The organism is Streptomyces sp. NPDC037288 (assembly GCF_055603265.1).
In genome coordinates this window covers 1-55,787 of record NZ_JBVJVY010000035.1, presented here as the reverse complement: position 1 = coordinate 55,787, position 55,787 = coordinate 1, and the positions used below count along the sequence as shown (strand labels likewise).

At 71.7% G+C, this 55,787-nt stretch carries 51 protein-coding genes and 2 pseudogenes; 32 read left to right on the top strand and 21 right to left on the bottom strand.

Annotated features, from left to right (window positions below; genetic code table 11):
* Positions 1 to 122: 122 nt before the first annotated feature.
* The 3 genes from ACZ7GZ_RS31235 to ACZ7GZ_RS31225 form a co-directional block, all read right to left on the bottom strand.
* Positions 123 to 656, bottom strand: a complete 534-nt coding sequence (locus ACZ7GZ_RS31235) for a nuclear transport factor 2 family protein (RefSeq protein WP_471029262.1) — start codon at positions 654 to 656, stop codon at positions 123 to 125.
* The gene (folP, locus tag ACZ7GZ_RS31230; RefSeq protein WP_471029260.1) at positions 653 to 1,678 is read right to left on the bottom strand and encodes a dihydropteroate synthase; all 1,026 of its coding nucleotides are present in this window, start codon (positions 1,676 to 1,678) and stop codon (positions 653 to 655) included. Before folP ends, ACZ7GZ_RS31235 begins: the two co-directional genes overlap by 4 nt.
* A 144-nt stretch (positions 1,679 to 1,822) precedes the next feature.
* A complete protein-coding gene (locus ACZ7GZ_RS31225; RefSeq protein ID WP_471029258.1) occupies positions 1,823 to 3,637 on the bottom strand; it encodes a phosphatidylglycerol lysyltransferase domain-containing protein in 1,815 nt (604 codons plus the stop codon).
* 226 nt (positions 3,638 to 3,863) lie between these two features.
* On the opposite strand from ACZ7GZ_RS31225, the gene ACZ7GZ_RS31220 reads away from it, so the two are divergent.
* Together ACZ7GZ_RS31220 and ACZ7GZ_RS31215 are read left to right on the top strand one after the other, a co-directional pair.
* On the top strand, positions 3,864 to 4,991 hold the full coding sequence (locus ACZ7GZ_RS31220; RefSeq protein WP_471029256.1) for an alpha/beta hydrolase: 1,128 nt from the start codon (positions 3,864 to 3,866) through the stop codon (positions 4,989 to 4,991).
* Between the two features lie 97 nt (positions 4,992 to 5,088).
* A complete protein-coding gene (locus ACZ7GZ_RS31215) occupies positions 5,089 to 6,522 on the top strand; it encodes a hypothetical protein (protein WP_471029254.1) in 1,434 nt (477 codons plus the stop codon).
* A gap of 58 nt (positions 6,523 to 6,580) precedes the next feature.
* Here ACZ7GZ_RS31215 and ACZ7GZ_RS31210 read toward each other — a convergent pair whose 3' ends face one another.
* Complete coding sequence (locus ACZ7GZ_RS31210; RefSeq protein ID WP_471029308.1) at positions 6,581 to 7,963, bottom strand: PH domain-containing protein; 1,383 nt, start codon at positions 7,961 to 7,963, stop codon at positions 6,581 to 6,583.
* Between the two features lie 32 nt (positions 7,964 to 7,995).
* A complete protein-coding gene (locus ACZ7GZ_RS31205) occupies positions 7,996 to 8,499 on the bottom strand; it encodes a PH domain-containing protein (protein ID WP_471029253.1) in 504 nt (167 codons plus the stop codon).
* Positions 8,500 to 8,530: 31 nt separating this feature from the next.
* Between ACZ7GZ_RS31205 and ACZ7GZ_RS31200 the strand changes: the two genes are divergently transcribed.
* Positions 8,531 to 9,682 (top strand): NADH-quinone oxidoreductase subunit D, encoded by a 1,152-nt coding sequence (locus tag ACZ7GZ_RS31200; protein WP_471029252.1) that lies wholly within the window; start codon positions 8,531 to 8,533, stop codon positions 9,680 to 9,682.
* Between the two features lie 23 nt (positions 9,683 to 9,705).
* Here ACZ7GZ_RS31200 and ACZ7GZ_RS31195 read toward each other — a convergent pair whose 3' ends face one another.
* Complete coding sequence (locus ACZ7GZ_RS31195) at positions 9,706 to 11,058, bottom strand: SAM-dependent methyltransferase (RefSeq protein ID WP_471029250.1); 1,353 nt, start codon at positions 11,056 to 11,058, stop codon at positions 9,706 to 9,708.
* Positions 11,059 to 11,176: 118 nt separating this feature from the next.
* Here ACZ7GZ_RS31195 and ACZ7GZ_RS31190 point away from each other — a divergent pair, with 118 nt between their 5' ends.
* Positions 11,177 to 12,382 (top strand): sensor histidine kinase, encoded by a 1,206-nt coding sequence (locus tag ACZ7GZ_RS31190; protein ID WP_471029247.1) that lies wholly within the window; start codon positions 11,177 to 11,179, stop codon positions 12,380 to 12,382.
* 80 nt (positions 12,383 to 12,462) lie between these two features.
* Entirely contained in the window at positions 12,463 to 13,134 is a 672-nt protein-coding gene (locus ACZ7GZ_RS31185) for a response regulator (protein ID WP_471029246.1), read from the top strand.
* A gap of 24 nt (positions 13,135 to 13,158) precedes the next feature.
* Here ACZ7GZ_RS31185 and ACZ7GZ_RS31180 read toward each other — a convergent pair.
* Together ACZ7GZ_RS31180 and ACZ7GZ_RS31175 are read right to left on the bottom strand one after the other, a co-directional pair.
* Positions 13,159 to 13,407: pseudogene (locus ACZ7GZ_RS31180) on the bottom strand (ArsR/SmtB family transcription factor); the annotation flags it as partial.
* Between the two features lie 96 nt (positions 13,408 to 13,503).
* Positions 13,504 to 14,685, bottom strand: a complete 1,182-nt coding sequence (locus ACZ7GZ_RS31175; RefSeq protein WP_471029245.1) for a threonine aldolase family protein — start codon at positions 14,683 to 14,685, stop codon at positions 13,504 to 13,506.
* A 239-nt stretch (positions 14,686 to 14,924) separates the two neighbouring features.
* Between ACZ7GZ_RS31175 and ACZ7GZ_RS31170 the strand changes: the two genes are divergently transcribed.
* From ACZ7GZ_RS31170 to ACZ7GZ_RS31125, 10 genes are all read left to right on the top strand, one after another.
* On the top strand, positions 14,925 to 15,881 hold the full coding sequence (locus ACZ7GZ_RS31170) for a Rossmann-like and DUF2520 domain-containing protein (RefSeq protein ID WP_471029244.1): 957 nt from the start codon (positions 14,925 to 14,927) through the stop codon (positions 15,879 to 15,881).
* The gene (gene panC / locus ACZ7GZ_RS31165) at positions 15,878 to 16,870 is read left to right on the top strand and encodes a pantoate--beta-alanine ligase (protein WP_471029243.1); all 993 of its coding nucleotides are present in this window, start codon (positions 15,878 to 15,880) and stop codon (positions 16,868 to 16,870) included. Before ACZ7GZ_RS31170 ends, panC begins: the two co-directional genes overlap by 4 nt.
* Positions 16,867 to 18,576 (top strand): L-aspartate oxidase, encoded by a 1,710-nt coding sequence (locus tag ACZ7GZ_RS31160; protein ID WP_471029241.1) that lies wholly within the window; start codon positions 16,867 to 16,869, stop codon positions 18,574 to 18,576. The genes panC and ACZ7GZ_RS31160 overlap by 4 nt, the downstream gene beginning before the upstream one ends.
* Before the next feature lie 28 nt (positions 18,577 to 18,604).
* Complete coding sequence (gene nadC, locus ACZ7GZ_RS31155; protein ID WP_471029238.1) at positions 18,605 to 19,582, top strand: carboxylating nicotinate-nucleotide diphosphorylase; 978 nt, start codon at positions 18,605 to 18,607, stop codon at positions 19,580 to 19,582.
* A gap of 5 nt (positions 19,583 to 19,587) precedes the next feature.
* A complete protein-coding gene (locus tag ACZ7GZ_RS31150) occupies positions 19,588 to 20,385 on the top strand; it encodes a type III pantothenate kinase (protein WP_030651508.1) in 798 nt (265 codons plus the stop codon).
* 176 nt (positions 20,386 to 20,561) lie between these two features.
* A complete protein-coding gene (locus tag ACZ7GZ_RS31145; RefSeq protein ID WP_471029306.1) occupies positions 20,562 to 21,233 on the top strand; it encodes a hypothetical protein in 672 nt (223 codons plus the stop codon).
* Positions 21,234 to 21,413: 180 nt separating this feature from the next.
* The gene (locus ACZ7GZ_RS31140) at positions 21,414 to 21,593 is read left to right on the top strand and encodes a hypothetical protein (RefSeq protein ID WP_471029237.1); all 180 of its coding nucleotides are present in this window, start codon (positions 21,414 to 21,416) and stop codon (positions 21,591 to 21,593) included.
* Positions 21,594 to 21,754: 161 nt separating this feature from the next.
* Entirely contained in the window at positions 21,755 to 22,204 is a 450-nt protein-coding gene (locus ACZ7GZ_RS31135; protein ID WP_471029236.1) for a BlaI/MecI/CopY family transcriptional regulator, read from the top strand.
* A gap of 9 nt (positions 22,205 to 22,213) precedes the next feature.
* Positions 22,214 to 22,747, top strand: coding sequence for an amino-acid N-acetyltransferase (locus ACZ7GZ_RS31130; protein WP_471029234.1), 534 nt, complete (start codon positions 22,214 to 22,216; stop codon positions 22,745 to 22,747).
* 214 nt (positions 22,748 to 22,961) lie between these two features.
* The gene (locus ACZ7GZ_RS31125) at positions 22,962 to 23,297 is read left to right on the top strand and encodes a histone-like nucleoid-structuring protein Lsr2 (RefSeq protein WP_030751806.1); all 336 of its coding nucleotides are present in this window, start codon (positions 22,962 to 22,964) and stop codon (positions 23,295 to 23,297) included.
* On the opposite strand, the gene ACZ7GZ_RS31120 is transcribed toward ACZ7GZ_RS31125, so the two are convergent.
* Positions 23,276 to 24,061 (bottom strand): SCO3374 family protein, encoded by a 786-nt coding sequence (locus ACZ7GZ_RS31120; RefSeq protein ID WP_471029304.1) that lies wholly within the window; start codon positions 24,059 to 24,061, stop codon positions 23,276 to 23,278. The genes ACZ7GZ_RS31125 and ACZ7GZ_RS31120 overlap by 22 nt on opposite strands.
* 430 nt (positions 24,062 to 24,491) lie before the next feature.
* On the opposite strand from ACZ7GZ_RS31120, the gene ACZ7GZ_RS31115 reads away from it, so the two are divergent.
* On the top strand, positions 24,492 to 27,017 hold the full coding sequence (locus ACZ7GZ_RS31115; RefSeq protein WP_471029232.1) for an ATP-dependent Clp protease ATP-binding subunit: 2,526 nt from the start codon (positions 24,492 to 24,494) through the stop codon (positions 27,015 to 27,017).
* Positions 27,018 to 27,087: 70 nt separating this feature from the next.
* Here ACZ7GZ_RS31115 and ACZ7GZ_RS31110 read toward each other — a convergent pair whose 3' ends face one another.
* Positions 27,088 to 27,702 (bottom strand): HAD family acid phosphatase, encoded by a 615-nt coding sequence (locus ACZ7GZ_RS31110; protein WP_471029231.1) that lies wholly within the window; start codon positions 27,700 to 27,702, stop codon positions 27,088 to 27,090.
* A 403-nt stretch (positions 27,703 to 28,105) separates the two neighbouring features.
* Here ACZ7GZ_RS31110 and ACZ7GZ_RS31105 point away from each other — a divergent pair, with 403 nt between their 5' ends.
* Entirely contained in the window at positions 28,106 to 28,657 is a 552-nt protein-coding gene (locus ACZ7GZ_RS31105) for a M23 family metallopeptidase (protein ID WP_471029230.1), read from the top strand.
* 1 nt (position 28,658) lies between these two features.
* Here ACZ7GZ_RS31105 and ACZ7GZ_RS31100 read toward each other — a convergent pair whose 3' ends face one another.
* A complete protein-coding gene (locus ACZ7GZ_RS31100; RefSeq protein ID WP_471029228.1) occupies positions 28,659 to 29,258 on the bottom strand; it encodes a TetR/AcrR family transcriptional regulator in 600 nt (199 codons plus the stop codon).
* Between the two features lie 124 nt (positions 29,259 to 29,382).
* On the opposite strand from ACZ7GZ_RS31100, the gene ACZ7GZ_RS31095 reads away from it, so the two are divergent.
* The 3 genes from ACZ7GZ_RS31095 (at position 29,383) to ACZ7GZ_RS31085 (ending at position 31,986) form a co-directional block, all read left to right on the top strand.
* Complete coding sequence (locus tag ACZ7GZ_RS31095) at positions 29,383 to 30,951, top strand: MDR family MFS transporter (RefSeq protein ID WP_471029226.1); 1,569 nt, start codon at positions 29,383 to 29,385, stop codon at positions 30,949 to 30,951.
* Between the two features lie 103 nt (positions 30,952 to 31,054).
* A complete protein-coding gene (locus ACZ7GZ_RS31090) occupies positions 31,055 to 31,543 on the top strand; it encodes a helix-turn-helix transcriptional regulator (RefSeq protein ID WP_471029224.1) in 489 nt (162 codons plus the stop codon).
* Positions 31,540 to 31,986 carry a VOC family protein gene (locus ACZ7GZ_RS31085; protein ID WP_471029223.1) on the top strand — a complete coding sequence of 149 codons (447 nt, stop codon included), beginning with the start codon at positions 31,540 to 31,542 and terminating at the stop codon, positions 31,984 to 31,986. The genes ACZ7GZ_RS31090 and ACZ7GZ_RS31085 overlap by 4 nt, the downstream gene beginning before the upstream one ends.
* A 64-nt stretch (positions 31,987 to 32,050) precedes the next feature.
* On the opposite strand, the gene cseC is transcribed toward ACZ7GZ_RS31085, so the two are convergent.
* The 5 genes from cseC to ACZ7GZ_RS31060 all read right to left on the bottom strand — a co-directional run bounded on the left by cseC (position 32,051) and on the right by ACZ7GZ_RS31060 (position 36,498).
* Positions 32,051 to 33,406, bottom strand: coding sequence for a two-component system sensor histidine kinase CseC (gene cseC / locus ACZ7GZ_RS31080; RefSeq protein ID WP_471029222.1), 1,356 nt, complete (start codon positions 33,404 to 33,406; stop codon positions 32,051 to 32,053).
* An 11-nt stretch (positions 33,407 to 33,417) separates the two neighbouring features.
* Positions 33,418 to 34,122, bottom strand: coding sequence for a two-component system response regulator CseB (cseB, locus tag ACZ7GZ_RS31075; protein WP_471029221.1), 705 nt, complete (start codon positions 34,120 to 34,122; stop codon positions 33,418 to 33,420).
* Positions 34,123 to 34,164: 42 nt separating this feature from the next.
* Positions 34,165 to 34,764: a hypothetical protein gene (locus ACZ7GZ_RS31070; protein ID WP_471029220.1), complete on the bottom strand. Its 600-nt coding sequence runs from the start codon at positions 34,762 to 34,764 to the stop codon at positions 34,165 to 34,167.
* Positions 34,765 to 34,805: 41 nt separating this feature from the next.
* Positions 34,806 to 35,345 (bottom strand): SigE family RNA polymerase sigma factor, encoded by a 540-nt coding sequence (locus ACZ7GZ_RS31065; protein ID WP_471029219.1) that lies wholly within the window; start codon positions 35,343 to 35,345, stop codon positions 34,806 to 34,808.
* Positions 35,346 to 35,622: 277 nt separating this feature from the next.
* Complete coding sequence (locus ACZ7GZ_RS31060; protein WP_471029218.1) at positions 35,623 to 36,498, bottom strand: HhH-GPD family protein; 876 nt, start codon at positions 36,496 to 36,498, stop codon at positions 35,623 to 35,625.
* A 180-nt stretch (positions 36,499 to 36,678) separates the two neighbouring features.
* Here ACZ7GZ_RS31060 and ACZ7GZ_RS31055 point away from each other — a divergent pair, with 180 nt between their 5' ends.
* Positions 36,679 to 37,491 (top strand): hypothetical protein, encoded by an 813-nt coding sequence (locus tag ACZ7GZ_RS31055; RefSeq protein ID WP_471029217.1) that lies wholly within the window; start codon positions 36,679 to 36,681, stop codon positions 37,489 to 37,491.
* A gap of 144 nt (positions 37,492 to 37,635) precedes the next feature.
* On the opposite strand, the gene disA is transcribed toward ACZ7GZ_RS31055, so the two are convergent.
* Positions 37,636 to 38,760 carry a DNA integrity scanning diadenylate cyclase DisA gene (gene disA / locus ACZ7GZ_RS31050; protein WP_471029216.1) on the bottom strand — a complete coding sequence of 375 codons (1,125 nt, stop codon included), beginning with the start codon at positions 38,758 to 38,760 and terminating at the stop codon, positions 37,636 to 37,638.
* An 80-nt stretch (positions 38,761 to 38,840) separates the two neighbouring features.
* On the bottom strand, positions 38,841 to 40,250 hold the full coding sequence (radA, locus tag ACZ7GZ_RS31045) for a DNA repair protein RadA (protein ID WP_471029214.1): 1,410 nt from the start codon (positions 40,248 to 40,250) through the stop codon (positions 38,841 to 38,843).
* Between the two features lie 218 nt (positions 40,251 to 40,468).
* Here radA and ACZ7GZ_RS31040 point away from each other — a divergent pair, with 218 nt between their 5' ends.
* The gene (locus tag ACZ7GZ_RS31040) at positions 40,469 to 42,163 is read left to right on the top strand and encodes a BACON domain-containing protein (protein WP_471029213.1); all 1,695 of its coding nucleotides are present in this window, start codon (positions 40,469 to 40,471) and stop codon (positions 42,161 to 42,163) included.
* Between the two features lie 320 nt (positions 42,164 to 42,483).
* Here the strand turns inward: ACZ7GZ_RS31040 and ACZ7GZ_RS31035 are convergent, their stop codons facing one another.
* The gene (locus tag ACZ7GZ_RS31035) at positions 42,484 to 43,293 is read right to left on the bottom strand and encodes a DUF3109 family protein (protein ID WP_471029301.1); all 810 of its coding nucleotides are present in this window, start codon (positions 43,291 to 43,293) and stop codon (positions 42,484 to 42,486) included.
* A gap of 146 nt (positions 43,294 to 43,439) precedes the next feature.
* Here ACZ7GZ_RS31035 and ACZ7GZ_RS31030 point away from each other — a divergent pair, with 146 nt between their 5' ends.
* The 4 genes from ACZ7GZ_RS31030 (at position 43,440) to ilvD (ending at position 47,989) form a co-directional block, all read left to right on the top strand.
* Complete coding sequence (locus ACZ7GZ_RS31030; RefSeq protein WP_471029211.1) at positions 43,440 to 44,372, top strand: Ppx/GppA family phosphatase; 933 nt, start codon at positions 43,440 to 43,442, stop codon at positions 44,370 to 44,372.
* A gap of 151 nt (positions 44,373 to 44,523) precedes the next feature.
* Positions 44,524 to 45,336: a sugar phosphate isomerase/epimerase family protein gene (locus ACZ7GZ_RS31025; protein WP_471029210.1), complete on the top strand. Its 813-nt coding sequence runs from the start codon at positions 44,524 to 44,526 to the stop codon at positions 45,334 to 45,336.
* Positions 45,333 to 45,974 carry a TetR/AcrR family transcriptional regulator gene (locus ACZ7GZ_RS31020; RefSeq protein ID WP_471029208.1) on the top strand — a complete coding sequence of 214 codons (642 nt, stop codon included), beginning with the start codon at positions 45,333 to 45,335 and terminating at the stop codon, positions 45,972 to 45,974. The genes ACZ7GZ_RS31025 and ACZ7GZ_RS31020 overlap by 4 nt, the downstream gene beginning before the upstream one ends.
* A gap of 161 nt (positions 45,975 to 46,135) precedes the next feature.
* On the top strand, positions 46,136 to 47,989 hold the full coding sequence (gene ilvD / locus ACZ7GZ_RS31015) for a dihydroxy-acid dehydratase (RefSeq protein WP_471029206.1): 1,854 nt from the start codon (positions 46,136 to 46,138) through the stop codon (positions 47,987 to 47,989).
* A 52-nt stretch (positions 47,990 to 48,041) separates the two neighbouring features.
* On the opposite strand, the gene ACZ7GZ_RS31010 is transcribed toward ilvD, so the two are convergent.
* Positions 48,042 to 50,135 (bottom strand): serine/threonine-protein kinase, encoded by a 2,094-nt coding sequence (locus ACZ7GZ_RS31010; protein WP_471029204.1) that lies wholly within the window; start codon positions 50,133 to 50,135, stop codon positions 48,042 to 48,044.
* Between the two features lie 177 nt (positions 50,136 to 50,312).
* Here ACZ7GZ_RS31010 and ACZ7GZ_RS31005 point away from each other — a divergent pair, with 177 nt between their 5' ends.
* The 6 genes and pseudogenes from ACZ7GZ_RS31005 to proC all read left to right on the top strand — a co-directional run bounded on the left by ACZ7GZ_RS31005 (position 50,313) and on the right by proC (position 54,084).
* Positions 50,313 to 50,600 (top strand): SH3 domain-containing protein, encoded by a 288-nt coding sequence (locus ACZ7GZ_RS31005; RefSeq protein WP_471029203.1) that lies wholly within the window; start codon positions 50,313 to 50,315, stop codon positions 50,598 to 50,600.
* Between the two features lie 42 nt (positions 50,601 to 50,642).
* On the top strand, positions 50,643 to 51,167 hold the full coding sequence (locus ACZ7GZ_RS31000; protein ID WP_471029202.1) for an EamA/RhaT family transporter: 525 nt from the start codon (positions 50,643 to 50,645) through the stop codon (positions 51,165 to 51,167).
* A gap of 141 nt (positions 51,168 to 51,308) precedes the next feature.
* A pseudogene (locus tag ACZ7GZ_RS30995) lies at positions 51,309 to 51,470 on the top strand (SAM-dependent methyltransferase); the annotation flags it as partial.
* A gap of 149 nt (positions 51,471 to 51,619) precedes the next feature.
* The gene (locus tag ACZ7GZ_RS30990) at positions 51,620 to 52,402 is read left to right on the top strand and encodes an ABC transporter ATP-binding protein (protein ID WP_471029201.1); all 783 of its coding nucleotides are present in this window, start codon (positions 51,620 to 51,622) and stop codon (positions 52,400 to 52,402) included.
* The gene (locus tag ACZ7GZ_RS30985) at positions 52,399 to 53,172 is read left to right on the top strand and encodes an ABC transporter permease (protein ID WP_471029200.1); all 774 of its coding nucleotides are present in this window, start codon (positions 52,399 to 52,401) and stop codon (positions 53,170 to 53,172) included. Before ACZ7GZ_RS30990 ends, ACZ7GZ_RS30985 begins: the two co-directional genes overlap by 4 nt.
* Before the next feature lie 99 nt (positions 53,173 to 53,271).
* Complete coding sequence (proC, locus tag ACZ7GZ_RS30980) at positions 53,272 to 54,084, top strand: pyrroline-5-carboxylate reductase (RefSeq protein ID WP_471029199.1); 813 nt, start codon at positions 53,272 to 53,274, stop codon at positions 54,082 to 54,084.
* A 79-nt stretch (positions 54,085 to 54,163) separates the two neighbouring features.
* Here the strand turns inward: proC and trpS are convergent, their stop codons facing one another.
* Positions 54,164 to 55,192, bottom strand: coding sequence for a tryptophan--tRNA ligase (gene trpS / locus ACZ7GZ_RS30975; RefSeq protein ID WP_471029197.1), 1,029 nt, complete (start codon positions 55,190 to 55,192; stop codon positions 54,164 to 54,166).
* Positions 55,193 to 55,787: the final 595 nt, after the last annotated feature.

Here is a 55,787-nt window from a genome sequence, read left to right as displayed (position 1 = left end):
ACCACGAGGGTTCATCTCGTGTTTCCCTGGGGAAACCCGGCCTTGTCATGGGTTGGTAGCGGCTTCTACCCCGGGGTAGGTGATTCCAACCACTTCTTGGTCCTCCGGGGGCGTCCACCCGCTCAGGAGAGGGGCCCGTCGTCCGGATTCACGCCGTTGACGCCGGTCTCACCGTCCTCGTCGTCGCTCTCCGCCAGGACGGGGGAGGCGTGGTGCGACCAGAGCTTCCAGCCTGACGGTGTGCGCCGGAACACGTTCGTGGCGACGACGAGCTGGCCGACCAGCGGTCCCAGTTCCGCGCCGTCCTCAGGTGCGGGGCCGCCGCTGAGGATGTTCTCGCTGCAGGTGACGAGGGCGGTGTCGCCGGTGACGGAGACGTGCACGTCGGTGAGGAAGAACTGGATGTAGTCGGTGTGGGCCATGATCAGGGCGTACGACCTGAGGACCTCGCCGCGCCCGGTGAGCACCGGCCAGCCGGGGTGGACGCAGGAGATCACGCCGGCGTCCGCCGGGTCGTGGTACTCCTCGTCCACGCCCAGGTCGGCGGGGGTGAGCCAGAGCGAGGACAGCTCCTCGAAGTCGCCGCGTTCCATCGCCTCGTAGAAGGCGGTGTTGGCGGCCTCCACCTGCTCGACGTCGGTATGGGGGGCGCTCACCGGGCTCCTGCCGCCCCGCGCTCGTCACCGGCGCCAGGCGCACGTCCACTTCCGCGCCCGGTGCCCTCACCACCGTGCGCCCCGCGCTCACCCCCCGCGTCCGGCGCGTGCCCTGCCTCAGGCGCCCTGCCTGCATCTCGAGCGCTCGGCGCAGACCCGGCCATCCGCGCCTTCTCCACGGCGCGCGCGACGCGTACCGCGTCCGCGGTGGCGTGTACCTCGTGTACGCGCACTGCCCACGCGCCGGAGTGCGCCGCGAGTGCGGAGACGGCGGCCGTGGCGGCGTCGCGTTCCCGGGCCGGCGGGGGTGCGCCCTGCGGGCCGGCGAGGACGCGGCCGAGGAACCGCTTGCGGGAGGCGGCCACGAGCAGGGGGTGGCCGAGGGCGCGCAGGCGGTCGAGGTGAGCGAGGAGGGTGAGGTCGTGCTCGGCCTCCTTGGAGAAGCCGAGGCCCGGGTCGACGATGATGCGGTCGGGGGCGATGCCGCCGGCGAGGACGGCCTCCACGCGCGCGTGCAGCTCCCCCACGACTTCGCCGACGACGTCGTCGTAGACACCCCTGGCGTTGCCGCCCTGGAGGAAGCCGCGCCAGTGCATGACGACGAACGGGGCGCCCGCGTCGGCGACGACCGGGATCATCGCGGGGTCGGCGAGGCCGCCGCTGACGTCGTTGACGAGGGCGGCGCCGGCCGCGAGGGACTGTTCGGCGACGGAGGCGCGCATGGTGTCGACGGAGACGACGACGCCTTCGGAGGCGAGGCCGCGGACGACCGGGATGACGCGCCTGAGCTCCTCGGCCTCGTCCACCCGGGTGGCGCCGGGACGGGTGGACTCGCCGCCGACGTCGACCAGGTCCGCGCCTTCGGAGACGAGGTCCAGGCCGTGTTTGACGGCGACGGTCGTGTCGAACCAGCGGCCGCCGTCGGAGAAGGAATCGGGGGTCACGTTGACGACACCCATGACCGCGCACCGGTCCCATGCCGGAAGGCCAGCCACCTGGCCGCGCCCGCTGAGGTTGTTCATACGTTCAGCGTAGGCCCAGGAGGATGCCGCAAACGCGCGGCGGCCCGGGCGGGAGCCCCTGTGCTGGAGGGGGTGGGGTGCCCGCCCGGGCCCGTCCTGGCCGCGCCGTACGGTCATGCGGCGCTCAGTGCGTCCCGCGGTGCGTCAGGCCGCGCGGACGTCGCGTTCCGCCACGGCGTGCGCGCAGGGGCGCTCGGCCGCCGCCCTGCGCCGGCGCAGGAAGCGCGGGAGCGGCAGCGCGAGGTTCACGAAGCCCTCCGCCTGCATGGCGGCGAAGCCGATGCGGGGCAGGTCGGCGGAGTGCCGGTAGACCACGAAGCGGGGCTCCCAGCGCGGCTGGAACTTGGCGTTGAACTTGTACAGCGACTCGATCTGGAACCAGCGCGAGAGGAACACGAGCAGCCCGCGCCAGGCGCGCAGCACCGGACCGGCGCCGATCTTCTCGCCGCGCGCGAGGGCGGAGCGGAACATCGCGAAGTTCAGTGAGACGCGGGTGATGCCGAACTTCGGGGCGGCCTGCAGGGCGGCGACGATCAGCAGCTCGTTCATGCCCGGGTCCGCGCTGCGGTCACGGCGCATCAGGTCGAGCGAGGCGCCGTCCTTGCCCCAGGGCACGAAGTGCAGGACCGCCTTCAGGTCGCCGTACTCGCCGGGCTCGTCGTCCTGCTTGTGGGCGGTGGCGATCAGGCAGTCGCCGTCGGTGGGGTCGCCGATCCGGCCGAGCGCCATGGAGAAGCCGCGCTCGGTGTCGGTGCCCCGCCAGTCCTCCGCCGCCCGGCGGATGCGCTCCAGCTCGGTGTCACCGAGGTCACGGATGCGCCGTACCCGGGTTTCGTAGCCGGCTCGCTCGATGCGCTTGACCATTTGTCGGACGTTGCGCATCGCGCGTCCGGCGAGGGAGAAATCCGCGACGTCCACCACCGCCTCGTCGCCCAGTTCCAGGGCGTCCAGGCCGGTCTCGCGGGTCCACACCTCACCGCCTGTCTCCGAACAGCCCATGACGGCGGGGGTCCAGGAGTGCGCCTTGGCCTCGTCCATGAAGCGCTCGATGGCGCCGGGCCAGGCCTCGACGTCGCCGATGGGGTCGCCGCTGGCGAGCATCACGCCGGAGACGACGCGGTAGGTCACCGCGGCCTTGCCGCTGGGGGAGAAGACGACCGCCTTGTCGCGGCGCAGCGCGAAGTGGCCGAGGGAGTCGCGCCTGCCGTGCTTCTCCAGCAGGGCCCGCAGCTGGGCCTCATCCTCCTCGGTGAGGCGGGCGGCCGGGTGCTCGGGGCGGAACGCCAGGTAGATGGTGGTGACGGCGGTGATCCAGCCGAGGGCGCCGAGGGAGAAGGCGACGGTCCAGGACGCGTTGCCCTGGTAGTCGACGGGTCCCTCGAAGCCGAACAGGCCGTAGACGACGTGCGTGAGCCGGTCGGCGAGGCTCGGGTCGCCGATCGTCCGGTGCGGGTGGACGCTGACGATGACGAGTCCGAGGAAGAGCGAACCGGCGCTCATGAGGACGAAGTTGGCGAGCGCGCGCCACCTGCTGCGCGGGTCGGGCAGCGCCGCGAACTGGTCACGATGGAGCAGCAGCGGCACGAGCAGCGCGACGGCGATCAGCGCGCCGACGACCGAGTGCCGGTACGCGAACTGAGCCACCGCGCCCACCGGCAGCAGCGCGACCGCGGCGCGCCACGCCCGGCGTTTGCGCCGTTTGAGCCCGTGCGCGAGCAGCAGCAACAGCACGCCGGTGCTCAGCGAGAGCGCCGCTGCGAAGGGGCCGAACGAGCCCGGCAGCACCTCGGCGATGGCGTGCATACGGCTGTGCCGGAAGCGCGGGAACACGCCCGCGGCAATGTCCAGGACGCCCACAAGGGCGGCCGCCCTGCCGACCAGAGCGGGGACGGCCTCGGGCTGCGGGCCGCGCAGTATGCGCCGCGCCCGGCTTGATCGACTCGGAACCTCGCCCGACATTTCCCCATCTATCCTGACAGACATCGCATCCCGTAGTTCTGCGAGAGACCTTGAACCCGGGCCCGAGCGGGCATCCGGCGACATTGCGCCCTCTAGGACGGTGTCTCGGGGAGAGAGGTTCACTCCCCACCGGAAAGTCGGGTCAAAGGCCAGGAAAGCCCCGGGCAAGCCCTCGCGACGAAGCATGGGCGGGTGCCGGGCGGAAAGCGCAGGCAGGTAACAGCCCATGGGTCTCACGAGCAACAAAGTGCTGCTGCTGGCGGTCGTTCTCGCCGCCGTACTGTTCGTCGGCACGGTGTGGCTGTGGCCGCGGCTGGCCCGGCAGAGCTGGCGGGCCGTCAGCGGACGGGTCGGGCTGCTCCTCGGTACCCAGCTGGCGCTCTTCGCCTCCGTGGGTCTGGCCGCCAACCAGGCCTTCGGGTTCTACGCCAGCTGGGCCGACCTGTTCGGCCAGGAGACGGATCAGGGTGTCGTCGTCGACCACGCGTCGGGCGGCGGCACCGGCGGCCCGGTCCAGGTGCTCTCGTCGTCCGGCGTCCCGGGCGTGCGCGCTAACGGTCCGCAGGCGACCGGGCAGGTCCAGAAGGTCGACATCACCGGCCGGCGGAGCCACATCGCCGCGCCGGCGTTCGTCTACCTGCCGCCGGAGTACTTCCAGCCGCAGTACCGCACGCGTACGTTCCCGGCGGCGGTCGTCCTGACCGGCTACCCGGGTACGGCGCAGGCACTGGTGGACAAGCTCCACTACCCGCGCACGGCGCAGCAGCTGGCCAAGGACGGGAAGATGCAGCCGATGATCCTGGTGATGCTGCGGCCGACCGTGGCGCCGCCGCGGGACACCGAGTGCGTGGACGTCCCGGGCGGACCGCAGACAGAAACGTTTTTTGCGAAGGACCTGCCGGAGGCCGTCCTCGCGCACTACCGGGTCGGCAAGCGGCCCGGCAGCTGGGGCGTCATCGGTGACTCCACGGGCGGCTACTGCGCGCTCAAGCTCGCCATGCACCACCCCGACGCGTACGCCGCCGCCGCGGGCCTGTCGCCCTACTACAAGGCGCCGGTCGACCCCACCACCGGCGACCTCTTCCACGGCGACAAGCAGCTGCAGAACCGCGCCGACCTGTCCTGGCTGCTCAAGCACGAGCAGGCGCCGGACACCTCGCTGCTCGTCACCAGCAGCAAGGTCGGCGAGCACAACTACAAGGCCACGCTCAAGTTCATCGCGGGCGTGCAGGCCACGAACCTGACCCGGATATCGTCGATCATCCTCGACAGCGGCGGGCACAACTTCAACACCTGGCGGCGCGAGATCCCGCCGACGCTGCAGTGGATGAGCGGGCGGCTCACCGACCGCTGAGCCGCCGCACCCCTGACGCCCCGTGAAGCCGGTGTCGTATCCGTGTTTTTACGGGGCGGGGGTCCGCGATTCGCCTACGCGCGGTAAGTTTCTGGCCATGCCACGTGGACGCCACCGCCATTCACCACCTCTGCACCGGCTGTTGCCCCCGTCGGCGATCGCCGGTGTCTCCATCGTCTGCGCACTGGGTCCCTGGGCGTTCTCCGGGGCCATGGTGTTGCGCGCCCTGGCCGCAGCCGCCGCCGCGACCGCGGTCGCCGGCGCGGTCGTGATGCGCCGCTGGGACGCGCAGGCGGGCAAGCAGGTCGCCGAGCTGACACGCGCGCGTGCCGGCGACGAATGGCGGTACGAGGAGCGGGTCGCCGAACTGGAGACCGACCTGGAGGAGTCGCGCGAGCTGCGCGCCAAGCTGGAACAGCGGCTGCGCGCCAAGCGTGCGGAGCTGGCCGGCCTGCGCAACGAGCACGCGGCCCTGCTGCGCCGGTACGCCACGGCGGAGACCGAGCGTGCGACCGCCCTGGAAGGACGCCGGCTGCTGGAGATCGAGGCCGCCGAACCGTCCTCCGCGCCCGCGCTGCCGCCCGCGCGCAGCGCCGAGCCGGAGCCGGCCGCCGTGGAGGAGACAGACGAGTCCGCCGAGGCGAGTGCGCTCGCCGGTGACGCCGGGGAGGACTCCGGGGACGAGCCGGCGGCTTCCGCGGTGTTCTCGCCCGAGGGCGCCGGGCTGTACCGAAAGGCCCTGACGGCCCTGGCCCGGTTCGACGGCGACGCATCGGCCGACTCAGCGAAGGAAGCAGGGGAAGCGTCGGTGCCCGTGGTCCCCGAGGCTGCGGCTGCCGGGGACACGGTGGGGAAGCCGGCCGGTCCCGAGGTCCGCGCAGCGGACGCCGACGAGGCCGATGCCGATGCCGTCCCGGCGGGCAAGGCCGACGGGCGCAGGTCCGATGCGGACGGTGCCGATTCCGTCGCCACCGCAGAAGCCGTCGCGGAGGGCGCCCGAGAAGGCGCGCTGGAAGCTGCGGTGGACGGTGCGGTGGACGGTGCGACGGACCGCGGAGTGACGGACGGCGCCGGTGCCTCTCGGAGCGAGGCCGGTGCGCCGGACGCCCAGGAGGACGAGGCGGAGGGGCAGTCCGGGGCGGTCGTCGGGCACGCGCGCGCGGCCGCCGCCCCCATGGCACCGGCCGACCTCGCGGGGCCCGGGGCGCAGGCGCCCGCCGGGCACTTCACGGTGCCGACCGCGGTGGCCGTCGTACCGGCCGCGCCCGCACGGCGCCCGGCGGTCGAGGGCGGTTTCGACTTCTTCGGCACCCAGAAGGACGCACCGAAGGGCGCGCTGGACTCCGTGCAGAACGAGGATCTCGCCGACGTCGTCGGCGAGGAGGCCCTCGCCGTGCACAAGGCCGAGTCCGAGGCCGCGTTCAAGCAGGCCGACGCACAGTCGCAGGGCGTCGGCCAGGTCATCGACCTGACCGCGCACGACGAGACCGAGCAGATCGACGTGCAGAGGCTGCGCGGCGCGGCTTCCTGAGCTCTCATCCGGCCATAAGGACGACAAGGCCCGGTTTCCCGCGCAGGGGAGCCGGGCCTCAGGTCATCCAGCGGTCCGGACGGGCGTCCCGGCGGCCCGTACGGGACCTCTCCGCCTGGGCGTGCAGGAACCGCGCGGCCTCCTCAGCGTCCCGCAGACGGGCCGTCACGGTCTTGTCGGCTCCGGTGTCCACGTGGACGTCGGCGAGCCGCCACAACCGCCCCCAGGGTCCCTGACTCAGCCGTACGCTCTGCACCTTGGCGTGCGGGACCAGCGAGAGCCGGCGGCCCAGCAGGCCGTGCCGGGTGGCGAACACGGTGTCGGTGACCGCGAGCCGGTGGCCGCGCCACCACACCGGCACGCACCAGCGGGCCCGGGCCGGGGGACGCGTCAGCGCCCGAGGCACCGTCACGCCCGGCAGCACGCGCGCGATGACCGACTCGGCGATCGGGCGCGGGGCGACCGGCACCAGCACCGAGTTGTCGGACCCGGCCACATCCAGTTCCACCCGCACCCAGCCGCGCCGCCGCCACAGCAGCGGCTCCACGATCCGCACGGTCTGCACCCGGCCGGGCGGGATCGTCTCATGCGCACGGTCGAGCAGTCCGTGGTCGATGCGCAGCCCGTCCGGTGACTCGCTCACCTTCCAGTCGAACTCGCCGGCGAACCGCCCCGCGCTGCTCGCGCCGGCCGCACCGAGCAGCGGCAGGGCGGTCGCGACGACCGTCCACAGGTTGTCGGTGGTGAACCACAGCACGGTCGGTACCACGACCGCGGCGCACAACGAGCCCCAGGTGGCGCCCGTCAGCGCCAGGGAGAGCGCCAGCGCGCGCGGGGGCACGCGCAGCAGCTCGTGCGCCGGTGCCTCGCCGACTCCGCGCGCCGTCTCCGGTGCGAAGCCCGCCGCGCGCGCAAGCAGCTCCGCGCGCAGGGCGCGCGCCTCCTGCTCACCCAGGAAGGCCAGTTCGTCCTTGTCGTCGGCACCCACGACGTCGATCCGCAGCTTGGCGACGCCCGCCACGCGCGCGAGGAGGGGACGGGAGACGTCCACGGCCTGGACGCGCTCCAGCCGGATGTGCGCGGTGCGCCGGAACAACAGACCCGTCCGGATGCGCAGTTCGGTGTCGGTGACCGCGAAGTGCGTGAACCACCAGGACAGGAAGCCGTAGAGGCCGGCCACCGGTACCAGCACGGCGAGGCCCAGCAGCAGCACGGTGGTGGTCAGCCGTTCCAGCTGCTGCTGCATCGTGTCCGGGTCGTGCACCGCCCATCCGGCGAGTACGGCGACCGGCGCCCACGCCCGCCGGAAGGGCGTGACGGGATGCAGCCGGCGCTCGATCACGGCCGCGCGCCCCTCAGCGCCCTGGGCGCCCCCGGTACTCCCGGCGCTCCCGGCGTCGGCAGGGCCTTCCGCGCCGCCTCCGCGGTCCGTGTTGGCTATACCGTCCGCGGTGTCGTCGTGGCCGGGGGGCGTCACAGGCCCGCCGATCGTGCTTCGCCCAGCTCGGTGAGCCGGTCGCGCAGCCGTTCCGCCTCGGCCGGGGTCAGGCCGGGGATGGTGGCGTCCGTCGCGGCGGCCGCCGTGTGCAGTTGCACGGTGGCCAGCCCGAAGCGCCGCTCGACGGGCCCGGAGGTGACCTCCACCAGCTGCATCCGCCCGTACGGGACCACCGTCTCCTCGCGCCACAGGACACCACGGCTGATCAGCAGGTCGTCCCCGCGCTCGGCGTAGCGCCACGAGCGCCAGTTGCGCTCCACCAGCCGCCAGCACCACGCGGCGAGAGCCGGCGGCAGCAGCGCGAAGGCGGCCCACGCGGGCCCCACGAGCAGGCCCAGCAGCAACCCGACGGCGACCGTGAGCACCGCCGTCCACACCACCACCAGCAGCCGCCGCACCCGCACCAGAGCGGGATGCAGCCCCCGCCACGCCGACTCGGCCCCCGCTATCCCGGTCTCCTCCGGGCTCCCCGTTTCCATGGGCCCAGCGTACGTAGGGGAAACTGGGGCCATGACTCCTACGACGGAGACCACGGTCGGAATCGGCGGCGCCGCGGAGAGCACCGACATGGTGCTCAACATCGGGCCACAGCACCCGTCCACGCACGGCGTGCTGCGGCTCAGGCTCGTGCTGGACGGGGAGCGCATCGTGCGCGCGGAGCCGGTGATCGGCTATATGCACCGCGGTGCCGAGAAGCTCTTCGAGGCCCGCGACTACCGCCAGATCATCATGCTCGCCAACCGCCACGACTGGCTGTCGGCGTTCTCGAACGAGCTGGGCGTGGTCCTCGCCGTGGAGCGGATGCTCGGCATGGAGGTGCCCGGGCGGGCGGTGTGGACACGCACGCTGCTCGCCGAGCTGAACCGGGTTCTGAACCACCTGATGTTCCTCGGGTCCTACCCGCTGGAGCTGGGCGGCATCACCCCGGTGTTCTACGCGTTCCGGGAGCGCGAGGTGCTGCAGAACGTCATGGAGGAGGTCTCCGGCGGGCGCATGCACTACATGTTCAACCGCGTCGGCGGCCTCAAGGAGGACCTGCCGGCCGGGTGGACGGCACGCGCGCGTGCCGCCGTCGCCGCCGTGCGCTCGCGCATGGACGTCTTCGACGACCTGGTGCTCGGCAACGAGATCTTCCGGGGGCGCACGCGCGGGGTCGGCGCGATGACGCCGGAAACCGTGCACGCCTACGGCGTGAGCGGGCCCATCGCGCGCGCCTCGGGCGTCGACTTCGACCTGCGCCGCGACGAGCCGTACCTGGCGTACGGCGACCTCCAGGACACGCTGAAGGTCGTCACCCGGAGCGAGGGCGACTGTCTCGCCCGTTTCGAGGTCCTGCTGGAGCAGACGCACAACGCGCTGGACCTGGCCGACGCCTGCCTGGACCGGCTCGCCGAGCTGCCGCCCGGGCCGATCAACCAGCGGCTGCCGAAGGTGCTGAAGGCGCCCGAGGGGCACACGTACGCGTGGACCGAGAACCCGCTCGGCATCAACGGCTACTACCTGGTCAGCAGGGGCGAGAAGACGCCGTACCGGCTCAAGCTGCGCTCGGCCTCGTACAACAACATCCAGGCGCTGACCGAGCTGCTGCCGGGGACGCTGGTGGCGGACATGGTGGCGATCCTGGGCTCGATGTTCTTCGTGGTCGGCGACATCGACAAGTAGGCCGGCCTCGGGCGGGGGCCCGGTCAGACGAGCGGGTCCGGAATTCCAACCGGCTGGACCAGCCAGCCGAAGTCGCCGAGGCCGCCCGGGGCGGTGAGCTCGGCGGCCTCCCCGGCGCTCGCGAGGGCACGCACGTAGGCGGTGGGATCCGTGGAGGCCAGCGCGAGCGGGGGGCGCGCGCCGGTGATGTGCAGGGCGTGCAGAGCGGCGCGCTGCGTGAGCAGGCGCGCGGCCGGCAGTGTGCGCGCCGCACCGGCAGGCCTCTGCGCCGCGTCCAAGGGCGTGCATGTCGGGCTCTGCGCGCTGTCCAGGGGGTTGCGCGCCGGGTTCCGGGGCGTATCCGCGGGTGGGCGCGCCGTGGTCCTGGCTGGGCGAGCCGTGTCCAGGGGCGCGTCCGGCGTGTCCGAGCGAGCGCGGGGTGTGTCTTCGGGCGGGCGCACTGTCTCCGTGATCGCGCGCGCCGTGTCGCAAGCCGTGCGCGCCGTCTCCTCTGGCGTGCCGGGGGGCGTGTGCGCCGTGGGCGCCGCCGCGCACGCGTCCAGGGCGACGTGTGCTGTGATGTCGCACGACCCGTCCGGCACGGGCGCCGTCTCGCGCCCTTCCCGGAAGCCGGTGAGGGTCCCGAACGGGGGACGCGTGTCGACGGTGTGCGCGTAGTCCACCGCCACCGCGAGCCCGCGCACCACCCGGCCCACCACCGACGCCCACGCCAGGTCCCGGGGCAGCCCGATCTCGGCGCGCAGTCCTTCCTCCGCGGGCAGCGGCCACCAGCGCGCGAGCCACTCCGCGTCCACGCCGGTCACGGGCTCCCCGAGCCGCTCGCTGCCGTCGTCGCCGACGAGCACCAGCCGGGGGACTCCCGCGGGGTCGACCTCGGCGACGTCCACAGGCACGTTGTCCAGCCACTCGTTGGCGAACAGCAGCCCCGTGACGGCGGCGGGGGGTGTGTCCAGCCAGGTGATCCGGTCGTCCAGGCCGGCCGGGCGGTCGGAGAGCTCGACGGCGTACCCGCGCGTGCGTGCGGCCACGTCGGCGGGCAGAGCGGCGAGCACGCCGGTGACCAGCTCGCCGCGCCCCGCCCCCATGTCGACGAAGTCCAGCACCGGGGGCCGTCCCAGCACCTCGTCGACCCGGCGCAGCAGCCGGGCCACGGCCTGCGCGAACAGCGCGGACGCGTGCACGGACGTACGGAAGTGACCGGCCGGGCCCTCCGGGCGGCGGTAGAAGCCGCCGGGGCCGTACAGAGCCGCTTCGGTGGCCGTACGCCAGCCGCGCACGTGTGATCCGTGCCGCAGGCCAGGCCGGCCGTGCCGGCCGCGGGCGTCGTGTCCGTCGCCCGGGGACCGTTCCGCTTCCGGTGCCGTCTCATCCGTCACCGCAACAGACTAGGCGCACAGATGATCACTTCCTCCACCTTGCGGAGTACACGCGCCGTGCGCGGATCGGCCCTCCGGTTGACCCATGCACGCATCCGGTTTCCCTACGCTGGGTTACGTGCAGCGCCTCTACGACTTCCTCCGCCGCCACCCGACCGGGGTCGACGCCTTCTGGGCCGTCGTCCTGCTCGGGCTGTCCGGCGTGAGCGTGGCCAATCTGAACGGGGCGCCGGGGCACCACGGGTCGGTCGCCGCGGCGATGACCGTGTCCGTCGTCATGGGTGTCGTCGTCGCGCTGCGCCGCCGCTACCCGGAGGCGATGCTGCTGGTCGCGTGCGCGACCGGGCTGGCCCAGCTGGTCCTGGACGTGGGGACGACCCTCGCCGACTTCGCCATGCTGGTGATCACCTACACCGTCGCGGCGGTCGGCGCTCGCTGGGCATCCCGGCTGGCGCTCGCCGTCAGCTTCGTCGCGGCGGCCCTCGCCCAGATCCGCTGGCCGGTCGAGCACTCCAGCTTCGCCGGGGAGGTGGCCCTGGTCGTCTTCCAGACGGTGCCCTTCGCGCTCGCCTGGGTGCTCGGTGACTCCATGCGCACCCGGCGTGCCTACTTCGCCCAGCTGGAGGAGCGCGCGGCCCGCCTGGAGAAGGAGCGCGAGGCGCAGTCGAAGGTCGCGGTGGCCGCCGAGCGCGCCCGTATCGCCCGGGAGCTGCACGATGTCGTCGCGCACAACGTGTCGGTGATGGTGGTGCAGGCGGACGGCGCCGCCTATGTCCTCGACGCCGCGCCCGACCAGGCCAAGAAGGCGCTGGAGACGATCTCCTCCACCGGCCGTCAGGCCCTCGCCGAGATGCGCCGTCTGCTGGGCGTGCTGCGTACCGGCGAGCACCAGGAGGGCGGGGAGTACGTCCCCCAGCCGGACGTCGGGCAGATCGACGACCTCATCGAGCAGTGCCGCAGCTCGGGCCTCCCGGTCGACTTCAAGGTCGAGGGCACCCCGCGTCCGCTGCCCAGCGGCGTGGAGCTGACCGCGTACCGGATCGTCCAGGAGGCGCTCACCAACACGCGCAAGCACGGCGGGCCCAACGCGGGCGCGAGCGTGCGGCTGGTCTACTTCGACGACGGGCTCGGCCTGCTCGTCGAGGACGACGGCAAGGGCGCCCCGCACGAGCTGTACGAGGAGGGCGGTGCCGACGGCCAGGGACACGGTCTGATCGGCATGCGGGAGCGGGTCGGTATGGTCGGCGGCACCCTGGACGCAGGCCCGCGTCCGGGCGGAGGATTCCGCATCAGCGCCCTGCTGCCGCTCAAACCGGCGCACTGACGCAGCCGCGCGCCCCCCGTTGACACCAGTAACACCCTCACCCCGAAGCAACTCCCACCGCCCCGAACGAAAGAGGCCCGATGACGATCCGCGTGATGCTCGTCGACGACCAGGTGCTGCTGCGCACCGGGTTCCGGATGGTGCTCGCCGCCCAGCCGGACATGGAGGTCGTCGCGGAGGCGGGCGACGGCGTCGAGGCCCTGCAGGTGCTGCGGTCCACGGCCGTCGACGTCGTCCTGATGGACGTCCGCATGCCGAAGCTGGACGGCGTGGAGGCCACCCGGCGGATCTGCGCCGATCCCAACCCGCCCAAGGTGCTGATCCTGACCACGTTCGACCTCGACGAGTACGCCTTCTCCGGGCTGAAGGCGGGCGCCTCCGGCTTCATGCTCAAGGACGTACCGCCCGGTGATCTGCTGGCCGCGATCCGTGCCGTGCACAGCGGCGACGCGGTCGTGGCGCCCTCCACCACCCGGCGTCTGCTGGACCGCTTCGCGCCGATGCTGCCCTCCGCCGGCAAGGAACCGCAGCACAAGGAGCTGGAGCGGCTCACCGAGCGCGAGCGCGAGGTGATGGTGCTGGTCGCACAGGGCCTGTCCAACGGTGAGATCGCGGCCCGGCTGGTGCTGAGCGAGGCGACGGTGAAGACCCATGTGGGCCGCATCCTGACCAAGCTCGGCCTGCGCGACCGGGTCCAGGTCGTGGTGCTGGCCTACGAGACGGGGCTGGTGCGCGCGGGCGGGCACGGCTGACGCGGGAGCCGCCCGGGCGCGGCCTCAGCGCAGGACGCCCTCGATGAAGTCGCTGCCCAGCCGGGCCACCGCCGCCAGGTCCAGGTGGTGCTGGACGTACCGGCCGCGGCGGCAGTCGGTGATCAGGCCCGCCTTCTTCAGCACCGCGAGGTGCCGGGATATCTCGGGGGCCGACATGCCGTGGGCGTCGGCCAGTTCGCCGGTGGTGTGCGGGGACCGGGCGAGATGCCGGCACAGCCGCAACCGCACCGGGTGGGCCAGCGCCCTGCGCCTGCGTGTCACGCGCCCGCGCGCCCCGCGCCGGCGTGCCCTGTGTCCGTGCGCCCGCGCGCGCTGTGCTCACAAGCGCGGGCGTGCGCCACCGCGCGATCACCCTGCGGGCAGCCGGCGCGTGAAGTCGGCGACGGCCGCCCGTACGTCGTCCGCCGTCCACTCCAGGCCCGGCGAGCGTACGGCGACCTCGCTGAAGGAGACCCCGGGCCCGCCGCGGTCCCAGGGATTGGCGAAGAGGAACGTCCCCGTCTCCTCGGCCTGGCGCACCGCCGCCTCCATCACGACGTCCGGGTCGTACGGCAGCCAGACCTGGAAGTCGTGGGTGTGCGGTTCCCCGGGGTGCACGCGCGCCCACGGGACCCCGGCCGCGGCGAGACCCTCGCGCAGCGCGGCGGCGACCACGCGCGCGTGCCGCACGTAGTCCGGCAGCCGGGGCAGCTCGCGCTCCAGGCCGGCGAGGGCCGACAGCACGGTGGGGAACTGCTGGAAGACCATGCCGCCGTACCGGTGCCGCCATGTCTTCGCCTCCTCCACCAGCGTCCTCGGTCCGGCCAGCGCGGCGCCGCCGAAACCGTCGAGGGACTTGTAGAACGACACGTAGACGCTGTCGGCCAGGCCCGCGATCTCCGCCAGGGGCCGGCCGAAGCGGACCGTGCACTCCCACAGGCGCGCTCCGTCGATGTGCACCACCGCGTCGCGCTCCCGCGCGGCCTCGACGACCTCGGTCAGCTCCTCCCAGGTGGGCAGCACGAAACCGGCGTCCCGGAGGGGCAGTTCCAGCATCAGCGCGCCGAAGGGCTCGTCGAAGTCGCGTATCTCGGCGGCGGTGGGCAGCCGGGGCTCACTGGTCACGCGCACCGGCCGCAACCCGCTGACCTCGCTGAACGCATGCCGTTCGTGCACCTCCGGGTGGGCCAGGGCGTGCAGGGCGACCGTGTGGTTGCCGGTGCGGCCCGCCCAGCAGCGCAGGGCCACCTGCTGGGCCATCGTGCCGGTCGGGAAGAACGCGGCGGCCTCCGCGCCGAGCAGGGCAGCGACCCGTTCCTCCAGGTCCGCCACGATCCCGTTGCCGTACATGTCCGCGGGCTGGTCCAGGTCGTACACCTCGGGTGCCGCTTCCTGGAGGTCTGCCAGCCGCTCCCGGATCGTGCGTCTGAGGCCCGGGCGCGACAGCACGCGTTCCGCCTTCGCGAAGGCGACCCGGCGCCGTTCCCGCAGCCGCTCCTGCGGGGACTGTTCCGTCTGCCGCTCTTCGTCCCGCTCCGTCGTATCGGTCATGGGCGGATCATGCCGTGCCGGAGGCCGGGCGGGCAGCCGGATTTCGGAGCGCCGGCGCCTTGGGCCCGCGCGGGCCCAGGCCACGGCCAAGGGCACGGGCGGACACGCGGCTGCGGCGCGTACACGTGGCGTAACCCACAGCCTGTGGACAACCGGTCGGCGCCGGATCGAGATAGCGTTAACATGACGAGAAATCGTCCGGTACCCAGAGCGGACTGGAACGGGAAGGCCGCCGTCGCGTGAGTACAGTCCACCAGCCAGACCTCAAGGACCGCCCCGCGCGGCTCACCGTCGGCGTCGTCGGCGCCGGCCGCGTGGGCCCCGCGCTCGCCGCGTCCCTCCAGCTCGCCGGGCATCGCCCGGTGGCCGTCTCGGGCGTCTCCGACGCCTCCCGGCGGCGCGCCGAGACCATGCTCCCGGACGTGCCGCTGGTGCCGCCCGCCGAAGTCCTGCAGCGCGCCGACCTGGTGCTGCTCACCGTCCCCGACGACGTCCTGCCCAGCCTGGTCACCGGCCTCGCCGAGACCGGTGCGGTACGGCCCGGGCAGCTGCTCGTGCACACTTCCGGCCGGTACGGCGCGGGCGTCCTCGACCCCGCCCTGCGCGCGGGCGCGCTGCCGCTGGCCCTGCACCCGGCGATGACCTTCACCGGCACCCCCGTGGACGTCCAGCGCCTCGCCGGCTGCTCCTTCGGCGTCACCGCGCCCGAGGAGCTGCGGCTCGCCGCCGAGGCCCTCGTCATCGAGATGGGCGGCGAGCCCGAGTGGATCAGCGAGCAGAACCGCCCGCTCTACCACGCGGCCCTCGCGCTCGGCGCCAACCACCTGGTGACCCTGGTCGCCCAGTCGATGGAGCTGCTGCGCACGGCCGGCGTCGGGGCGCCCGACCGGATGCTCGGCCCGCTGCTCGGCGCCGCCCTGGACAACGCGCTGCGCTCCGGTGACCTGGCGCTCACCGGGCCCGTCGCGCGCGGGGACGCCGGCACGGTCGCCGCGCACATCACCGAGCTGCGCACGCACGCCCCGCAGACCGTCGCGGGCTACGTCGCGATGGCCCGCGCGACCGCCGACCGGGCACTCGCGCACGGCCTGCTGAAGCCCGAACTCGCCGAGGACCTGCTCGGCGTCCTGGCCGACGGCGCCGACGGCACGAACGGCACGAACGGCACTCACGGCACCGAGGGGAACGACCGATGACCACCGCCCTGCTGAGCACCGCCGGCGAGCTGCACGCGCGCGTGCGCCGCGGTCGCCGCGCCGTCGTGATGACCATGGGCGCCCTGCACGAGGGCCACGCCACCCTGATCCGCACGGCGCGCGAGATCGCGGGGCCGGACGGCGAGGTCGTCGTCACCGTCTTCGTCAACCCGCTGCAGTTCGGCGCGGGCGAGGACCTGGACCGCTACCCGCGCACCCTCGACGCCGACCTGAAGCTCGCCGAGCAGGCCGGCGCGGACGCGGTGTTCGCGCCGTCCGTGGACGAGGTCTACCCCGGCGGTGCCCCCCAGGTCCGGATCACCGCCGGCCCCATGGGCGAACGCCTGGAGGGCGCCTCGCGGCCCGGCCACTTCGACGGCATGCTCACCGTCGTCGCCAAGCTGCTGCACCTCACCCGGCCCGACGTGGCGCTGTACGGGCAGAAGGACGCCCAGCAGCTGGCCCTGATCCGGCGCATGGTGCGGGATCTGAACTTCGGCGTCGAGATCGTCGGCGTACCGACCGTGCGCGAGGAGGACGGGCTGGCCCTGTCCAGCCGCAACCGCTACCTCTCGCCCGACGAGCGCCGTACCGCGCTCGCGCTGTCCGGCGCGCTGTTCGCGGGCCGCGACCGGCACGCCGCGCAGGAGGCGCTGCGCGCGCGTGCCCGGGAAGTGCCCTCCACGCACGCGCGTGCCGAGGCGCTGAGCGCCCTCGGGGAGTCCCGCGCGGCCGCCGACGCACACGCGGTCGCCACGGCGTCCCCCGGCGGCCCGGCGGCCGTCCGCGCGGCCGCACGGCAGGTGCTGGACGAGGCCGCGCGCCTCGTCCCGCCGCTCGCACTGGACTACCTGGCCCTCGTCGACCCGTCCGACTTCACCGAGATCGGTGACGACTTCACCGGCGAGGCCGTCCTCGCCGTCGCCGCCCGGGTCGGCACGACCCGGCTGATCGACAACCTCCCTCTCACCTTCGGAGCCGCCTCGTGACCAGCACAGGCACCAGCACAGGCATACGACTGCACGCGCCCGCCCCCGGGTGGTCCATCCCGGCGGACGTGGTCGTCGTCGGCTCCGGAGTGGCCGGTCTGACCGCGGCCCTGCGCTGCGACGCCGCGGGCCTGACGACCGTCGTCGTCACCAAGGCCCGCCTGGACGACGGCTCCACGCGCTGGGCGCAGGGCGGCATCGCCGCGGCGCTCGGCGAGGGCGACACGCCCGAACAGCACCTCGGGGACACCCTGGTCGCGGGCGCGGGCCTGTGCGACGAGGAGGCCGTACGGATCCTCGTCACCGAGGGCCCCGACGCGGTGCGGCGGCTGATCTCCACCGGCGCCCACTTCGACACCGACGACGAGGGCGACATCCACCTCACCCGCGAGGGCGGCCACCACCGGCGCCGGATCGCCCACGCGGGCGGCGACGCGACCGGCGCGGAGGTCTCCCGGGCGCTCGTGGAGGCCGTACGCGCGCGTGGGCTGCGCACCGTCGAGAACGCGCTCGTGCTGGACCTGCTCACCGACGCCGAGGGCCGTACGGCCGGGGTCACGCTGCACGTGATGGGCGAGGGCCAGCACGACGGCGTGGGCGCCGTGCACGCCCCCGCGGTGGTCCTCGCGACCGGCGGCATGGGCCAGGTGTTCTCCGCGACCACCAACCCGTCCGTGTCGACCGGTGACGGCGTGGCGCTGGCGCTGCGCGCGGGCGCCGAGGTCAGCGACCTGGAGTTCGTGCAGTTCCACCCCACCGTGCTGTTCCTCGGCCCGGAGGCCGAGGGTCAGCAGCCGCTGGTCTCCGAGGCGGTGCGCGGCGAGGGCGCCCACCTGGTGGACGCCGACGGTGTGCGCTTCATGGTCGGGCAGCACGAGCTGGCCGAGCTGGCGCCCCGGGACATCGTCGCCAAGGGCATCCTGCGGCGGATGCTGGAGCAGGACGCCGAGCACATGTTCCTCGACGCCCGGCACTTCGGCGCCGAGATGTGGGAGCACCGCTTCCCGACCATTCTCGCCGCCTGCCGCGCCAACGGCATCGACCCGGTCACCGAGCCCATCCCGATCGCCCCGGCCGCCCACTACGCCTCCGGAGGCGTCCGCGCCGACGCGCAGGGACGCACGACCGTGCCCGGCCTGTACGCGTGCGGCGAGGTCGCCTGCACCGGCGTGCACGGCGCGAACCGGCTCGCCTCCAACTCCCTCCTCGAAGGCCTCGTCTACGCCGAGCGGATCGCCGCCGACATCGCCGCCGTGCGAGCGGAGGACGGTCTCCACGCGCGCGTGCCCCAGCCCGTCCCGGACCCCGAGAGGCCGGCGCAGCCGCTGCTCGCCCCCGAGACCCGGTTCGCCATCCAGCGGATCATGACCGAGGGCGCGGGCGTGCTGCGCTCGGAGGAGTCCCTCGCGAAGGCTGCCGGGCAGCTCCAGCAGCTGCACAGCGAGGCCCGTGACGCCCTCGACGAGAACGGCAAGACCGCCGAGCCCGGCGTCGACACCTGGGAGGCCACCAACCTCCTGTGCGTCGCCCGCGTCCTGGTCGCCGCCGCGCGGCTGCGCGAGGAGACCCGCGGCTGCCACTGGCGCGAGGACGGCCCCGAGCGCGACGACACCCACTGGCGGCGCCACATCGTCGTACGGCTGAACCCCGACCGGTCGCTGGCCGTGCACACCACTGACACCGCAGACTTCCCCCCTACCCGGTAACACCCAGCGCCCAGGAGCAGTGACGAACGTGAGCACCGACGACCTTCCCCTCGCCCCCGCCGGCGGCTGCGGCGACGGCTGCGCCTGCGGCGCCGAGGGCGACGAGGAGTACCTGGAGAGCGGGCTCGACCCCGCGCTCGCCGAGCTGCTGGCCGCCGCCGGGCTCGATCCCGTAGAGGTCGAGGACATCGCCAACGTGGCCATCCAGGAGGACCTGGACGGCGGCGTGGACGTGACGACCGTCGCGACCATCCCCGAGGAGACCGTCGCCACCGGCGACTTCACCGCGCGTGAGGCGGGCGTCGTGGCGGGCCTCAGGGTCGCCGAGGCCGTGCTCTCCGTGGTCTGCACGGACGAGTTCGAGGTCGAGCGGCACGTCGAGGACGGCGACCGGATCGAGGCCGGGCAGAAGCTGCTGTCGGTCACGACACGCACGCGTGACCTGCTGACCGCCGAGCGCAGCGCGCTGAACATCCTGTGCCGCCTGTCCGGCATCGCGACCGCCACGCGCGCGTGGGCGGACGCGCTGGAGGGCACCAGGACGCGGGTGCGGGACACCCGTAAGACGACCCCCGGGCTGCGCTCGCTGGAGAAGTTCGCCGTCCGTTGCGGCGGCGGCGTCAACCACCGCATGTCGCTGTCCGACGCGGCCCTGGTGAAGGACAACCACGTGGTCGCCGCCGGCGGTGTCGCGCAGGCCTTCAAGGCCGTCCGGGAGCAGTTCCCGGAGGTGCCGATCGAGGTGGAGGTCGACACCCTGCACCAGCTGCGCGAGGTGGTCGACGCGGGCGCGGACCTGATCCTGCTGGACAACTTCACGCCCGACGAGTGCGCGGAGGCCGTCGGGATCGTCCGCGGCCGGGCGCTGCTGGAGGCCTCCGGGCGGCTGACGCTCGACGTCGCGCGCGTGTACGCCGACACGGGCGTGGACTTCCTGGCCGTCGGCGCGCTGACCCACTCCTCGCCGATCCTGGACATCGGCCTGGACCTGCGCGAGGCGGAGTAACGGCCATGCTGCTCACGATCGACGTCGGCAACACGCACACCGTCCTCGGGCTGTTCGACGGCGAGGACATCGTCGAGCACTGGCGCATCTCCACGGACGCGCGCCGCACGGCGGACGAGCTGGCGGTGCTGCTGCAGGGCCTGATGGGCATGCACCCGCTGCTCGGCGAGGAGCTGGGCGACGGCATCGACGGCATCGCGATCTGCGCGACGGTTCCGTCGGTGCTGCACGAACTGCGCGAGGTCACCCGGCGCTACTACGGCGACGTCCCCGCCGTCCTCGTCGAGCCGGGCGTGAAGACGGGCGTGCCGATCCTCACCGACAACCCCAAGGAGGTCGGCGCGGACCGGATCATCAACGCGGTGGCGGCCGTCGAGCTGTACGGCGGCCCGGCGATCGTCGTCGACTTCGGTACGGCGACCACGTTCGACGCGGTCTCCGCGCGCGGGGAGTACGTGGGCGGCGTCATCGCGCCCGGCATCGAGATCTCCGTGGAGGCGCTCGGCGTCAAGGGCGCGCAGCTGCGGAAGATCGAGGTGGCCCGGCCGCGCAGTGTGATCGGCAAGAACACCGTCGAGGCCATGCAGGCCGGCATCGTGTACGGCTTCGCGGGGCAGGTCGACGGGGTCGTCAGCCGGATGGCGCGGGAGCTGGCCGACGACCCGGACGACGTCACGGTGATCGCCACGGGCGGGCTCGCGCCGATGGTGCTGGGGGAGTCGTCGGTGATCGACGAGCACCAGCCGTGGCTGACGCTGATCGGGCTGCGCCTGGTGTACGAGCGGAACGTGTCGCGGCTGTGAGGCGACCGGCGCCCTGGGGCGCCGGTTCTCACGCGCGCGTGGGTGGCGCCGTGTCCGTGGCCCCGGTCGGGGGAAACCGGGAGCGACACGCGTCGAAAAAACATCCCGATCCGTCACTTTTGTCCGATTAGCGGTAGCGTCGCCGCATGCCCACGCCATACGGATCCCGCGGCGGCATGGCGTTCGGCGTGGAGGAGCTGCGTGTGCTCCGCCGCGCCCTCGCCCTCGCCCTTCACCCCGGCCAAGCGTCCGCCGAGGACGTCAAGGACTGTTTCCGGCTCGCAGAGTCGCTCGACGAGGCGATGCGCGAGGGGGCGAGACTGCGCGCTTTCCTGGTGGCCGACCTCGGCCGGTACCGGGCCGCGCTCCCGGGTACCGCCGCCGGCTACCTCACCCTTCTGGAGGAGGCGCTGGGGGCTGGGCACCGGCCGACGCCGGACGATCTCGCCGCACTGCGGGCGCTGCGCGGCAACCCGGTGGCGGCCGTGCTGCTGGACCGCTGCCAGGGGCTGGCCGAGCAGGACGTTCGGGCCCGGTTCGCGCAGGGCGCGCGCAGGGTGCCCGCACCCGCCGTGCCGCCCTCACGCACCCGTCTGCTGGCCCTTCCGGGCGGCGGGGCGGACTCCGGGGCGCGGCAGGCCGAGGAGTCGCAGAAACCGGCGCAGAAGCCCGCACAGAGCCCCGCGACGAAGCCGGCGCCCAAGCCCGGGCCGGCGCCCGCGGAGCGGCCCGCCGCGGAGCCGGCCGCGCCGAAGCGGCCCATCCCGACGCCGGGGGAGGTCTTCCCGCGCCGCAAGCCGACGCCCCCGGCGGACCCGGCCGAGAGCCGCCAGCTGGCCGCCGGCTGAGCACCGCGCCGGTCCCCACCACCGGCACCAACGGCACCAACGGCACCATCAGCACCACTGGCACCACGCGCAACCCCGTGCGGGCGTCGGCGTCGGCGGTGCGGGTGGCTTTCGGCGACGGCCGGGGCGGTTCGCGTACCCCGTACCTTTCGCCCGGTGTCCCGTGGCTACTCTGGAGGCATGGACTACGTCTCCGCGCTCGTGCCCCCGGTCGTGATGGCCGTGTTCTTCGTCGGTGTGGTCAGGGTGATCGTGAAGACCCAGGGCGGGGCCGCCAAGGCCAAGGAGGACGCCGCCGTCGACGCGGCCCTCGCACGCGCCGAGGGTGCACGTCAGGCCTCCGCCGGCGGCGACGCCTGAGTCGGCCCGCCGGGCGGGCGCTGTCCCGGTGCGGCTTCGAGTCGTACGCCCTTTTTGTTCCCATTCACGGGTTTAGTGCACGTCCGGCACGCCATTGCGTGGATCTCCCACTATTGTTCTGAGTTGTGCCTCGCCCATTGGGAGAACTCGAAGACGCGGTCATGACGCGGGTGTGGAAGTGGAACCGCCCGGTGACCGTTCGAGAAGTCCTGGAAGACCTCCAGCAGGAACGCTCCATCGCGTACACCACCGTGATGACCGTTTTGGACAATCTCCATCAGAAGGGCTGGGTCCGCCGCGAGGCGGAAGGGCGGGCCTATCGATATGAGGCCGTCTCGACACGGGCCGCGTACGCCGCCGCCCTCATGAACGACGCCTGGTCGCAGAGCGACAACCCGGCCGCCGCACTCGTCGCCTTCTTCGGGATGATGAGCGAGGAACAGCGCCAGGCCCTCAGCGACGCCGTACGCATCGTCCAGGGCCCGGAAACCGTTCAGGCCCCCGAGCCGCGGCAACGGGAAGCCGCGCAAGAGGAAGCCGCGCAACAGCAGGCGCCCGAAGCCCGGCAAGAGGAGAACCCCGGCTCGGCCGGGGCCGCGGACGGGCGATAGCGTCCGCTCATGTCAGCCGAGCGTCCTGAAGTCTCCGCAAAAGCCATCACCGTCCGGCGCGCCCGCACCAGCGATGTCCCGGCCGTGCGCCGCCTCCTCGACGCCTACTCCCGTGACCGCATCCTGCTCGACAAAGCCACGGTCACGCTTTACGAGGACATCCAGGAGTTCTGGGTCGCGGAACGCGACGACAACGCCGAGGTGGTCGGCTGCGGCGCGCTGCACGTCATGTGGGAGGACCTCGCGGAAGTCCGCACTCTCGCGGTGAAGCCCGGCCTCAAGGGCGCCGGCGTCGGCCATCAGTTGCTGGAGAAGTTGCTGCAGACCGCGCGCTGGCTCGGCGTTCGCCGGGTTTTCTGCCTGACCTTCGAAGTGGACTTCTTCGCGAAGCACGGCTTCGTGGAGATCGGGGAGACACCGGTCGACACCGATGTGTACGCGGAGCTCTTGCGTTCCTATGACGAGGGCGTCGCGGAGTTCCTGGGTCTCGAACGAGTGAAACCGAACACCTTGGGCAACAGCCGGATGCTTCTGCATCTGTGATCGTCATTGCCCCGGTTCCCTATGTCCGAAACGCGCATGTTTCCGGACAGAGGCGGTCCGCCGGTCCTCTACCGATCCTCTCCCAGGGGTTTGTGTTTTTCCGGCAAAAGCGGTTTGCTTTCCGACGTACTGCAGTACTGCATATAACAGGGGCGGTGAAACGGCGGACGCCGCACACCCCTGGCCCTCAACGTTATCGATGAAAGGAAATCCGGTGGCACAGAAGGTTCAGGTCCTTCTTGTCGACGACCTCGACGGCGGCGAGGCGGACGAGACGGTGACGTTCGCGCTGGACGGCAAGACCTACGAGATCGATCTCACGACCGCCAATGCGGACAAGCTGCGCGGCCTTCTCGACCCCTATGTGAAGGGCGGTCGGCGTACCGGAGGCCGTGCGTCGGGCGGACGTGGAAAGGCGCGCGCCGCTTCCGGTGGCAACCAGGACACCGCGGCGATCCGCGCCTGGGCGAAGGAGAACGGTTACGAGGTCAACGACCGCGGCCGTGTTCCCGCGTCCATTCGCGAGGCCTACGAGAAGGCCAACGGCTGATCCCGCCGGCAGGCGGTCGGCAGCCCGGCGCGCAGGCGCCGCAGCCGGACCCGGTGACAGTGCGCTGCCACCGTGTCCACCAGCCGTACGAGATCGGGGGCGCTCCCCTCGCGCCCCAGAGCCGGCATGGCCGGCAGCGAGGCCTCGACCTCGCCTCCGGGCCCGGGGGGCCGCAGCCATACGGCGGCCCCCTGCAGGGATCCGGCCCCCCTCTGAGCGGCTCCGCCGAGGACCGTCACGGGCGGTACTACTCCAGCGGCGCCGCCCACCGGTGCTTCGCACCCCGTGGCGTCGCCCACCGGTGGCCTGAGCCCCGCGTGGACGCCCGCCGGTGCACTGAGCCCCGCGGCGACGACCGCCGGCGGCGCCGGTGCCTCCATCGCGCCGCCCGCGCCCAGGACCCGCAGATCGAGGGTCACGGCGCCCCACTCCAGCCAGTCCAATAGCCCCGGCAGCTCCTCCGCGCCGCCCGTGGCCAGCAACAGCTCCATCCGGTCGCCCCGTAGGGCCACCGGAGAGCCCGGCGCGAGATGCCGGAGCGCGCCCGCGCCCGCCTCGGCCGGCACGTCCAGGACGTCGAACCGCACCCCTGTGAGCAGTCGCAGCGGCCGTCCGGGCACCGTCGGCCACCCCAGATCGTTCTCGTACCAGTGACGGGCCCGGGCATCCGGGCAGGCCGGAAGGCCACCGGTGTCCGGGACGCCCGGATCCGAGGGACGACGGGGAAAGGGGACCGTTGAGAGCGTGGGGACCGAGCCGACCATGCCCACCGCAACCGCCGAAGCGACCGGCAAGTTACGCTGGGTGCTCTGTCGATCGCGCAAAGTGCCGAAAAGGGGGGCGCGCGGAGGTGCGGGGAGGCGCAAGGTTGTTCGCCCATAGCGGAGCGAACCGGTGCGCGCGGCATGGAGTGTGAGTCCCGGCGGGTAAGACATGCCTAGTGGGAGGGGGCGACACGCAGGGCGGGCCGTCTCACGTTCGCCATCGGCGTACTGGCGAGTGGGATAAGTGCCTGGCCTGCGGGAACATCGTCTCGCACCATCGGGTTGGAGCAGATGTCGGCGTTCGGGGTCAGGAGGCCATCGACGGTGTCGGCAGTTGGAATGAGCGGTCCCCGCTTGCGGGACTAAGCTGCGGAAGGACAGGGAGGGGAAGTTCCCCCCACTGCCTGACCGCTCTGAGGAGCGATTAACGATGTTCGAGAGGTTCACCGACCGCGCGCGGCGGGTTGTCGTCCTGGCTCAGGAAGAAGCCCGGATGCTCAACCACAACTACATCGGCACCGAGCACATCCTCCTGGGTCTCATCCACGAGGGCGAAGGTGTCGCCGCTAAGGCCCTGGAGAGCCTCGGCATTTCGCTTGAGGCGGTCCGCCAGCAGGTGGAGGAGATCATCGGCCAGGGCCAGCAGGCCCCGTCCGGGCACATCCCCTTCACCCCCCGTGCCAAGAAGGTCCTGGAGCTGTCGCTCCGCGAGGCCCTTCAGCTGGGCCACAACTACATCGGCACGGAGCACATCCTGCTCGGCCTGATCCGCGAGGGCGAGGGCGTCGCCGCCCAGGTCCTGGTCAAGCTGGGCGCAGACCTCAACCGGGTGCGGCAGCAGGTCATCCAGCTGCTCTCCGGTTACCAGGGCAAGGAGACCGCCGCCGCCGGCGGCCCGGCCGAGGGCACCCCCTCGACCTCTCTGGTCCTGGACCAGTTCGGCCGGAACCTCACCCAGGCCGCTCGTGAGTCCAAGCTCGACCCGGTCATCGGGCGCGAGAAGGAGATCGAGCGGGTCATGCAGGTGCTGTCCCGCCGTACCAAGAACAACCCGGTGCTGATCGGTGAGCCCGGCGTCGGCAAGACCGCCGTCGTCGAGGGCCTCGCCCAGGCCATCGTCAAGGGCGAGGTGCCCGAGACGCTGAAGGACAAGCACCTGTACACGCTTGACCTCGGCGCCCTGGTCGCCGGCTCCCGCTACCGCGGTGACTTCGAGGAGCGCCTGAAGAAGGTGCTCAAGGAGATCCGCACCCGCGGCGACATCATCCTGTTCATCGACGAGCTGCACACGCTGGTCGGTGCGGGTGCCGCCGAGGGCGCCATCGACGCGGCCTCCATCCTCAAGCCGATGCTGGCCCGCGGTGAACTGCAGACCATCGGTGCGACCACCCTGGACGAGTACCGCAAGCACCTGGAGAAGGACGCGGCCCTGGAGCGCCGTTTCCAGCCCATCCAGGTCGCCGAGCCGTCCCTGCCGCACACGATCGAGATCCTCAAGGGCCTGCGCGACCGGTATGAGGCGCACCACCGCGTCTCCATCACGGACGAGGCGCTGGTCCAGGCCGCCACCCTGGCCGACCGCTACATCTCCGACCGCTTCCTGCCGGACAAGGCGATCGACCTGATCGACGAGGCCGGTTCCCGGATGCGCATCCGCCGGATGACCGCTCCGCCGGACCTGCGTGAGTTCGACGAGAAGATCGCCGGCGTCCGCCGGGACAAGGAGTCCGCGATCGACTCGCAGGACTTCGAGAAGGCCGCCTCCCTGCGCGACAAGGAGAAGCAGCTCCTGGCCGCCAAGGCCAAGCGGGAGAAGGAGTGGAAGGCCGGCGACATGGACGTCGTCGCCGAGGTCGACGGCGAGCTGATCGCCGAGGTTCTCGCCACGGCCACCGGTATCCCGGTCTTCAAGCTGACCGAGGAGGAGTCCAGCCGACTGCTCCGCATGGAGGACGAGCTCCACAAGCGGGTCATCGGCCAGGTCGATGCCGTCAAGGCGCTGTCGAAGGCGATCCGCCGTACGCGCGCGGGCCTCAAGGACCCGAAGCGTCCGGGTGGTTCGTTCATCTTCGCCGGCCCGTCCGGTGTCGGTAAGACCGAACTGTCCAAGGCGCTCGCCGAGTTCCTCTTCGGTGACGAGGACGCGCTGATCTCCCTCGACATGTCGGAGTTCAGCGAGAAGCACACGGTGTCGCGTCTCTTCGGTTCCCCGCCCGGATACGTGGGTTACGAAGAGGGCGGCCAGCTGACCGAGAAGGTCCGCCGCAAGCCGTTCTCGGTCGTCCTCTTCGACGAGGTCGAGAAGGCCCACCCGGACATCTTCAACTCGCTGCTGCAGATCCTGGAGGACGGTCGCCTGACCGACTCCCAGGGCCGGGTCGTGGACTTCAAGAACACGGTCATCATCATGACGACCAACCTCGGCACCCGGGACATCTCCAAGGGCTTCAACCTCGGCTTCGCCGCCGCGGGTGACACGAAGACCAACTACGAGCGCATGAAGAACAAGGTGTCGGACGAGCTCAAGCAGCACTTCCGCCCCGAGTTCCTCAACCGCGTCGACGACGTGGTCGTCTTCCCGCAGCTGACGCAGGCGGACATCCTGCGGATCGTCGACCTGATGATCAGCAAGGTGGACGAGCGCCTGAAGGACCGGGACATGGGCATCGAGCTCTCCCAGTCCGCCAAGGAGCTGCTGTCCAAGAAGGGTTACGACCCGGTGCTGGGCGCGCGTCCGCTGCGTCGCACGATCCAGCGCGAGGTCGAGGACACGCTGTCGGAGAAGATCCTCTTCGGTGAGCTGCGTCCCGGTCACATCGTGGTCGTGGACACCGAGGGCGAGGGCGAGACCCAGGCCTTCACCTTCCGGGGTGAGGAGAAGTCGGCGCTGCCCGACGTCCCGCCGATCGAGCAGGCGGCCGGCGGTGCTGGGCCGAACCTGAGCAAGGACGCGTAAGCGTCACGGTCGAGCGAAAGGGGCCGGTGCCCGAGGGCACCGGCCCCTTTCGCATGCCCAAGAACGCCGGTTACGACAACTGGCCGTTGTAGTCCGGCAGTTTGAAGGTCTTCTCGGCGTGGCCGCCGGAGAGGTCGGTGGCGCTGTTGCCGATGTTCGCGATGATCCGGTAGCCCTTGTTCTCGATGTCGACGCGCTGGGCGGTCTTGTAGTCGGCGACATCCTTGAAGAGGTCGAACAGCCCGCGGACGTAGAGCCCGGAGACGTCGTAGCCGTCGTGCGCGAGGTTGTACTCGGTGGGCAGGTAGATGATGCCCGGGCGGGCCGTGACGAAGAACAGCGAGACGCCGTGGTCCTGGGCGTACTTCGCGACGTTCAGCACGGGCTTGTTGGCCGGCTGCGGGTAGCTGAAGCCGTAGTCGGTCTCCAGGGTGGTGTTGTCGATGTCGAAGACGATCGCCTGCTTCTCGCCCGGCTCGGCGGCGGCGATGCGCTCCTTCAGGTAGGGCAGGGCCTGGTCCATCACCGTCTGGCAGTCCTTCTGCCAGGTGGCGTAGTCGACCTTTGCGGAAGAACCGGAGGAGTCGGCCGTGGTCGCGGCCTGGGCCGGGGCGGCCATCGCGGCCAGCGCGGCCACGGAGACGGCGGTGGCGGAGATGCGGTGGGCCCAGGGGCGTCTGGTCATCGGTGGGGGTCCTCTCACGTCCGTACGTCCGTACGCGTGCCTGAATGTCAGGAGCATGATCTGAGGTGAGGGTGGCGCGAGGGGAACCGTAGGGTTACCGGACGGTAGGTGCCTAGGGGTGTGCATCACATTTCCGTGATCGTCGGTTTGGACGGCCGGTGATAAGCGGCACAGGCGAAATGTCCCTTACTAGGCTGGATAGTGGGATCCATCACCGGGATGAAAAGGACTTTCGTCCAGGAAAAGTGCGGTCCTCCATCAGCGCCTTTGCGGTCACCTACTACGAGGTGCCGTAGATGGGGCGTTTGGGGCCTGACGGGCTGCTCGGCTACCAAGGGATGGCCGCTCCGCCGGACGCCTGTTCGCGGGGTGGCGGTTCTGTCTCCGAGTCCATGAGGTTTCGATGTCCCAGCGCGCCACGTCCCGTTCCTCCCGTACGTCCCCGCTCCGCACCCGCGTGGCCGTCCTGGCCGCCGGTATCGGCGCCACGGCCGTGCTGGGGACCGGGGTCGCGAGCGCCGCCGCTCCGTCGGCCGCCGCCTGGGTCGACCCGGTGAAGACGTACACGCTCTCCGCCAGCTTCATGCAGGCCGGCAGCCACTGGGTCGCCAAGCACAGCGGGCAGGACTTCGCCGTGCCGACCGGCACCGAGGTCGTCGCCGCGCACGGCGGCACCGTCGTCAAGGCCGGCCCGAACGGCGCCGGTGACGGCCCCGCGTACGGCAACGCCGTTGTGATCAAGCACGGCAACGGCACCTTCTCGCAGTACGCGCACCTGTCCCGGATCGACGTCAAGGCCGGCCAGATCGTCAATACCGGCCAGCACATCGCCCTCTCGGGCTCCACCGGCAACTCCACCGGCCCGCACCTGCACTTCGAGATCCGTACGACCCCGAACTACGGCTCCGCCGTGGACCCGGTCGCGTTCCTGCGCGCCAACGGCGTCACCGTCTGAGCTAGTCCTTCTCGCGGGCGTGTTCGTGCGCCTGTGTGATCAGGTCCAGGGCGACCTCGAGAACGGCCTCGCGCTTCTTCTCGGGGTCGCCTTCCAGGTCCTGCATCACGAACATCCCCGCGTGCAGCGTGAACATCGCGCTGACGGAGCGCACCTGGTCCACGAGGTCGGCCTCGGGGTCGATCAGGATGTCCCGGAGGCCCCGCATGCGCTCCTTGAAGGCGTCGCCGATGCGCAGTTCCCGCACGGTCGCCTGGTTCTCCTGCATGAAGCGGAACAGCGGCTCGGCGCCGGACAGGGCCTCGCTGTAGCGCCGTACGAGGTCCTGTTTCGTCTCCAGGGTGTGCGGCTGGCTGCGGCCCCACTCGATCAGGTCCTCGATCGGTTTCGTCAGATCCTCGAAGAGGCTGACGATGATCTCCTCCTTCGTCTTGAAGTGGTAGTACAGGGCCGCCTTCGTGACGTCGAGACGCTCGGCGATCTCGCGCAGAGAGGTCTTCTCGTAGCCCTGCTCCGCGAAGAGTTCGAGTGCCACGTCCTGGATGCGCTGGCGGGTGTTGCCGCGGCGCTGCTGCTTGGTGCCGTCCATGGTGACGCCCATCCTCGTACTCCTCGCGCTCCCGCGGAAACTTACTTGACGCCCGGCTAGTAGCGCGTCTACCTTCCCAGTGTAGTGAGCTAGCCGGGCGGCAAGTAAGTAGCTGCCGCAGGGGGAGTGGGAAGAGATGGCGGACACGGTGAAAAGCGGCACGGAGGGCAAACGGCCCAGGAGCGTGCGGGTGGTTCTGCTCGCGCTCATGATCGCGATGATGCTCGCGATGCTCGACAACATGATCGTGGGTACGGCGATGCTGACGATCGTGAGCGATCTGGGCGGCCTGGAGCACCTGTCCTGGGTGGTCACGGGCTACACCCTGGCCACCGCGGCGTCGACCCCGATCTGGGGCAAGGTGGGGGACATGTACGGGCGCAAGGGCGCCTTCCTCAGCTCGATCGTGATCTTCCTGATCGGTTCGGCGCTCAGCGGCATGGCCCAGAACATGGGCGAGCTGATCGGCTTCCGTGCCCTGCAGGGCCTCGGCGCCGGCGGGCTGATGGTCGGCGTCATGGCGATCATCGGCGATCTGATCCCGCCGCGGGAGCGCGGCAAGTACACCGGCATGATGGCCGGCGTCATGGCCCTGGCGATGATCGGCGGCCCGCTGGTCGGCGGCACCATCACCGACAACTGGGGCTGGCGCTGGGCCTTCTACATCAACCTGCCGCTGGGTGCGGTGGCCCTGGTGCTGGTCAGCGCCGTGCTGCACCTGCCCAAGAAGCGGACGCAGGCGCGCATCGACTACCTGGGCGTCACGCTGCTGACCGTCGGCATCACCTCGATCGTGCTGGTCACCACCTGGGGCGGCAGCGAGTACGCCTGGACCTCCGCGCGGATCATGGAGCTGATCGGCATCGGCGTCGCCGCGCTGATCGGGTTCGTGTTCTGGCAGACCAAGGCCGCCGAGCCGGTCGTGCCGCTGCACATGTTCAACAGCCGCAACTTCACCCTGATGTCCCTCATCGGCTTCATCACCGGCTTCGTGATGTTCGGCGCCACGCTCTATCTGCCGCTGTACCAGCAGGCCGTGCAGGGCGCCTCCGCGACCAACTCCGGTCTGCTGCTCCTGCCGATGCTCGGCGCGATGCTGGTGACCTCGATGGTCGCGGGCCGGGTGACCACCAACAGCGGCCGCTACAAGATCTTCCCGATCGCCGGCGGCGCGCTGATGATCGTCGGGCTGTACCTGCTGTCGCTGATGGACACCGGTACGACCCGGCTGTCCTCCGGCGTCTACATGGCCGTCCTGGGCCTGGGCATGGGCTGCCTGATGCAGGTCACCATGCTGGTGGCGCAGAACAGCGTGGAGATGAAGGACATGGGCGTGGCCTCGTCGTCCTCGACGCTGTTCCGTACGCTCGGCTCCTCCTTCGGTGTGGCCATCATGGGCGCGCTGTTCAACAACCGGGTCCAGCACGTCATGGCCGAGCGGGCCGGTGTGCTCGGCAAGGGTGTCACCGAGAAGTCCGCGCAGCTGACCCCGGACAGCCTGAAGAAGCTGCCGGCGCCGATCCGGGACGCGTACCAGCACGCGGTGTCCGCCGGCACGCACTCGGCGTTCCTGCTGGGCGCGGCGGTCGCGGTGGCCGTGCTGATCGCGGCGCTGTTCGTGAAGGAGGTCCCGCTGAGGAGCGGGAAGCCCGCGGCGGAGAGCGGCGACGACGTGGCCGCGCTGCAGGTCGTCGAAACCGTCTGAGAAGTACCCGAACCGAAGACCCCGGGTGGGTGTCCGCCCCCGGGGTCTTCTGCGTTCGTGCCGGTCGGAGCCGTTGTCAGTGCCCCGTGTCACCATCGGCCGCATGGACAAACTGCGCCGTATGCGTCTGGCCAAGGACGTCATGGACCGGGACTGGGCCGACCCCGGTCTCGACCTCGACGCGGTCGCCGCGCGTGCCGGGTACTCGCGGTTCCACTTCCTGCGCGCCTTCAAGGACGCCTACGGCGAGACGCCGGGCCAGTATCTGACCCACCGGCGCATCGAGCGGGCCGAGGAGATGCTGCGCTGCGCCAACCTCACCGTGACCGAGATCTGCACGCTCGTCGGCTTCAGCAGCCTCGGCACGTTCTCCGCCCGCTTCAAGGCCCGCACCGGACTCACCCCGAGCGAGTACCGCGCCCGGCACGTGGGCCGTGGTGCCTCCCTGATACCCGGCTGCTACGCCATGCTCTGGGCCGGCGGATTCAGCACCGCAAGATCGGAGAAGCGCCCCGGGCCCGGCCCTGCCTACGGTGACGAACGGGAATCCGTCCCACCGCACGACGCCGCCGACAGGAGAGCCGAACCATGATCAAGGGGCTTGCCATCACCACCGTCTGGGTCCTCGACCAGGACCGGGCCAAGGAGTTCTACACCCAGAAGCTGGGCCTCGAGGTCCGTACGGACATGACCATGGGGGACGGCGGCATGCGCTGGCTCACCGTCGGCGCCCCCGATCAGCCCGACGTGGAGCTGACGCTCATGGTGCCGGGGCCGCCCGCGATGGACCCGGAGTCCGCGGAGATGATGAGGAAGCTCATCGCGAAGGGGGCGCTCGGCGCGGGGGTCCTGGCGACCGATGACATCCACGGCGACTACAAGAAGCTCAAGGAACGCGGGGTGGAGTTTCTTCAGGAGCCTCAGGAGCGGCCGTACGGCACGGAGGCGCTGTTCCGGGACGACTCCGGGAACTGGTTCTCGTTCACCCAGCGGCGGGAGGGGGGCCTGGATCCGGAGCGGGACTGGGGTTGCTGAGCGCCCGATGGCTCGGGGTGCTTCGCGGTCTCGCGGCTGCGGGCCGGCTGTGGCTGGAACGGGCTCAGCCCACTCCCCCCGACAACGGCAGCGTCGGATAGCTGCCCGTGCTCGTCGGGGCGTGTTCCGGGAGCCACAGGACGGCCACCGCGCCCTCCGCGGGGATGTCGGCGGGGGTGCCGGCGGGGCGGACGTTGCGGAACGTCAGCCGGGCGCCGAGCACCCGGGCCTGGCCGGCGGCGATGGTCAGGCCGAGCCCGTGGCCCGTACCGGCGCGGTCCTTGCTGCCGGTGCGGAAGCGGCTCGGTCCCTCGGCGAGCAGTTCCTCGGGGAAGCCGGGACCGTGGTCGCGGACCCGGATGACCCGGCCCTCGACGGTCACCTCGATCGGCGGCCGGCCGTGCCGCGCGGCGTTGGCGAGCAGGTTGAACAGCACCCGCTCCAGCCGCCGGGGATCGGTGGTGACCTGCGACTCGTGCACCACCCGTACGGCGATGTCCGGGTCCTTGGCCGCCACCCGCCGGGCGACGAACTCGCCGAGCACGATGTCCTGCAGCTCGGCCCGCTCCGAGGCGCCGTCGAGCCGGGCCACCTCCAGCACGTCCTCGACGAGCGTGCGCATCGCCTTCGCCCGGTCCAGGACCAGTTCCGTCGGCCGGCCCGGCGGCAGCAGTTCGGCCGCCGTCAGCAGGCCGGTCACCGGGGTGCGCAGTTCGTGCGCGATGTCGGCGGTGACCCGCCGCTCGGCCTCCAGCCGCTGCCGCAGGGCGTCCGCCATGGCGTCCACGGCACGCGCGAGATCATCGGTCTCGTCCCGTACGACCCCGCCGATGGCCTCCCGTACCCGGACGTCGGTCTCGCCCTTGGCGACCTGGTTCGCGGCGGCCGCCGCCTTGCGCAGCCGCCCGGACAGCTGCCCGCCGATCAGGACGCCGAGCGCGCTGCCGCCGAACACGACCGCGACGGAACCGATGACCAGCGCCTGGTCGAGGTCCTTCATCACGTCGGTGGAACGGTCCGGCATATGGCTGTGCAGGGACAGCACATGCCCGTCCTTGGTGGGCACGGCCGCCCAGATGTCCGGCACTCCGCCCCGGTCGATGACGTCGCTGGCCTTGCGGCCGTCCGCGACCTTCTCGCGCAGCGCGGCCGGCAGATCCGGGTCGTCGATCTTGATGTTCGGGAAGTTCGGCCGCCGGTTCTGTTCGTAGTTGCGCTGCGCGAACTGGACGCGCTGGTTGGCCAGGTCGCGTGCGTTGTCGAGCATCGAGACCCGGGCCGCGTTGTGCACGACCAGGCTCAGCGCGATCGCCACCAGCCCGGCGACCAGCGCGATCGCCGCGCTGAGCTTCCATCTCAGTCCGGTGTGCAGGCCCGCGCGCTCCACGCGCCGGACCGGGTGTCGGAGGATCCCCCGCATCGCCGCCCCGCTCAGGCCTTCAGCTTGTAGCCGAAGCCGCGGACGGTCTCGATCCGGTCCTGGCCGATCTTCTGGCGCAGCCGCTGCACATGCACGTCGACGACCCGGGTGTCCCCGCCCCAGCCGTAGTCCCAGACCCGCTCCAGCAGCTTGTCGCGGGAGAGCACGGTGCCCGGCGCGGAGGAGAACTCCAGCAGCAGCCGCATCTCGGTCGGGGTGAGCCCGACCGGCTGCCCGGCCCGGCGCACCTCCATGCCCTCGGTGTCGATGTCCAGGTCCCCGAAGGAGAGCATCCCGCCGGTCACCGCGTCCGCGCCGGACTCGGCCGGGCTGCCGCCCCCCGCGTGTCCGAAGCGGCGCAGCACGGCCCGGATCCGCGCGACCAGCACGGCACCGTCGAACGGCTTGGTCACATAGTCGTCGGCGCCCGCCTCCAGGCCGAGGACGACGTCGATGGAGTCGGCGCGGGCCGACAGCATGATCACCGGCACGGTGGACTCGTCCCGGATACGACGGCACAGGCTGACCCCGTCCAGACCGGGGACCATGACGTCCAGCAGGGCGATGTCGGGGCGGTTCGACCGGAACGCCTCCAGGCCCGACAGTCCGTCGGGCATGGCGGTGACCGCGAAGCCGTCCCGCTCCAGGGCGAGCTGGGTGGCCTCGCGGATGACGTCGTCGTCCTCGACGAACAGGACGTGGGTCTGGTCTGCCATCCCGGTGCTCTCAGTCCTCGTGGTGTGCGTGTGGGGGGGGGTTCAGTTGTCCTGCGCGGGCGTCGCGTCGCCGCCGGTCCTGCTGTAGAAGGTCTCGTGCTTGGTCCGCTCGGTGAACCGGCCTGCCTTCCACCCGTACGTGATCACGGTCTCCCGGGACGGGTTCGACACCGCGTCGTCCGTGTCGTACACCTGCTTGGTCACGGTCAGTTCGGTGCCGTCGATCTCCGCGTAGACCGGCGATTCCTCTGCCTTGAACACATTCTTGTACGTGCCCCCGACGTCCCGGTACACGTACGTGCCGACGCCCACCCCCCAGTCACCGCAGGACGACACGTTGACGAGGACGTCGTTGACGGAGCCGCCGGTCAGATAGCCGTAGGTGACCTCGACCGGGTAGTTGTCGCCGCTGCACGGTTTCAGCTCGTGCTTCACCGTCGTCGAGACCACCGGGTCCTTCTTGAGCAGTGAGACCGCGTCCACCTGCCGGTAGCCGGTGCTCGGACTCGGGCTGGGTGAGGCGACGGCTCCCGCGACCGCCGACGCGTGTGCCGGGCCCTCGTCCCGGGTGCCGGTGCCCCCCGTGCCGCACGCGGCGACGAAAAGGGCAGGGGCGGCGAGCGCGGCCCCCACCGCGATCACCGCCTGTGTACTTCCTCGGGTCCCCGCGGACCCGGCCCCGGTCAGGCCGCGCAACGCTCCCGCTCCTCACGCTCCAGCGCGCGTGCGTCCAGATCGCGGGCCTCCAGCTCCTCGCGGAGCCGGGCGAGCGCCCGGTGCAGCGTGCTCTTGACCGTACCGGCCGACATGCCGAGGGCCGCGGCGGTCTCCTCCGTGGACATCTGCTCCCAGTGTCGCAGCACCACGACGCTCCGCTGCTTCGGTGCGAGCACTTTCATGACGTCCATCAGCAGGGCCCGGTCGGCGTGCTGCTCGGTGGAGTCGTCCACGGACGCGTCCGGCAGCTGCTCGGTCGGGACCTCCTCCAGCTTGCGCGCCCGCCACCACTCCGTGCGGGTGTTGATCATGACGCGGCGCAGGTAGGCGTCGGCGAGCCGCTTGTCCGCGATGCCATCCCAACGGCCGTACGTGCGCACCAGCGCCGTCTGCAGCAGGTCCTGGGCGTCGACGGGGTCCGGCACCAGTCGGCGAGCACTGCGCAGCAGCGCGTCCTGCCGGGTGCGGACGTACTCCTCGAACTCGAGCACCTCGCCCTGCGCCATGATCAACCGCCTCCGTTCCCCGTTCACTCCGGCTCCGTGCCTGAAGTCCTGCGTTCGTTCCCCGTGTCCGGTGGTCTGCCGGGCACGGAAAAGAAGCTACGGAGTGGTTGTCACGGCGTTGTCCGAACCAGCCTGCGGCTAGCAATCGGCTATCCGTCGGTTGTGTAACGGAGAGGGGAACGGGGTAAGCGGGTGGACCGTTATGTCCTTTTATGCAGGTCTTTGTCGAGTGGATGGGTCCGTAACAGAGGCGTAGGGGCTGTGACTTGGCTGTCCGTCAGCTGAGCGGCAGCCGATACAGACCGCCCGGCAGCGGCTCCACCAGACCGTCCGCGACGAGCCCGTCGAGCGCGCGGGCGCGCTGCACCGGCTCGTGCCACACCCGGTCCAGCACCGCCTGCGGCACCGGCGCGTGCGCCTCCCGCAGCACTGCCAGCAGCTTGCCGCGCACCTGCCGGTCCGTACCGGCGTACGTCTGCCCGCGGCGGGGCGGGCCCGCGTGCTCCGGCTTGCCGGCCAGCCGCCAGGCGCACTGCGCGGCGATCGGGCACCGCCCGCACCCCTCGTTCTTCGCCGTGCACACCAGCGCGCCCAGCTCCATGGAGGCCGCCGCCCAGCGCGCGGCGGTCCCCTCGTCCTGCGGCAGCAGCTCACGGGCGAGCCTGCGTTCGGCGGCCGTCGTCGCGTTCGGCGGGTACTGCACCCCCGTCACCGCGCGCGCGAAGACCCGGCGCACATTCGTGTCCAGCACCGGATGCCGCTGCCCGTACGCGAAGGAGGCCACCGCGGCGGCCGTGTACTCGCCGATGCCGGGCAGCGCCAGCAGCTGCGCGTGGTCCGTCGGTACGTCCCCGCCGTGCCGTTCCGTTATGGCGACCGCCGCGCCGTGCAGCCGCAGGGCCCGGCGCGGATAGCCGAGCCGGCCCCAGGCGCGCACCGCCTCGCCCGGCGCCTCCTTCGCCAGGTCGGCGGGGCGCGGCCAGCGGGCGAGCCACTCCTCGTAGACGGGCAGGACCCGGCTCACGGGGGTCTGCTGGAGCATGAACTCGCTGACCATCACACCCCACGGGCCCGCCTCCGGGCGGCGCCAGGGGAGGTCGCGGGCGTGGGCGTCGAACCAGGCGATCACGGGGGTGTGCAGCTTCTCAGTCATGGCCTTCCGATCCTGCCACGGCTCGGCCCGCCCGGTGGGTGACGGCGCGGTCACACAGCGTCGTGACGCGTGAAGGGCCGCGTGGCCGACGGCAGTTGCCGGAATGATGATCGGGAAAAGTTGGCGCTCCCGCGGCGGGTGGGGCAAGCAAGCACGGGGATCTCTCGTACAGTTTGCGCCGTGGGATCTCTGCGCAATCCGGTCGGGCCGCTTCCCTCCTCCATCTACTGGCGAAGGAGGGTCGTACTGCTGTCGGTGATCGCGGTGTTGGCGCTGCTGACCGCGTGGATCGTCACCGCCGGCGGCGGGAGCGGCAAGAAGAGCGCCGGCGGATCCGACGGCAAGAACCCCGTACCCACGATCACCCCGGGACCGTCCTCGTCCGGGCCCGCGATCAGCCAACACCCGGGCGGGCGGGACGAGTCGGGCGGCGGCTCCAGCGGAAGCGATTCCGGTTCCGGCGGCGGCAGCGGTTCGGACGGCGGCTCCACCGGTTCCTCCGGGTCCGGCGGCGGCTCGGCCGGCGGCTCGGGTTCGGCTTCCGGCGGCAACGTAGCTGCGGGCGACGCGCTCCCGGCGTCCTCCCCGCTGCCCGACTGCACGTCCGGCGCGGTGGCGTTGAGCCTGCGGAGCCTGCACAACTCCTACTCGCCCGACCAGACGCCGACCTTCGAACTCACCGCGAAGAACGGCTCGTCCACCGACTGCAAGATCGATCTCGGCTCGAAGAGCATGGTGTTGACGATCACGCCGGCGGCCGGGAACGACGCGTTCTGGTCGTCGGCCGACTGCCCGAAGGGTGCGGGGAACCTGGCGTTCCGGGTGCCCGCGGGGCAGAGCGTCACCTACACCGTGACGTGGGACCGGAAGCCGAGTGCTCCGCACTGCGCGAAGGCCTCCGGCGGTTCGGCCGGCACGGGCACCTACCTGCTGGAGGCCAAGGCGCCGGGGTTCGGGAAGGTGCGGGCGTCGTTCGTGCTGTCGGCCGACTGAGGGCGGGCGGTCGGCAGAGGGCCCCTTGAGGTTGGCGAGCTGCAGCGTACGCAAGGGGCGCGGGGAACTGCGCGACAAGCCACAACGGACCTGCGGTCGCCAGACGGACACACGCCCCCGAGCTATGGGGCGCCCGGCCGAAACTCAGACGTACCGCTCCAGGATGGACGACTCCGCCAGACGTGACAGGCCCTCCCGCACGCTTCTCGCCCGGGCCTCGCCCACACCGTCCACCGTCTGCAGATCGTCCACGCTGGCGGCGAGCAGCTTCTGCAGGCCCCCGAAGTGCTCCACCAGCCGGTCGATGATCGCGCCCGGAAGACGCGGAACCTTGGCCAGCAGCCGGAAGCCCCGCGGGGACACCGCCGAGTCGAGCGTCTCGGGAGACCCGGTGTAGCCCAGCGCACGCGCCACCGTGCTCAGTTCGAGCAGCTCCGCGTGGGTCAGCGCGTCCAGCTCGGACAGCGCCTCCTCGACCGTACGGGACCGCTTCGCCGTCGGCTCGGGGACGTAGTCCCGGACGACCAGCTCACGGTCGGGCTCGACGCCGGCGATCAACTCCTCCAGCTGAAGCGCGAGCAGCCGTCCGTCCGTGCCCAGCTCGACCACGTACTCGGCGATTTCGGTGGCGATGCGCCGGACCATCTCCAGCCGCTGCGCGACGGCGGACACGTCCCGCACCGTCACCAGGTCCTCGATCTCCAGCGCCGACAGCGTGCCCGCCACCTCGTCCAGGCGCAGCTTGTACCGCTCCAGTGTGGCCAGTGCCTGGTTCGCACGGGACAGGATCGCCGCCGAGTCCTCCAGGACGCGCCGCTGACCGTCGACGTAGAGGGCGATCAGGCGCATCGACTGCGAGACGGAGACCACGGGGAAGCCGACCTGCTTGCTCACCCGGTCCGCCGTGCGGTGCCGCGTGCCCGTCTCCTCCGTGGGGATCGTGGGGTCCGGGACCAGCTGCACGCCGGCCCGGAGGATCTTCGACAGATCCGAGGACAGCACGATGCCGCCGTCCAGCTTGCACAGCTCCCGCAGCCGGGTCGCGGTGAACTCCACGTCCAGGACGAACCCGCCCGTGCACATCGCCTCGACCGTCTTGTCGGAGCCGAGGACGATCAGCCCGCCGGTGTTGCCGCGCAGCACGCGCTCAAGGCCGTCACGCAGGGCCGTACCGGGAGCCACGGCGCTCAGCGAGGCGCGCATCAGGCCATCGGTACCGGCACTCCCACCGGACTTTCCGGGAGCTGCTGCCCGGTCGTTGGCTGCCACTGCACTCCTCCGGTCGCAGGTTCTGACGCGCTCCCTTACCCGCACGCGGTTCGTACGGACGGGCGAGACCTGGGCAAAGTCTACCGGCGCTCCTCAGCCTCCCGGGGGGCCTCTCGGCGACGGGAGCGCGGCAGCACCCGCAGCGCGTCCCCCATGTCGGCGACTTCCAGGACCTTCATGCCGGGCGGGACCTTGCCCGGATCGGTCGGCACGAGCGCGTGCGTGAAGCCCAGCCGGTGCGCCTCGGCGAGCCTGCGCTGCACGCCCGTGACCCGTCTCACCTCGCCCGCGAGGCCGACCTCGCCGATGGCCACCAGGTTCTTCGGCAGCGGGGTGTCGCTGGCGGCGGAGGCGAGCGCGAGCGCGATCGCGAGGTCGGCGGCCGGCTCCGACAGCTTCACACCGCCCACCGTCGCGGAGTAGATGTCCCGCTTGCCGAGCGCGGTGATCCGGCCGCGCTGCTCCAGGACGGCCAGCATCATCGACACGCGCGAGGTCTCCAGGCCGGAGGTCGTCCGGCGCGGGGAGGGGATCTGGGAGTCGACGGTCAGTGCCTGCACCTCGGCCACCAGCGGGCGGCGGCCCTCCAGGGTGACGGTCAGGCACGTGCCGGGGACCGGCTCGTCACGGCGGGTCAGGAACAGGCCGCTGGGGTCGGCGAGGCCGGTGATGCCCTCGTCGTGCAGCTCGAAGCAGCCGACCTCGTCCGTGGCGCCGTAGCGGTTCTTCACGCCGCGGACCAGGCGCAGGCGCGCGTGCCGGTCGCCCTCGAAGTGCAGGACCACATCCACCAGGTGTTCCAGGAGGCGGGGGCCGGCGATCGCGCCGTCCTTCGTGACGTGGCCCACAAGGAGGGTGGACATGCCACGGTCCTTCGAGGCGCGGATCAGGGCGCCCGCCACCTCCCTCACCTGAGCCATGCCACCGGGCGCGCCCTCGATCTCCGGGGAGGCGACCGTCTGCACCGAGTCGAGGATCAGCAGGGACGGCTTCACCTCGTCCAAGTGGCCGAGGACGGCGGACAGATCGGTCTCGGCCGCCAGATACAGCTCGTCGTGGAGGGCGCCGATGCGGTCGGCGCGCAGCCGCACCTGGCTCGCCGACTCCTCACCGGTGACATACAGGGTGCGGTGTTCGGTGCTCGCGGACTTGGCGGCCACGTCCAGCAGCAGCGTGGACTTGCCGACGCCGGGTTCGCCGGCGAGCAGCACGACCGCGCCGGGCACCAGGCCGCCGCCGAGCACCCGGTCCAGCTCGGGCACGCCGGTCGGGCGGGCGGTGGCCTGCCGGCCGTCGACCTGGCCGATGGGCAGCGCGGAGGTGCTGACCCGGCCCGGTGCCGTCGTACGGACCGCGGGCGCGCCGTACTCCTCGACCGTGCCCCACGCCTGGCACTCGGGGCAGCGGCCGAGCCACTTGGCCGTCTGCCAGCCGCACTCGGTGCAGCGGTAGGACGGGCGGTCCTTGGTGGTCTTGGTACGGGCAGCCATGCGGAAACCGTAGCCCGCGGCACTGACAACGGGTCCCCGGGCTGTCCGAACGGGTTTCCAGGCTGCCCGCGGGTGAACCGGTATCGGCCACCACCCGTCGGGATCGCGCCACGGAACAAAGGGTCCCTGTCCCCTTATGAGGGATCGTTTCACCCGTGCGGGTTAAAAGTGCTCAAGCTTCGAGGAGGGGCACTCCACCGCCGCCTACGGTCGCACGGGTGACGAGCAGCAGTCCGGAGACCACCACCCGCAGCGCCGGAGCGCACCGCGTGCAGCGCGAGGCGCGTGATCGCACCGACGCGCGCACCCTCGCCCAGCGGCCGCCGGCGCGCTACGAACCGTACCTGGACGGACTGTTCACCTACTGTCTGTCGGTGCTGTGCGACCACGACGCGGCCACCGAGGCCCTGGGTGGCGCGCTCGCCCTGGCCGAGCGGCGCGGCCACCGCGTCCCGCGGGCCGCCGACCGCAGGGCCTGGCTGTACGCCCTGGCCCGCTGGGCGTGCCTGCGCAAGCTGGCCGAGGCCAAGCAGAAACGTCAGGCCACCCACGCGGCCGGCCGTTCCGGTGCCGGGAGGCCGGCCGGGCCCCAGGTGCCCGATCCGCCGGTCGCCCCGGAGGCCCAGGAGCGGCAGCGTCGTGAACTGGCCCTGCTGGCCTGGCCGGAGGCGGCCGGTACGACCCCCGAGCAGCGCGAGGCCCTGGAACTGGCCGTCCGCCACCACCTGTCCGCGCAGGAGGTCGCCGCCGTCCTCGGCATGGAAGCGGCCGCCGCGCGCGAACTGCTCGCCACGGCCGCCTGCGAGGTGGAGCGCACCCGCGCGGCCCTCGCCGTCGTCGAGACCGGCGGCTGTCCGAGCGTGGCCCACCTCACCGGGGACAGCGGCCTGGTCCTGAGTACGGCGCTGCGCCGCGAGCTGGTCCGTCACGTCGACGACTGCCCGCGCTGCCGCCGTACCGCCGAGCGCGCCGTTCCCGGCCGCTGGCCCGGCGCCACGGTCACCCCGGCCGAGCTGCCCGTCCTGGAGGCCCCGCGCGCGGCCCTGCATGTCTGCCTGGCCCACCACGCACGCACGCGTGGTGGGGCGGCACCCCGCTTCGACCGGCGTGGCTTCCCGATGGACCCCAAGGACCGCGCGGCCCGCCGCGACCGGCTACGCGCGCGTGCGGTGACGACGACCGTCGTCGCCACGGTGGTGGCCGCCCCCGTCCTGGCCCTGTGGGCCGCCTACCGGGGCGCCCCGACGGCGGAGGGGGAGGGCCCCTCGGCCACCGCACGCGAGGCGCAGAGCCCCGACGCCCTCGGCAGTGACACGGCCGGCGGTTACGAGAACGCCGGGAACGCCAGCCTGAAGCCCGGCACCCGGCTCGGTGAGGACGGCGAGGCGGACGTCTCCGTGGAGGTCGTCAGCGCCAACGGCACGGGCGGCGCGAGGTCCGGACAGCTCGACGTCAGCGCCGCCGGCGACGGCGACACCACGCTGATCACCCTCAGCGCCTCGGGTTCCGGGCCGGTCGCCTGGTCCGCCTCCACCTCGGCGGACTGGCTCTACCTGAGCCGGTCCTCGGGAACCCTCGAGCCCGGCGAGACGTTGACGATCAAGGTGTACGTCGACCATCTGCACGAGCCCTCCGGCCACTGGCACGCGCAGCTGGCGATCTCCCCGGCCGGGGCGGTGGTCTCCATCGACGGATACGGCACGGCACCGACCCGCCGCCCCACACCCCGGCCGCCGTCCTCCGAGCCCACCCCGCCCCCGCCGAGCACACCCCCCACCGAGCCCCCGCCCACCCAGTCCCCACCGTCCCCGGACCCAACCCCCACTCCCACGGACCCACCCTCACCCTCCAACTCCCCGACCCCGACGCCCGCCCAGCCGGGGAGCGAGACACCGAGTCCGTCCGGGGGCTAGGGGGTGGGGCGCGCGGGGGCGTGGGCGCTGGAGCGGGTCGGATCGCGGTCCGGGGTGGGGCGGTGGAACGCGTCTGCCCGGTGCAGCGGCCGAGGGACACGGGGCGCCGGACTTCCCACGCGGGCGCGAGGCTCCACGTGCCACAAGAGCGGGCGGGGGAGCCCCGGAGCACACGACGGACGCCCCCGGCCGGCATCGGACGCCCGCGCAGTCAGGCGCCGGGGGCGCCGGGCGCGGCCGTCCCATGCGCGGCGGTCGGCCGTCCCCCTCGGTGTTCTCCAGGATGGCCGGGACAAGTGACGGGTGGGACGGAAGTGGGGTTATGGGGCCGGGTCGGCCGGGTGCGGGGCGACCAGGGGCAGCTGCGACGCCAGTCGCTGTTCGCAGAGCTCGGCCAGGCGGTCGTAGCCGGCCTTGCCCATCAGTTCCGTCAGCTCGGCCCGGTAGGAGACGTACACCGGCTCGCCCGCGCCGTGCGCCGACGTCGCCGACGTGCACCACCAGTGCAGGTCGTGCCCGCCCGGACCCCAGCCCCGGCGGTCGTACTCGCCGATGGACACCTGCAGCACGCGCGTGTCGTCGGGCCGGTCGATCCAGTCGTACGTCCGCCGGATCGGCAGCTGCCAGCACACGTCCGGCTTGGTCTCCAGCGGCTCCCGGCCCTCCCGCAGCGCGAGGATGTGGAGGGAGCAGCCCGCGCCGCCCGCGAACCCCGGCCGGTTCTGGAAGATGCACGAGCCCTGGAACGGGCGGGTCTGCCGGGAGCCCTCGTCGTCCTCGGAGATCCAGCCGTCGCGGGTGCCCTCGGCGTGGTGCTGCCAGATCTCCGGCGTGAGCCGGGCCACGTGCCCGGCGACCCGCTTCTCGTCGTCCTCGTCCGAGAAGTGCGCGCCCAGCGAGCAGCACCCGTCGTCCGCGCGGCCCGCCTGGATGCCCTGGCAGCCGCTGCCGAAGATGCAGTTCCAGCGAGAGGTCAGCCATGTCAGATCACAGCGGAAGACCTGCTCGTCGTCCGCAGGATCAGGAAACTCCACCCAGGCACGCGCGAAGTCGAGCCCCTTCTCGTCGCTCACCCGCGGGGCCTTCTGGGACTTGGTGGACTTCGGGGACTTCGGGGACTTCTGGGACACGGACGCCTCCGCCTGCGAAGAATCCTTCACTCCCTTGGAGGATTTGTGGTTCTTCGCCTTTTTCGTCTTTGGCACGCGTCCAGAGTAAGTGGCCCAGGCCCGCACCGGGGACCGTGGACCGACAATCTGGCAGTAGCGTTCCGTATATGAGACTCGGTGTCCTGGACGTGGGTTCGAACACGGTGCATCTGCTGGTGGTGGACGCTCACCCCGGCGCGCGCCCGCTGCCCGCGCATTCGCACAAGGCCGAACTTCGGCTCGCCCAGCTCCTCGACGACAGCGGTGCCATCGGCGACGACGGCATCCACAAGCTGATCGACGTCGTGCAGGACGCCCTCCAGGCCGCCGAGGACAAGGGCGTCGAGGACCTGCTGCCGTTCGCGACCTCCGCCGTACGGGAGGCCAGCAACGCCGACGACGTCCTCGCGCGCGTGGCCGACGAGACCGGCGTACGGCTCCAGGTCCTCAGCGGCGAGGAAGAGGCCCGCCTGACCTTCCTCGCGGTCCGCCGCTGGTTCGGCTGGTCCGCCGGAAAGCTGCTGGTCCTGGACATCGGCGGCGGCTCCCTGGAGATCGCCTACGGCATAGACGAGGAGCCGGACACCGCCGTGTCCCTGCCGCTCGGCGCCGGCCGGCTCACCGCGGGCTGGCTGCCCGGTGACCCGCCCGCCCCCGATGCCGTGCGCGCCCTGCGCCGCCACGTCCGCGCGGAGATCGCCCGCACGGTCGGCGAGTTCAGCCGCTTCGGCGCTCCCGACCACGTCGTCGCCACGTCGAAGACCTTCAAGCAGCTCGCCCGCATCGCCGGCGCCGCCCGCAGCGCCGACGGCCTCTACGTCCAGCGCGAACTCAAGCGCGAGTCCCTGGAGGCCTGGGTCCCGCGGCTGGCCGGCATGACGGCCGGCCAGCGCGCCGAGCTGCCGGGGGTCTCGGACGGCAGGGCCGGCCAGCTGCTGGCGGGTGCGCTGGTGGCCGAGGGCGCGATGGACCTGTTCGGTGTGGAGAGCCTGGAGGTCTGCCCGTGGGCTCTGCGGGAAGGCGTCATCCTCCGGCGCCTCGATCACATGGGTTCGGATTAGCGACGTCAGGGGCGCGGGGCTGTCTCGGTATGCGGCTCCGCCGCACGGGCGTGAGCGACCACGTGCCACCCGCGCCTGACCGAATGGCAAAGCTCACAACGGCGAACAGGCACCCAACACCCCGCCCACTCCACCCCGTAAGGTGACGGACGTGGCTGAACCAAGGGACGTCTCCGTCGCCCTGTCGACGGCCTCCGTATACCCGGAGTCCACGGCGACGGCCTTCGAGATCGCCGCGCGCCTCGGGTACGACGGCGTCGAGGTCATGGTGTGGACCGACCCCGTCAGCCAGGACATCGAGGCGCTGCGCCGCCTGTCGGACTACCACGGCATCCCGATCCTGGCCGTCCATGCCCCCTGTCTGCTGATCACCCAGCGGGTCTGGTCGACGGACCCCTGGGTCAAGCTGCAGCGGGCCCGGGCGGCCGCCGAGAAGCTGGGTGCCTCCACCGTCGTCGTGCACCCGCCCTTCCGATGGCAGCGGCAGTACGCGCGCGACTTCGTCGACGGGATCTGGCGGATGGCGAACGAGACGGACGTACGGTTCGCCGTGGAGAACATGTACCCGTGGCGCTACCGCGACCGCGAGATGCTCGCCTACGCCCCCGACTGGGACGTCACCAACGACGACTACCGGCACTTCACGATCGACCTCAGCCACACGTCGACGGCCCGCACGAACGCCCTGGACATGATCGACCGCATGGGCGACCGCCTGGGGCACGTGCACCTCGCCGACGGCCGGGGCTCGGCCAAGGACGAGCACCTGGTGCCCGGCCGCGGCACCCAGCCCTGCGCCGAGCTGCTGGACCACCTGACCCTGTCCGGCTTCGACGGCCATGTCGTCATCGAGGTCAACACCCGGCGGGCCATGTCCGGCGCCGAGCGCGAGGCCGACCTCGCCGAGGCCCTGGCCTTCACCCGCAAGCACCTGGCGTCGGCGGCGAGGATGCCCCGGCGATGAACGAGACCCCGGCCATGAGCGAGACGCCCGCCACCGGTGAGCCGACGGCCCGCAGAAGGGGCCGCCCGCCGCGCGCCGAGTCCGCCGACACCCGCGACCGCATCCTGACCGCGGCCCGCGAGGAGTTCTCCGAGCGCGGCTACGAGAAGACCTCCGTACGCGGGATCGCCAAGGCGGCAGGGGTCGACCCGGCGCTCGTCCACCACTACTTCGGGACCAAGGAGCAGGTGTTCGAGGCGGCCATCGAGGTCGCCTTCGCACCCGCGCTGAACGCGCCGAACGCGGTGGCCGACGGCCCCCTGGAGGGGGTGGGGGAGCGGCTGACCCGCTTCGTCTTCGGTGTCTGGGACAACCCCACGACCCGTACGCCCCTCCTCGCGATCCTCCGGTCCGCCGTGAACAACGAGACCGCCGCCGCCGTCTTCCGCCGCCTCGTCGCCTCCCAGCTGCTGCGCCGTATCGCCGCCCAGGTGGACCTGCCGGACCCGGAGCTGCGGGCCGAGCTGGCGGCCGCGCAGCTGGTCGGCACGGCGATGATGCGCTACGTGATCAAGCTGGAGCCGCTGGCGTCCGCGGATCTGGAGCAGATCATCGCCCGGGTCGCCCCCGTCGTCCAGGGGCATCTGACGCACCCCTGAGCGCGCCTTGCCGGGCGGGAGGGCACCGCTGCCCGCACCCGGCGATCCATGGGACACGTGTCCCGCATTCCGGACAGCCGTGTCCAGCCTTTGGAGCACCGGCGTACGCTCGGAGACAGTCAGAAATCTCTGGCAGTAGGTCTTCGAAGGAGCGAGCGACGATGCCCGAGCTGAGGTCCCGCACAGTCACCCACGGCCGCAACATGGCGGGCGCCCGCGCCCTGATGCGCGCCTCCGGTGTACCCGGTGCGGACATCGGCCGGAAGCCGGTCATCGCGGTCGCGAACTCCTTCACCGAGTTCGTGCCGGGCCACACCCATCTGCAGCCGGTCGGCCGGATCGTCAGCGAGGCGATCAAGGAGGCGGGCGGCATCCCGCGCGAGTTCAACACGATCGCCGTGGACGACGGCATCGCGATGGGCCACGGCGGCATGCTGTACAGCCTCCCCTCCCGCGACCTGATCGCTGACTCGGTGGAGTACATGGTCGAGGCGCACTGCGCCGACGCCATGGTCTGCATCTCCAACTGCGACAAGATCACCCCGGGCATGCTGCTGGCGGCCCTGCGCCTGAACATCCCCACGGTGTTCGTCTCCGGCGGCCCCATGGAGGCCGGCCGCGCCACCCTGGTCGACGGCACGGTCCGCACGCTCGACCTGGTCGACGCGATCTCCGACGCCGTCAACGACAAGATCTCCGACGAGGACATCCTCCGTATCGAGGAGAACGCCTGCCCGACCTGCGGCAGCTGTTCCGGCATGTTCACGGCCAACTCCATGAACTGCCTGACCGAGGCGATCGGCCTGTCCCTGCCCGGCAACGGCTCCGTCCTCGCCACCCACACCGCGCGCAAGCAGCTCTACGTCGACGCGGCCCGCACGGTCATGGACGTCACCCGCCGCTACTACGAGCAGGACGACGAGTCGGTCCTCCCGCTCAACATCGCGACCTTCCAGGCCTTCGAGAACGCCATGGCCCTGGACATCGCGATGGGCGGCTCCACGAACACGATCCTGCACCTGCTGGCCGCCGCCCAGGAAGCGGGCGTCCCCTTCGGTCTGGAGGAGATCGACGCCGTCTCGCGCCGCGTCCCGTGCCTGGCGAAGGTCGCCCCGAACGTGGCGAAGAACCGCACGTACTACATGGAGGACGTGCACCGCGCCGGCGGCATCCCCGCCCTCCTCGGTGAACTGCACCGCGCGGGCCTGCTCAACGAGGACGTCCACGCCGTCCACAGCCCGTCCCTGGCCGACTGGCTGAAGACCTGGGACGTCCGCGGCGGCTCCCCGTCCGCCGAGGCGGTGGAGCTGTGGCACGCGGCTCCCGGCTGCGTCCGTTCCGCCGAGGCCTTCTCCCAGTCCGAGCGCTGGGAGGCGCTGGACGAGGACGCGGAGGGCGGCTGCATCCGCAGCGTCGAGCACGCCTACTCGAAGGACGGCGGTCTGGCCGTCCTGAAGGGCAATCTGGCGGTCGACGGCTGCGTGGTCAAGACGGCCGGCGTCGACGAGTCGATCTGGACCTTCGAGGGCCCGGCGGTCGTCTGCGAGTCCCAGGAGGAGGCCGTCCAGCGGATCCTCACCCAGGAGGTCAAGGACGGCGACGTCGTCGTCATCCGCTACGAGGGCCCCAGGGGCGGCCCCGGCATGCAGGAGATGCTCTACCCGACCTCGTACCTGAAGGGCCGCGGCCTCGGCAAGACCTGCGCGCTGATCACCGACGGCCGCTTCTCCGGCGGCACCTCCGGCCTCTCCATCGGCCACGCCTCCCCGGAGGCGGCCTCCGGCGGCACCATCGCCCTGGTCCGGGACGGCGACCGCATCCGCATCGACATCCCGAACCGCACGATCGAGCTGCTGGTCGACGAGGCGGAACTGTCCCGCCGCGAGCAGGCCCTGAACGGCGTCTACGCCCCCGGTAACCGCGACCGCAAGGTCTCCGCCGCCCTCCGCGCCTACGCGGCGATGGCCACCAGCGCCGACAAGGGCGCGGTGCGTGACGTGACGAAGCTGGGCTGAGAGTCGTACGACCCCAGGGGGCCGCCTCCACCGGGGGCGGCCCCTTCGCGCGTCACCAACCGGACGGATCGCGCGCGGCCATGGCGAAGACGGTTCCGTCGGGGGCGGCGGCGTAGACGCGGTGGTCGTCGAGGACGGGGGTGGGAGGCGCGCCCATGACCTTCGCCGACTCGGCGCCGAGACGCGCGGAAGTCTGTCCCACGAGAGCCCCCTTACGGGCGTCCACGGCGAGGAGGCGTCCGTCGCCCGCGGTGAAGTACACGTACCTGCCGTCCGCGACCGGTGCCGAACCGCGGCTCACCGAGGTCTCCACGCGCCACAGCCGCTTCCGCGCGCCCATGTCCACGGCTTCCAGAGAGCCACCGGCAGCGAGGAGGTACACGATGTCCCCCCGCACGGCGGCCTGTGCGGCCTCGCTCGCCACAGGCAGCGTCACACGGCGTGCCGACCGGGTCGCGGGCGTGTAGCGCACGACGGCCTTCGTCTCCCCGTAGACACTCCCGACGGAGAGGAAGAATACGGAGCCGTCCCCCGTGCCGACCGGCTCGAGCATCCCTTCCAGCCGGGCCTGCCACCGTACGTCACCGCTTCGCGGGTCCACAGCGGCGACCCGTGTGCTCGATCCGTCGGCCGACGTGCTCGTCGCGTATGCCAGCGGGTCACCGGGAAACACGACGAGGGACGGCCTGCCCTGGCCGGCGATACGGTGGCTCCATGTGGTGTCGCCCGAGGCACTGTCGACGCCGGTGACCTTTCCGTCGGCTTCCGTGAGCAGGGCCGTCCGGTCGGTGTACCGGACCTCCGTGCCCGGGGCCAGACGCCGCTTCCAGACCTCGGTGCCCGAGCCCGGGGCGAGCGCCGCGAGCCGCGATCCGCCGTTGGTGTAGGGCTGCACGAGCGCGGCCGAGACGACCGGCGGTCCGCCGGCGGACTTGGTGGCGAGCGTGCGGCGCCACAGCAGTTTTCCGTCGGTGGGGGAGAGGGCGAAGACCATGCCGGGCTGTGCGCACACCAACTTCCCCGCCCCGTACGAACATTGCGGCATGCCTGGTGCCCCGGGCGCCGGCTTGACGGCCCAGGAACTGAACGACGCCTCCTTGGTGCGGGGCTGCGTGCCGCCCGGTGCGGGATCGTCACGCCCGGCCAGTTGAACCGAGGCCAGCGCGGCGACCACGACGAGACCGAGCGCCCCGGCGCCCACGGCCACCCTCCGGCCGACGCGCCCCTCGGCCGACGGCGCGGGCTGTTCGGCAGGAGACTTCGGAACCGCACCCTCACCCGACCGCTGCGCCGGTATGAACGCCTGCGTGTCGTACGAGGCCGCCACCGACCGCAGTTCCCGCATGAGTTCGTCGGGAGTGGGCCGGTCCTCCGGCTCCTTGGCGAGGCACCGCCGCACCAGCGGAACGAGGTTGTCCGGTACGCCGGTGAGGTCCGGCTCGTCATGCACGACCTGGTAGGCCACGACGTACGGGCTGTCGGAGTCGAACGGCCCGCGCCCGGTCGCCGCGTGCACCATCACGGACCCGAGCGCGAAGATGTCGGCGGCGGGCCCCACCTCGCGCGGTCGCCGGAACTGCTCGGGCGCCATGAAGGGGGGCGTGCCGATCAACTTTCCGGTTTCCGTGCGCAGTTCGCTGTCCTTCGGCCGGGAGATGCCGAAGTCGATGACCTTCGGCCCGTCGTCGGCGAGCAGGACATTGCTCGGCTTGAGGTCCCGGTGCACGACCCCGACCCGGTGGATGTCGCGCAGCGCCTCGGCGAGCCCCGCCATCAGCCGGCGCACCTGAGCCGGCTCCATCGACCCGTTCCGCTTCACCTCGTCGGCAAGGGTCGGACCCGGAATGTACAGCGTGGCCATCCAGGGCCGTCCGGCATCGGGATCGGCGTCGACGACGGGCGCGGTGAAGGCCCCGCTCACCTTGCGAGCGGCGGCCACCTCCTGCCGGAAACGGCCTCTGAACTCGGGATCCCTGGCGAACTCGGCATGTACGACCTTCACCGCGAGTTTCATCCCCGAGGTGCTGCGGGCCAGGTGGACCACGCCCATGCCACCCGACCCCAGGCGTGACTCCAGGCGGTAGTGACCGGCGTACTCGGGAAGTTCCGCTTCCGCGCCCGCTCCCGTGTTCCTGCGTGGCGTCATGCGACCCCCCCGTGCTGTTCGACCGCGCGCGCGACGCACGGAGCCTAGTCGATGACTCGTGCGAGACAGAGGCGGCTTGCTAGCCTGCGCGCGCGAGTCGCGCACAGGTGTTGCGCGGCTCCTTTCCTGGGAATCGACGCAACCCCATGACGGTCATGGGGTGAACGGGGGGCTTTCATGTCCATGGACAGCGCCGAAGAGGCCACCGCAACATCGCTGCGCTACTACTCCGTCGCGCCGGGCGTCCGCCTGAACGTCCGCAGCGGCCCCGGCACCAGCTACAACATCGTCCGCGTCCTGGCCGTGGGGGCGAAGGTCCCGGTCTTCTGCCAGACGCCCGGGACCACGGTGAGCGGCCCGTACGGCACGACGAACGTCTGGGACAACGTCAACAACGGCGAGTACGTGTCCGACGCCTACGTCCAGACCGGGAGCGACGGCTACATCGCCCCGCGCTGCGGCTGACCCCACCGGGAGCCCGCCTCCGCCCGGCGCCATAATCGTTCCGTGAGCGACGAAACCGGCACCCCGGACACCCCGGCGGGCTCCCCTGAGGGCACGGCCCCGGGCGGTGGCCCGCGTCCCGAGCCCCTCCGCTTCTTCGGCACCACCTGGGTGGACCACGACCACGGCTACGCGGCCCGCCGCGCCGGTGTCGCCGTCGGCTCGCTCGCCGCGGCCGTCGCCTCCTGCCTGGTCCTCCGCTTCGCCTACCAGGGCATCCAGATTGCCGACACCGGTTCCTTCGTGACCGTACTGATCATCGCCATGTTCGCCATCTGCAGCGCGCTCGCCTTCCGCAACACCTGGGACGGCTTCGGCAAGCGGCACGACCCGCAGCGCCAGGCGTCCCTGCGCGGCCTGCTCGCCATCGGCTTCGTCGGCTCCCTCCTCGCCTACTTCTTCCGTTCCCTCACCGAGGCGCCCGGCGAGAAGCTGCACCGCGAGGAGTACGAGACGGCCCGCGAGGAGTACGAGCGCCGCGCCTCCCGGCGTACCGGCAACCCCTCGAAGAAGAAGCGCCGCCACTGACGCCCGCACCGGCCGGTCGTGGCCCATCCGCCCATCCGGGCCGGTCCCGGCTCGGTCGGTAGTACCGGCAGTACCGGCCCGTGATCGCCGTGGCCCACTCCGGCTGCCGGGTCGCGCCCTCCGGCCGAACTCCGCCATGCCCATCTCGCCACCATCGGCAGCCACTCGGCGTTCCTCCTCACGCCCGCCGAGCGCAGGACCGCCTTCCTCGAAGAGGAGCGCGCCCACCTGCTGAAGGTCTTCCCGGACGGCGTCGTCGAGGAGACCTTCGACGTGCTCCTCCTCGTCGCCACCAAGCCCTGACCCAGGGCTGCCGCACAGACAGGACGGCGGTGGTCGGGCGCGGACGGCAAGCCAGCCGCCCTCCCGGCCGCCGCTTTCCCCTGCCACCGCCCGTGCTTTCCATGTCAGCGCCCTTGACGCCGGAGCCTGCCGGGCCAATTATTCATCGCATGATGAATTATGCCGTCCAGGCCGACGACCTCACCGTCGTCCGTGGCCCCCGCACCGTCCTGCACCACCTCCGCTTCACCGTCCCCCGCGGCCAGATCACCGGCCTTCTCGGCCCCTCCGGCTGCGGCAAATCCACCCTCATGCGCTCCATCGTCGGCACCCAGGCCAAGGTCACCGGCACCCTGAACGTCCTCGGTCACCCGGCCGGCCACCCCGGCCTGCGCAGCCGTATCGGCTACGTCACCCAAGCCCCCTCCGTCTACGACGACCTGACCGTCCGCCAGAACCTGGAGTACTTCTCCGCGATCCTCGACCCCGGCCGCACGGCCGCCGAACGCCGCCACGGAGTCGACCGGGCCCTCGCCGACGTCGACCTCACCAGCCACGCCGACGCCCTCGCCGGCAACCTCTCCGGCGGCCAGCGAGGCCGGGTCTCCCTGGCCGTGGCCCTGCTCGGCACCCCCGAACTCCTCGTCCTGGACGAACCCACCGTCGGCCTCGACCCCGTCCTGCGCCGCGACCTGTGGACCCTCTTCCACGACATCGCCGCCACCCGCGGCGCCACCCTCCTCGTCTCCTCCCACGTCATGGACGAGGCCGAGCGCTGCCACCGCCTCCTCCTCATGCGCGAGGGCGAGATCCTCGCCGACGACACCCCCGACGCCCTGCGGACGCGCACCGGCACCGACAGCGTCGAGGCCGCATTCCTCCGCCTCGTCGACGAAGCCGCCGCCGCACCTCGCACCCAGGACACGACCCGCACCCAGGAGACGACCCGATGAGCACGACCGCCCCCGCCACCCCCACCAGCGCGCTCAGCACCTCACGCACCACCGCCACCGCCGCCCGGGTCCTGCGCCAGCTCGGGCACGACCCGCGCACCATCGCGCTGATGCTCCTCATCCCGTGCCTGATGCTGATCCTGCTGCGCTACGTCTTCGACGCCAGTCCCCGCACCTTCGACACCATCGGCGCCTCCCTGCTCGGCATCTTCCCGCTGATCACCATGTTCCTGGTCACCTCCATCGCCACCCTGCGCGAACGCACCTCCGGCACCCTGGAACGCCTCCTCGCCATGCCCCTCGGCAAGGCCGACCTCATCGCCGGCTACGCCCTCGCCTTCGGCGCACTCGCCATCGTCCAGTCCGCCCTCGCCACCGGACTCGCCGTGTGGCTGCTCGGCCTGGACGTCACCGGCTCACCCTGGCTGCTCCTCCTCGTCGCCCTCCTCGACGCCCTGCTCGGCACGGCCCTCGGTCTCTTCGTCTCGGCCTTCGCGGCCTCGGAATTCCAGGCGGTCCAGTTCATGCCCGCGGTGATCTTTCCCCAGCTCCTCCTCTGCGGCCTGTTCACACCCCGGTCCGACATGCACCCCGCTCTCACCGCCATCTCCGACGTCCTGCCGATGTCGTACGCCGTCGACGGCATGAACCAGGTCCTGCACCACACCGACATGACGGCCACCTTCCTGAGGGACGTCCTGATCGTGGCGGGCTGCGCGGTACTGGTGCTGGGGCTGGGAGCGGCGACGCTGAGGCGACGGACGGCCTAGGCGTGCCGCAGCCGCGCCCACCCCGCCCACCCGCACACGTCGTTCCACCTGCCGGACAAACAGACCGCGCATCTCAAGCCCGGTGCCAGACTGAGCCCCATGAGCCAGAAAGTCGCAGTCCTCGGCACCGGCAAGATCGGCGAAGCCCTGCTCAGCGGAATGATCCGGGCCGGCTGGGCCCCCGCCGACCTCCTGGTCACCGCACGCCGCCCCGAACGCGCCGAAGAACTCCGAGCCCGCTACGGAGTCACCCCGGTCAGCAACACCGAGGCCGCCAAGACCGCCGACACCCTCATCCTCACGGTCAAGCCGCAGGACATGGGCACCCTCCTGGACGAGCTGGCCCCGCATGTCCCCGCCGACCGCCTGGTCATCAGCGGCGCCGCCGGTATCCCCACCTCCTTCTTCGAGGAGCGCCTGGCCTCAGGCACCCCGGTCGTCCGCGTCATGACCAACACCCCGGCTCTCGTCGACGAGGCCATGTCGGTCATCTCCGCCGGCAGCCACGCCACCGAACAGCACCTCGCCCACGCAGAGGAGATCTTCGGTGGCGTCGGCAAGACCCTCCGCGTCCCCGAGAGCCAGCAGGACGCCTGCACCGCCCTGTCCGGCTCCGGCCCCGCGTACTTCTTCTACCTGGTCGAGGCCATGACCGACGCCGGCATCCTGCTCGGCCTGCCCCGCGACAAGGCCCACGACCTCATCGTCCAGTCCGCCATCGGCGCCGCCGTGATGCTCCGCGACAGCGGCGAGCACCCCGTCAAGCTCCGCGAGAACGTCACCTCCCCGGCCGGCACGACGATCAACGCCATCCGGGAACTGGAGAACCACGGCGTACGAGCCGCCCTCATCGCGGCCCTCGAAGCCGCGCGCGACCGCAGCCGCGAACTCGCCTCCGGCAAGAAGGACTGACCCGGCGCCGGGGGCGACGGCTCACCGGCAGCCACCCGCCCCCGCACGCACGAGTCCACGCGGGCAAAGCCAGCCGGCCCTAACGGCCGGCCGTACTCAACGCCGTCTCGGACACCGGCGGCAACAACCCGATCGCCCGGTAGGCCGCATCGACGGTCGGCCGGGCCATCGCCCTCGCCTTCTCCGCACCATCCCGCAGCACCCCCTCCACATAGGCAGGATCCGTGCACAGCTCCCTGTGCCTGGCCTGCACGGGCCTGAGGACCTCCACCACGGCCTCAGCGGTGTCCTTCTTCAAAGCGCCGTACGACTCGTAAACGCCCGCCAGTGACTCAGGGTTCCCGCCCGTGCACGCAGCGAGAATCTCCAGCAGGTTCGCGACCCCCGGCCGCCCCTCCCGGTCGTACTCCACATCCCGCCCGCTGTCGGTGACGGCCCGCATGACCTTCTTCCGCACCGCGTCCGGCTCGTCGAGCAGATAGACGACCCCCAGACCCGAGTCGTCCGACTTCCCCATCTTCGACGTCGGGTTCTGCAGATTCATCACCCGTGCCGCGACCCCCGGACGCGTCGCCTTGGGCACCACGAACGTGTGCCCGTACCGCTGGTTGAACCGCACCGCCAGATCCCGCGCCAGCTCCACGTGCTGCACCTGGTCGTCCCCGACCGGCACCTCGTCCGTGCCGTACCCCAGGATGTCCGCCGCCATCAGCACCGGATACGTCAGCAGCGACAGCCGCACCGTCCCGCCCCGCTCCCGCACCTTCGCGGTCTTCTCCTTGTACTGGATCATCCGCCGCATCTCACCGTCGGCCGCCACGCACTCCAGCAGGTACGACAGCCTCGTGTGCTCGTCGACATGGCTCTGCAGGAAGACCGTGCACACCTCGGGATCGAGCCCGGCCGCCAGCATCAACGTCGCCGTCTGCCGACTGAGCCTGAGCAGCCGCGCCGGATCCTGGTCCACGGTAAGCGCGTGCAGATCCACGACGCAGAACAACGAGTCGGCCCGGTGCTGGTCCGTCTGCGCCCAGCGGCGCATGGCTCCCAGGTAGTTGCCCAGCGTCAGGTGCCCGGTCGGCTGAATCCCACTGAAGACCCGCGTCATCTCCACTCCACCTCCTGATCGAGACCGCCGTTCCTGCGGCCGGCCCCCGGAGTCCTGGAGGAGATACGAGAACGGCCGCCGAAGCGGCGGCCGTTGGATGCATACGTGAGTACGGCCGCCGTCAGGCGGCCCACCAAAGCTGGGTACACGTACGCGTGGTCATGTCGCCCAGAGTACGCCTCCGGGGTGCTCCCCGCACAAGAGTTGACACACCTCACGCCGGTCCGTAGGGTTCTCCGGGTTGTCCGACGTGAGCGCCGACCTCGGTCGGTCCCCGGGCAGCCACTCCGCAAGTACCAACCAGCAATCGACGCTCCAGCGCCGACTGCTTCGGCGTGCGTATTTACGGAATGTGGAATCCGCGTTCGAAAGGGCGCCGCCCCCGATTAGCTCGGGAGCACGGAATCCGCTAAAGTCTCACTCGTCGGAACGGCCCAACGGCCGGGAAGACAAGCCCGCTGACTGGGAGTCAGACACCGAAAGGGTCTGATAGAGTCGGAACCGCCGGAAAGGGAAACGCGAGAGCGGGAACCTGGAAAGCACCGAGGAAATCGGATCGAGAGAAGATCTGATAGAGTCGGAAACACCGAAGGGA

Excerpts from the sequence above, each read along its gene's own strand:
- ACZ7GZ_RS31100 (WP_471029228.1), bottom strand. The coding sequence starts at position 29,258 with ATGGGCGTCACCATGGACGGCACCAAGCAGCAGCGCCGCGGCAACACC.
- ACZ7GZ_RS31065 (WP_471029219.1), bottom strand. The coding sequence starts at position 35,345 with ATGGCGCAGGGCGAGGTGCTCGAGTTCGAGGAGTACGTCCGCACCCGG.
- ACZ7GZ_RS31060 (WP_471029218.1), bottom strand. The coding sequence starts at position 36,498 with ATGACTGAGAAGCTGCACACCCCCGTGATCGCCTGGTTCGACGCCCAC.
- ACZ7GZ_RS31105 (WP_471029230.1), top strand. The coding sequence starts at position 28,106 with ATGTCCCAGCGCGCCACGTCCCGTTCCTCCCGTACGTCCCCGCTCCGC.
- ACZ7GZ_RS31110 (WP_471029231.1), bottom strand. The coding sequence starts at position 27,702 with ATGACCAGACGCCCCTGGGCCCACCGCATCTCCGCCACCGCCGTCTCC.
- folP (WP_471029260.1), bottom strand. The coding sequence starts at position 1,678 with ATGAACAACCTCAGCGGGCGCGGCCAGGTGGCTGGCCTTCCGGCATGG.
- ACZ7GZ_RS31215 (WP_471029254.1), top strand. The coding sequence starts at position 5,089 with ATGCCACGTGGACGCCACCGCCATTCACCACCTCTGCACCGGCTGTTG.
- ACZ7GZ_RS31220 (WP_471029256.1), top strand. The coding sequence starts at position 3,864 with ATGGGTCTCACGAGCAACAAAGTGCTGCTGCTGGCGGTCGTTCTCGCC.
- ACZ7GZ_RS31150 (WP_030651508.1), top strand. The coding sequence starts at position 19,588 with ATGCTGCTCACGATCGACGTCGGCAACACGCACACCGTCCTCGGGCTG.
- cseC (WP_471029222.1), bottom strand. The coding sequence starts at position 33,406 with ATGCGGGGGATCCTCCGACACCCGGTCCGGCGCGTGGAGCGCGCGGGC.
- ACZ7GZ_RS31200 (WP_471029252.1), top strand. The coding sequence starts at position 8,531 with ATGACTCCTACGACGGAGACCACGGTCGGAATCGGCGGCGCCGCGGAG.
- ACZ7GZ_RS31090 (WP_471029224.1), top strand. The coding sequence starts at position 31,055 with ATGGACAAACTGCGCCGTATGCGTCTGGCCAAGGACGTCATGGACCGG.
- ACZ7GZ_RS31115 (WP_471029232.1), top strand. The coding sequence starts at position 24,492 with ATGTTCGAGAGGTTCACCGACCGCGCGCGGCGGGTTGTCGTCCTGGCT.
- ACZ7GZ_RS30985 (WP_471029200.1), top strand. The coding sequence starts at position 52,399 with ATGAGCACGACCGCCCCCGCCACCCCCACCAGCGCGCTCAGCACCTCA.
- ACZ7GZ_RS31130 (WP_471029234.1), top strand. The coding sequence starts at position 22,214 with ATGTCAGCCGAGCGTCCTGAAGTCTCCGCAAAAGCCATCACCGTCCGG.
- ACZ7GZ_RS31175 (WP_471029245.1), bottom strand. The coding sequence starts at position 14,685 with ATGACCGATACGACGGAGCGGGACGAAGAGCGGCAGACGGAACAGTCC.
- ACZ7GZ_RS31145 (WP_471029306.1), top strand. The coding sequence starts at position 20,562 with ATGGCGTTCGGCGTGGAGGAGCTGCGTGTGCTCCGCCGCGCCCTCGCC.
- ACZ7GZ_RS31120 (WP_471029304.1), bottom strand. The coding sequence starts at position 24,061 with ATGGTCGGCTCGGTCCCCACGCTCTCAACGGTCCCCTTTCCCCGTCGT.
- proC (WP_471029199.1), top strand. The coding sequence starts at position 53,272 with ATGAGCCAGAAAGTCGCAGTCCTCGGCACCGGCAAGATCGGCGAAGCC.
- trpS (WP_471029197.1), bottom strand. The coding sequence starts at position 55,192 with ATGACGCGGGTCTTCAGTGGGATTCAGCCGACCGGGCACCTGACGCTG.
- ACZ7GZ_RS31140 (WP_471029237.1), top strand. The coding sequence starts at position 21,414 with ATGGACTACGTCTCCGCGCTCGTGCCCCCGGTCGTGATGGCCGTGTTC.
- ACZ7GZ_RS31095 (WP_471029226.1), top strand. The coding sequence starts at position 29,383 with ATGGCGGACACGGTGAAAAGCGGCACGGAGGGCAAACGGCCCAGGAGC.
- ACZ7GZ_RS31030 (WP_471029211.1), top strand. The coding sequence starts at position 43,440 with ATGAGACTCGGTGTCCTGGACGTGGGTTCGAACACGGTGCATCTGCTG.
- ACZ7GZ_RS31205 (WP_471029253.1), bottom strand. The coding sequence starts at position 8,499 with ATGGAAACGGGGAGCCCGGAGGAGACCGGGATAGCGGGGGCCGAGTCG.
- ACZ7GZ_RS31225 (WP_471029258.1), bottom strand. The coding sequence starts at position 3,637 with ATGTCGGGCGAGGTTCCGAGTCGATCAAGCCGGGCGCGGCGCATACTG.
- ACZ7GZ_RS30990 (WP_471029201.1), top strand. The coding sequence starts at position 51,620 with ATGATGAATTATGCCGTCCAGGCCGACGACCTCACCGTCGTCCGTGGC.
- ACZ7GZ_RS31135 (WP_471029236.1), top strand. The coding sequence starts at position 21,755 with ATGACGCGGGTGTGGAAGTGGAACCGCCCGGTGACCGTTCGAGAAGTC.
- ACZ7GZ_RS31085 (WP_471029223.1), top strand. The coding sequence starts at position 31,540 with ATGATCAAGGGGCTTGCCATCACCACCGTCTGGGTCCTCGACCAGGAC.
- ACZ7GZ_RS31005 (WP_471029203.1), top strand. The coding sequence starts at position 50,313 with ATGTCCATGGACAGCGCCGAAGAGGCCACCGCAACATCGCTGCGCTAC.
- radA (WP_471029214.1), bottom strand. The coding sequence starts at position 40,250 with ATGGCTGCCCGTACCAAGACCACCAAGGACCGCCCGTCCTACCGCTGC.
- ACZ7GZ_RS31020 (WP_471029208.1), top strand. The coding sequence starts at position 45,333 with ATGAACGAGACCCCGGCCATGAGCGAGACGCCCGCCACCGGTGAGCCG.
- ACZ7GZ_RS31185 (WP_471029246.1), top strand. The coding sequence starts at position 12,463 with ATGACGATCCGCGTGATGCTCGTCGACGACCAGGTGCTGCTGCGCACC.
- ACZ7GZ_RS31010 (WP_471029204.1), bottom strand. The coding sequence starts at position 50,135 with ATGACGCCACGCAGGAACACGGGAGCGGGCGCGGAAGCGGAACTTCCC.
- panC (WP_471029243.1), top strand. The coding sequence starts at position 15,878 with ATGACCACCGCCCTGCTGAGCACCGCCGGCGAGCTGCACGCGCGCGTG.
- ilvD (WP_471029206.1), top strand. The coding sequence starts at position 46,136 with ATGCCCGAGCTGAGGTCCCGCACAGTCACCCACGGCCGCAACATGGCG.
- cseB (WP_471029221.1), bottom strand. The coding sequence starts at position 34,122 with ATGGCAGACCAGACCCACGTCCTGTTCGTCGAGGACGACGACGTCATC.